Source organism: Burkholderia lata, assembly GCF_902499335.1.
GTDB lineage: Bacteria > Pseudomonadota > Gammaproteobacteria > Burkholderiales > Burkholderiaceae > Burkholderia > Burkholderia lata_B.
This window is the reverse complement of the sequence record NZ_CABVQK010000010.1, coordinates 113,086-168,878: the sequence shown is the minus strand read 5'-3', so window position 1 is coordinate 168,878 and position 55,793 is coordinate 113,086. Positions and strand designations below refer to the sequence as shown.

Genomic DNA, 55,793 nt, shown 5'->3' with positions numbered 1-55,793 from the left:
GCCGGCGAGCGTGCTGCGCGAGCGCGTGACGTCGAAGGGCGGCACGACGGCTGCCGCGCTCGCGTCGTTCGACGCGCAAGGCGTGAAGGATGCGATCGTGCGCGGTGCACTCGCGGCCGAAGCGCGCGCGAAGGAAATGGGCGACGAGCTCGGCCGCGCGTAAGCGCATCCGCGGTGCCGGCTCGGCGCTCAGTGCGCCGCACGGGCCGCCTCTCCTTTACCGTGCTCGACCAACAAAAAAAGCGGCCCAGGCCGCTTTTTTGTTGCCGCGTTCCGCACGACATGACGCCGGCGGACAGATCAGGAAACTCAGCTCCCTGCCAGCAGGTAATGCACGGCGATGCCTGCAAACAGCACGCCGCCGAGCCAGTTGTTGTGCCGGAACGCCGCGAAGCACGGCATCCGCTCACGGTCCTTGATCAGCGTGTAGTGATACAGCGCGCAGCCGACCGCCGCCGCCCAGCCGGCCCAGTATGCGAGGCCGAAGCCGAGCGTCACGCCGATCCACACGTAGATGCCGAGCGTCACCGCGTAGCACAGCATGACGGCCGCGACGTCGAAGCGGCCGAACGTCAGCGCGGACGTGCGGATGCCGATCTTGATGTCGTCGTCGCGATCGACCATCGCGTATTCGGTGTCGTACGCGACCGACCAGAAAATGTTCGCGACCAGCATCACCCACGCGATCGTCGGCACCGTGTCCTGCACGGCCGCGAACGCCATCGGGATGCCGAAGCCGAACGCGATGCCCAGATAGGCCTGCGGAATCGCGAAGAAGCGCTTCATGAACGGATACGAGCCCGCGACGAACAGCGCGACGACGGACAACTCCTTCGTCAGCGTGTTGAGCGGCAGGATCAGCAGGAACGAGATGAATGCGAGCCCGACCGCGATCGCGATGGCTTCCCACGCGCGGATCTTGCCCGACGTCAGCGGCCGGTCGGCCGTGCGCTTCACGTGGCGGTCGAAGTCGCGGTCCGCATAGTCGTTCATCGCGCAGCCGGCCGAGCGCATCAGCAGCGTGCCGAGCGAGAAGATCACGAGCAGCGGCCAGCGCGGATGGCCGTCGGACGCGATCCACAGCGCGTTGAGCGTCGGCCACAGCAGCAGCAGGCTGCCGATCGGCTTGTCCATCCGGACGAGTCGAAGATACAGGGGAAAGCGGGCAAGCATGGCGAAGCACCGGGAAGATAACCCCGGCATTTTAGAGCCGAGCGGTGCTTCGCGTCATGTCGGCGCGGCCCATGGCCGGTCGCGGCCGGACGCCAGCGCGCTGCGAGCGCCCGCTGCACATGGCCGAGCCGGGCGGCACGTCAATCAAGGGACAGAGCCGTTGCACCGGCCCGGGCTCGGCCCGATGCGCGCGGATCAATCAGGGCCGGAGCGGCGTGCGCGGGCTTCCGCCAGCCTGCCGCGCGTTGCGCACCTACGCGAGCAACGACCGCAGCATCCACGCGGTCTTTTCATGAACTTGCAGGCGCTGCGTCAGCAGATCCGCGGTCGGCTCGTCGCTCGCCGCATCGGCAAGCGGGAAGATCGCGCGCGCGGTACGCACGACGGCCTCGTGCCCTTCGACGAGCTGGCGGATCATGTCTTCCGCCGCCGGCACGCCGTTCGCTTCCGGCACCGACGACAGTTTCGCGAAATCGCCGAAGGTCCCCGGCGCGACGACGCCGAGCGTACGAATGCGTTCGGCAACCGAATCGACCGCGAGCCACAGTTCGTTGTACTGCGCCTCGAACATCAGGTGCAGCGTGTTGAACATCGGGCCCGTGACGTTCCAGTGGAAATTGTGGGTCTTCAGGTACAGCGTGAACGTATCGGCGAGCAGGCGCGACAGGCCTTCCGCGATCTTCTTGCGGTCCTTGTCGCTGATGCCGATGTTGATCTGGGCGGCATGAGTCTTCCCGGCCATGTTACGGACTCCTTATTCAATGAACCCGAGCAATGAAAGCGAATCGGGCTACCTGCCTATTGATACCGCACTACCTGCATACACGTCTCGCCACTACGCGTGGCGCGTGAAACGCCGCGCTCAGGCGGCCGCGATCGCGTGCAGCGCCTGCGACACGAGTTCGGCCGCACCGCCGATGACGATGGCGGATCCGACAACGTATCGCGCGACCTCGGCCGGCGTCGCCAGTGCAGCGCGCATGTTCTGCATCATTTGCGTCATGATCGTCACTCCTTCAACAAAACTCAGGGTCAGGAAGAAACGGCCGGTCGGGCGACCGGCCGTTTCCCGTTACGGCATCACCGCACTACTGCACGGTGACGCTTACGCGAGGTCGAAGCGGTCGAGGTTCATCACCTTGTTCCAGGCCGCAACGAAATCGCGCGCGAACTTCTCCTTCGCATCCGCGCTGCCGTACACCTCGGCCAACGCACGCAGCTGCGCATGCGAACCGAAGATCAGGTCGACGCGCGAGCCGGTCCACTTGACCTGGCCCGTCGCACGATCGCGCCCTTCGAACACGTCGTTCGCGGCCGACACCGGCTTCCATTCCGTGCCCATGTCGAGCAGGTTCACGAAGAAGTCGTTCGTCAGCGCTTCCGGACGGTCGGTGAACACGCCCTGCTTCGCATCGCCGGCGTTCGCACCGAGCACGCGCAGGCCACCGACGAGCACCGTCATCTCGGGCGCGCTCAGCGTCAGCAGTTGCGCCTTGTCGACCAGCAGCGCCTCGGCCGGCGTCTTGTACGCGTGCTTCAGGAAGTTGCGGAAGCCATCTGCAACCGGCTCGAGCACGGCCATCGCTTCGATGTCGGTCTCTTCCTGCGACGCATCCGCACGGCCCGGCGCGAACGGCACCGTCACCGCGACGCCCGCGTTCTTCGCTGCCTGCTCGACGCCGGCCGCACCGGCCAGCACGATCAGGTCGGCGAGCGACACTTTCTTGCCGCCCGTCTGCGCGTCGTTGAACGCCTTCTGCACGCCTTCGAGCGTCGCGAGCACCTTCGCGAGTTCAGCCGGACGGTTCACTTCCCAGTCCTTCTGCGGCGCCAGGCGGATACGCGCACCGTTCGCGCCGCCGCGCTTGTCCGAACCGCGGAACGTCGCAGCCGACGCCCATGCGGTCGACACGAGCTGCGACACCGACAGGCCCGACGCGAGCACCTTCGCCTTCAGCGCCGCGACGTCGGCGTCGTCGATCAATTTGTGGTCGACGGCCGGAATCGGGTCCTGCCACAGCAGATGCTCGGCCGGCACGTCCGGGCCGAGATAGCGGGCACGCGGGCCCATGTCGCGGTGCGTGAGCTTGAACCAGGCGCGTGCGAACGCGTCGGCGAACTCGGCCGGGTTGTCGTGGAAGCAGCGCGAAATCTTCTCGTAGGCCGGATCGAAACGCAGCGACAGGTCGGTCGTCAGCATCGTCGGGCGATGCTTCTTCGACGCGTCGAATGCATCCGGAATCACGTCGCCGGCGTCCTTCGCGACCCACTGGTGCGCGCCGGCCGGGCTCTTCGTGAGCTCCCACTCGTAGCTGAACAGGTGCTTGAAGAAGTCGTTGCTCCACTGCGTCGGCGTCGACGTCCACGTGACTTCCAGGCCGCTCGTGATGGCATCCTTGCCCTTGCCCGTGCCGAACGTGCTCTTCCAGCCGAGACCCTGCTGCTCGAGGCCTGCAGCTTCCGGCTCGGCGCCGACGTTCGAGGCCGGACCGGCGCCGTGCGTCTTGCCGAACGTGTGGCCGCCCGCGATCAGCGCGACCGTCTCTTCGTCGTTCATCGCCATGCGTGCGAACGTCTCGCGGATGTCATGCGCGGCGGCGACCGGGTCGGGGTTGCCGTCCGGGCCTTCCGGGTTCACGTAGATGAGGCCCATCTGCACCGCGGCGAGCGGGCTTTCGAGGTCGCGCTTGCCCGAGTAGCGGCTGTTCGGGCCGCCGCTCAGTTCCAGCCAGATCTTTTCCGAACCCCAGTAGACGTCGTCCGGTTCCCACGTATCGACGCGGCCGCCGGCATAGCCGAAGGTCTTGAAGCCCATCGATTCGAGCGCGACGTTGCCGGTCAGGATCAGCAGGTCGGCCCACGAGATGTTGCGGCCGTACTTCTGCTTGATCGGCCACACCAGCCGGCGCGCCTTGTCGAGGCTGACGTTGTCCGGCCAGCTGTTGAGCGGCGCAAAGCGCTGCTGCCCGCCGCCCGCGCCGCCGCGGCCGTCGGCCGTACGGTACGTGCCGGCGCTGTGCCAGGCCATGCGGATGAACAGGCCGCCATAGTGGCCGAAGTCGGCCGGCCACCAGTCCTGCGACGTCGTCATCAGCGCGTGCAGGTCCTTCTTCACCGCCTCAAGGTCCAGCTTCTTGAACGCTTCGGCGTAGTCGAAATCCTTGTCCATCGGATCGGACAGCGCCGAATGCCGGTGCAGGATGTTCAGGTTAAGCTGATTCGGCCACCAGTCCTTGTTCGTCGTGCCGCCACCAGCGGTGTGGTTGAACGGGCACTTCGTTTCGTTCGACATGCGATTTCTCCTTGGCTTGCTCGTATGACTCCATCCGTTTGCTCCGGCGGCATGCCGGGCGCGGTCGGTGGAGTGTCATTGCGGGGATGGGAAACGGAACAGGTTGGTCCTCCTGTCGTGCTACGGGATGTCGTGCGTGGCCTGTGACGCGCGCGCCCGCAGCGATGTACCGCAGGCGGGACGCTCGGGGAACCGGCTGCCGGCAGGCGTCGTGCCGGCGCTGCGGGCGATATTCCAGCTTTCGGACATGCGATGCTCCCTCATGGCTTGACGGCGGGTGAATCGGGGGAACACTGAACCGGCGCGCGGCGGCGTTCAGCCACCATACACACGGTCCGCCAGATACGCGAACGCAATCGGACGCAGGCTGCGAACCGCCGCCCTGGCGCGATGTACGACCGCGTCGCGCGACGGGATGTTCCGCTGCGCTTGCTGCAATACCGACCGCATCATGACATCCTCCTTTGGCGCTTGCATTCAACGTGCTGACCAGCCGTCGACACGACGCCGATCCATGTAGAGGATTCTATCTATAACTATCGTTTATTTGAATTTGATAAATTTTATATATGCGATAGAGAAAAATAAACGGGGTCGCAAGACCCCGTTCATCGTGCTGCCACACGCGCATGCGCGGCGTGCTCAGTTCATCGTCGCCGGCATGTCGAGCTTCGCGACGCCCGGCAGGTCGCACGCGGCAATCGCGTCGCTGATCGCGTCGATCGCGGGCATCCGGGTGAAGCTTTTGCGCCACACGAGCACCACGCGGCGGTCGGGCACCGGCTCGTTGAACGGCACGTACGACAGCAGTTCGGCGTCAGGGCCGTTCGCGCGCGGGCCGATCTCGGCGACCGACATCCGCGGCAGCACCGTGATGCCGACGCCGCTCGCGACCATGTGGCGGATCGTCTCGAGCGACGAGCCCTCGAAGGTCTTCTGGATGCCGTCGGCGGTCTGCGAGAAGCGCATCAGTTCCGGGCACACGCCGAGCACGTGATCGCGGAAGCAGTGGCCGTTGCCGAGCAGCAGCATGGTTTCCTGCTTGAGATCCTCGGCGTCGATTTCCTCGCGCTTCTCCCACGGATGGCCGGCCGGCAGCGCGACGACGAACGGTTCGTCGTACAGCGGGCGCACCATCAGGCCGGTTTCCGGAAACGGCAGCGCCATAATCGCGGCGTCGATCTCGCCCTGCTTCAGCAGTTCGAGCAGCTTCAGCGTGTAGTTTTCCTGCAGCATCAGCGGCATCTGCGGGACACGCTGGATCATCTGCTTGACGAGCGTCGGCAGCAGGTAGGGCCCGATCGTGTAGATCACGCCGAGGCGGAACGGGCCGACCAGCGGATCCTTGCCCTGCTTCGCGATCTCCTTGATCGCAAAGGTCTGCTCGAGCACGCGCTGCGCCTGCGTGACGATCTGGTCACCGATCGGCGTCACGCTCACTTCGCTCGCGCCGCGTTCGAAAATCTGCACGTTGAGCTCGTCTTCGAGCTTCTTGATCGCCACCGACAGCGTCGGCTGGCTCACGAAGCATGCTTCGGCCGCGCGGCCGAAATGCCGTTCGCGCGCGACCGCGACGATGTATTTCAATTCAGTCAGCGTCATTGTGGGTCAATCAGAGATATACAGGCGATAGGTTTAATTTATACACCCTGTGGCACCGGTTCGCCAAGTTTCTCTGCATCGGAATGCTTCAAACGGCGGTTTCAAATCCGGCCCCGACCCGCGGATCAGGCCTTCAGATACTGCTCCCGCGCGCCGAGCCAGCGCGCGAGATGCTGCGTGACGATCTCGGGATACGCGGCAATCAGCCGCGTCGCGGCTTCGCGGGCCGGATCGATCAGCCAGCCGTCGGTCTCGAGGTTCGCAAAGCGCAGCATCGCCGCGCCCGACTGGCGTGCGCCGAGGAATTCACCGGGGCCGCGGATCTCGAGGTCGCGCCGTGCGATCTCGAAGCCGTCGGTCGTCTCGCGCATCGTCTTCAGCCGCTCGCGGCCCGTGAGCGACAGCGGCCCCGTGTACAGCAGCACGCACACCGACGCCGCGGTGCCGCGCCCGACCCGGCCGCGCAGCTGGTGCAGCTGCGCGAGGCCGAAGCGCTCCGCGTGCTCGATCACCATCAGCGACGCGTTCGGCACGTCGACGCCGACCTCGATCACGGTCGTCGCGACGAGCAGCTGCACGTCGTTGCGCGTGAACGCTTCCATCACGGCCGCCTTGTCGGCCGGCGACAGCCGCCCGTGCACGAGCCCGACCTTCAGCTCCGGGAGCGTGGTGGCCAGTGTCTCGTACGTCTCGACGGCCGTCTGCAGCTGCAGCGTCTCGCTCTCCTCGATCAGCGGGCACACCCAGTACACCTGGCGCCCGGTCAACGCGGCCTCGCGTACGCGGGCGATCACCTCCTCGCGCCGCGCATCGCCGACGAGGCGCGTCAGCACGGGCGTGCGGCCCGGCGGCAACTCGTCGATCGTCGAGACTTCGAGATCCGCGTAGTACGTCATCGCGAGCGTGCGCGGAATCGGCGTGGCCGACATCATCAGCTGGTGCGGCTGGAAGTCGCGCGCGCCGTTGGCCGCGTTCGCGGCCTTTGCACGCAGCGCGAGCCGCTGCTCGACGCCGAAGCGGTGCTGTTCGTCGACGATCACGAGGCCGAGCCGCGCGAATTCGACCGTGTCCTGGATGATCGCGTGCGTACCGATCACGAGCTGCGCGGTGCCGAGCGCGGCCGCCTCGATCGCCGCGCGCTTCTCCTTCGCCTTCAGGCTGCCCGCGAGCCACGCGACCGTGACGCCGAGCGGCTCGAGCCACGCGCGCAGCTTGCGCGCGTGCTGTTCCGCGAGGATTTCCGTGGGCGCCATCAGCGCGGCCTGGTAGCCGGCGTCGATCGCCTGCGTGGCGGCCAGTGCCGCGACGACCGTCTTGCCGCTGCCGACGTCGCCCTGCAGCAGGCGCTGCATCGGGTGCGCGAGCGTCAGGTCGTTCGCGATTTCGTCGACGACGCGCGCCTGCGCGCCCGTCAGCGTGAACGGCAGTGCCGCATAGAGCCGCGTCGTCAGCGCACCGGCATCGCTCGCGGCGTGGCGCGGCATCGCGGGCGCCGCGCGCGTGCGGCGCTCCTCGTGCGCGCGCTTGAGCGACAGCTGCTGCGCGAGCAGCTCCTCGAACTTGATGCGCGTCCACGCCGGATGCGAGCCGTCCATCAACGCGGCTTCGTCGGAATCGATGCGCGGGTGGTGCAGGATGCGCACGGCCTGCTCGAGCGTCGGCACGTCGAGCGGCAACAGGTAGTCGCGCTGGATCTCGGGCGGCAGCAGCTCGGGCAGCGGCGTGCGCTCGACCGCGTTCTCGATCGCCTTGCGCAGATAGGCCTGCGACACGCCGGCCGTGCTCGGATAGACGGGCGTGAGCACCTGCGGCAGCGGCGCATCGGCTTCGACGACGCGCACCGCCGGATGCACCATCTCCATCCCGAAGAAGCCGCCACGCACGTCGCCGCGCACGCGCAGGCGCTGGCCGACGGCCATCTGCTTGACCTGCGAGCCGTAGAAATTCAGGAAGCGCAGCACGAGGTGCTCGCCGTCGTCGTCCTGGATCTTCACGACCAGCTGGCGGCGCGGCCGGTATGCGACCTCGTTGTCGAACACGACGCCTTCGGCCTGCGCGATGCCGCCAGGCAGCAGCTCGCCGATCGGCGTGAGCGTGGTTTCGTCCTCGTAGCGCATCGGCAGATGCAGCACCAGATCGATCGAGCGCGTGAGGCCGAGCTTCGCGAGCTTGTCGACGGTCTTCACGGGCTTGTCGGCGGCCGGCTTCTTCTTACGCTTCGCGCCGGCCGCGCCCGCTGCGTCGCTCGCCGCGGCGCCGTCGACATCGACATCGACATCGACATCGGCATCGGGCGCGGCGGCGGCCGGCTGCGCGAGCCTGCCGTCGGCACCACGCTTCGGGCCGGCACGGCGCGGCACGGCGCGCTCGGCGGAACCACGCTCACCCGCGCTTTGCGCGGGCGGCGCGACATCCTCCGCGTCGAACGGATCGGCGGAATCGGCAACGGCGGCGGGGGAACGGCGTGGTGACACAGGCATCGGATCGTCTGGGTGCTTCGCAAGGCAAGTACAATAGCGGCTTTCACGTCGTCCGAACGAACGACGCCGGCCAGGCCGCGCATCCCGTCATCATAGCGGCTCGCGCGCCCCATTTACGCGTTTCCGCCCTGCCGGCGACGCCCGCCGGCCGCTTCGAACCAGCCCGCATGTTCACGCTTTCCGATTTCGATTTCAATCTGCCGCCCGAGCTGATTGCACAAACCGCGCTGCCCGATCGCACCGCGAGCCGCCTGCTCGAGGTCGACGGCACCGTCGCGCCCGCGCGCCTGGTCGACCGCCATTTCACCGAGCTGCCGTCGTGCATCGCGGCCGGCGACCTGCTCGTCTTCAACGATACCAAGGTGCTGAAGGCGCGTTTCTTCGGCCAGAAGGCCAGCGGCGGCAAGATCGAGGTGCTGATCGAGCGCGTGACGGGCACGCACACGGCGCTCGCGCAGATCCGCGCGAGCAAGTCGCCGGGCGCCGGCACGACGCTGCGGCTCGCCGATGCGTTCGACGTGACCGTCGGCGAGCGCGTCGACCCGTTCTTCACGCTGAACTTCCCCGAGCCGTGCCTCGACCTGATCGAGCGGTACGGCCGCCTGCCGCTGCCGCCCTATATCGAGCACGATCCGGACGCGACCGACGAGACGCGCTACCAGACCGTCTACGCGAGCAACCCGGGCGCGGTTGCAGCGCCGACGGCCGGTCTGCATTTCGACCAGCCGATGCTCGACCGGCTCGACGCGATGGGTGTCGAGCGCGCGACGCTGACGCTGCACGTCGGCGCCGGCACGTTCCAGCCGGTGCGCGTCGACAACATCGCCGAGCACAAGATGCACAGCGAGTGGTATGACCTGCCGCAGTCGCTCGTCGACAAGATCGCCGCGACCCGTGCGCGCGGCGGCAACGTGATCGCCGTCGGCACGACGTCGATGCGCGCGCTCGAAGCCGCCGCGCGCGCGGCCGACGAAGCGGGCCGCCCGCTCGCGGCCACGCAGGCCGAGACCGACATCTTCATCACGCCCGGCTATCGTTTCCGCGTGGTCGACCGGCTCGTCACGAACTTCCACCTGCCGAAGTCGACGCTGCTGATGCTCGTGTCCGCGTTCGCGGGTGTCGAGACGATCCGCGCCGCGTACCGGCACGCGATCGAGCAACGCTACCGCTTCTTCAGCTACGGCGATGCGATGCTGCTCACGCGGCGCGACGCGCCGGAGACGGCCGACGCCGTATAAGCGACGCACGTGCCGCGCACCGCAAGAAATTGCCGTGCGCGGTGACGCCCTGCCCACTGCGCGCTACGATGGCGCGCACCCGCTTTTTCACCGCCGCCGGTCTTCCGGCGGCGTTTCCAACATGCGCCGGACTGTTTTCCGGTAGCGAGGAGAATGACGCGATGACCGAAGGTTCATCCCACGATACGCACGCCCCCGTGCAGGACCGCCCGGCGAACGGGCTCGAATTCGAACTGCTGACGACCGACGGCCATGCGCGCCGCGGCCGCGTGAAGCTCAACCACGGCGTGGTCGAGACGCCGATCTTCATGCCGGTCGGCACGTACGGCACCGTAAAGGCGATCCAGCCGCGCGAGCTGCACGAGATCAAGGCCCAGATCATCCTCGGCAACACGTTCCACCTGTGGCTGCGCCCGGGCCTCGACACGATCGACGCGCACGGCGGCCTGCACGGCTTCATGGGTTGGAACAAGCCGATCCTCACCGACTCGGGCGGCTTCCAGGTGTTCTCGCTCGGCGACCTGCGCAAGATCACCGAGGACGGCGTCACGTTCGCGTCGCCGATCAACGGCGACAAGCTGTTCCTGTCGCCGGAAGTGTCGATGCAGATCCAGAAGGTGCTGAACTCCGACGTCGTGATGCAGTTCGACGAGTGCACGCCGTATGCGACCAACGGCGTGCCGACCACGCACAAGGAAGCGGCCGACTCGATGCGCATGTCGATGCGCTGGGCGAAGCGCTCGCTCGACGAGTTCAACCGGCTCGGCAACCCGAACGCGCTGTTCGGGATCGTCCAGGGCGGGATGTTCGAGGACCTGCGCGACGAATCGCTCGCGGGCCTCGCGGAACTCGGCTTCCACGGCCTCGCGATCGGCGGGCTGTCGGTCGGCGAGCCGAAGGAAGACATGATGCGCGTGCTGCGCCACGTGGGCCCGAAGCTGCCCGCCAACAAGCCGCACTACCTGATGGGCGTGGGCACGCCGGAAGACCTGGTCGAGGGCGTCGCGAACGGCATCGACATGTTCGACTGCGTGATGCCGACCCGCAACGCGCGCAACGGCTGGCTGTTCACGCGCTTCGGCGACGTGAAGATCCGCAACGCGACGCACAAGAACTCGCTGAAGCCGCTCGACGCGAGCTGCACGTGCTACACGTGCCAGAACTTCTCGCGCGGCTACCTGCATCACCTGCACCGCGTGGGCGAGATCCTCGGCGCGCAGCTGAACACGATCCACAACCTGCACTACTACTTGCAGCTGATGAGCGAGATCCGCGAAGCGATCGAGACCCACACGTTCGACGCGTTCCGCCAGCGCTTCGCGGAGGATCGGGCCAGAGGGGTCGACTGACGGACGGGCCGCCCGCACTGCGGCCCGTCACATGGGACGTGTACTAAATAACGCGTCCCAACTGTCGAACCCGACCGCCAAATATTACAATTACCTTTCCAAACAAGTCGCAACGGTACCGGTTCGCGCTTTAACAGCTTGATCCGAAAGCGCATTTGCCGATCCGTTTGCGCATGGGGCCGGTGGTAGAATAACCGGCTTATTTTTCGATCTTCCCTTACGGAGAGACCAACGTGCCGTTCATTTCCAACGCGTTCGCCCAAGGTGCCGGTGGCGCCGAATCGAGCCTGATGAGCTTCCTGCCGCTCATCCTGATGTTTGCCGTGCTCTACTTCATCATGATCCGTCCGCAGATGAAGCGTCAGAAGGAGCATCGCAACATGCTCGCGGCCATGGCCAAGGGCGACGAAGTCGTCACGAGCGGCGGCCTCGTGGGCAAGGTGACGAAGGTCACCGAAGGCTACATCGGCGTCGAGATCGCCGAAGGCACCGAAATCACCGTGCAGAAGGCTGCGGTCACGACCATTCTGCCGAAGGGCACGATCAAGTCGCTGTAAGCCCTTCACCGAGCGTCCGGCTCCCCGCGCCGTGCCCGCCTGAGAGAGCGGGCCGCCGCGGCGCCGGACGCGACGCTTTCACGCCAACCACCCGTTCGGCTCCCTCATGAATCGTTATCCACTCTGGAAATATGTCGTGATGGTCGTGGCGCTCGCCATCGGCCTTCTATACACATTGCCCAACTTCTTCGGCGAAGCGCCGGCGGTGCAGGTGTCGAGCGGCAAGGCCACGGTCAAGCTCGACTCGACCACGCTGACCCAGGTCGAATCGGCGCTCGCGTCCGCGCAGATCACGCCGGACGACGTCACCTTCGAGAACACGGCGACCAACGCGAACATCCGCGTGCGCCTGAAGGACACCGATACGCAGCTGCGCGTCAAGGACCTGCTGCAGAAGTCGCTGAACGCCGACCCGAACGATCCGCAGTACGTCGTTGCCCTGAACCTGCAGAGCGCGTCGCCGCGCTGGCTGACTGCCCTGCACGCACTGCCGATGTATCTCGGCCTCGACCTGCGTGGCGGCGTCCACTTCCTGCTCCAGGTCGACATGACGGGCGCGCTGACGAAGAAGCTCGATTCCGACGCGTCCGACGCGCGCACGCTGCTGCGCGACAAGAACATCCGCGACGGTGGCGTGAGCCGCGTCGACCAGTCCGTGGTCGTCAACTTCAGCGATGCGCAGACGGCGGAAGACGCCCGCAAGGTGCTCGCGCTGTCGATCACCGAACTGCAATGGGCGACCCAGCCCGGCGGTGGCGGCACGCAGGTCGTCGGCACGTTCACGCCGGCCGTGCAGAAGTCCGTCGAGGACGCCGCGCTCAAGCAGAACCTGACGACGCTCCACAACCGCGTGAACGAACTCGGCGTGTCCGAGCCGATCCTGCAGCAGCAGGGCAGCGACCGCATCGTCGTCGAGCTGCCGGGCGTGCAGGACACCGCGAAGGCGAAGGACATCATCGGCCGCACCGCGACGCTCGAAGCACGCCTCGCCGACCCGATCAACACGCACCCGAACCCGAACGACCCGGTGCCGCCGGGTGAAGAGCTGTTCACGCAGGGCAACCAGGCGCCGGTGCTGCTGAAGAAGGAAGTGATCTTCACGGGCGACCGCATCATCGATGCATCGGCCGGCTTCGACGATCACCAGCGTCCGTCAGTCAACATCCGCCTCGATTCGGCGGGTGGCCGCTCGGTGCGCGCGGTGTCGCGCGAGAACATCGGCAAGCCGATGGCGATGGTGCTGTTCGAGAAGGGCAAGGGCGAAGTGCTGACGGTCGCGACGATCCAGTCGGAACTCGGCGACCGCTTCCAGATCACGGGCCAGCCGACGCCGCAGGCCGCGGCCGACCTCGCGCTGCTGCTGCGCGCCGGTTCGCTCGCTGCTCCGATGGACATCATCGAGGAACGCACGATCGGCCCGAGCCTCGGCGCCGACAACATCAAGATGGGCGTCCACTCGGTGATCTGGGGCTTCTGCGCGATCGCCGTGTTCATGATCGCGTACTACATGCTGTTCGGCGTCGTGTCGGTGATCGGCCTGTCGGTGAACCTGCTGCTGCTCGTCGCCGTGCTGTCGCTGATGCAGGCGACGCTGACGCTGCCCGGTATCGCCGCTATCGCGCTCGCGCTCGGTATGGCGATCGACTCGAACGTGCTGATCAACGAGCGCGTGCGTGAAGAACTGCGCGCGGGCCAGCCGCCGCAGACCGCGATCCAGGCCGGCTACGCGCATGCGTGGGCGACGATTCTCGACTCGAACGTCACGACGCTGATCGCCGGCCTCGCGCTGCTCGCGTTCGGCTCGGGCCCGGTTCGCGCGTTCGCGATCGTGCACTGCCTCGGTATCCTGACGTCGATGTTCTCCGCGGTGTTCTTCTCGCGCGGGATCGTCAACCTCTGGTACGGCGGCCGCAAGAAGCTGAAGTCGCTCGCGATCGGCCAGGTGTGGAAGCCGGAAGGCGCCGCTGCCGCCGCATCGTTCTCCGACGCGGACGAATCGACCGACACCGCACGCGCCGCGAAGCTCGCCGCGCCCGCGAAGGGCAACGCGCCGCGCGCCGCCGGCAAGCCGCAGCTGCGCAATCGCGCGCAGCAAGGCGTGTCGCCGAAGAAACCGGGCTCGACCCAATAAGGCCCCGGAGACGAATCATGGAATTTTTCCGCATCCGTAAAGACATTCCGTTCATGCGGCACGCGCTGGTGTTCAACGTGATCTCGCTGGTCACGTTCCTCGCCGCCGTGTTCTTCCTGTTCCATCGCGGGCTGCACCTGTCCGTCGAATTCACCGGCGGGACGGTGATCGAGGTGCAGTACCAGCAGGCCGCGGAACTCGAACCCGTGCGCGCGACGCTCGGCAAGCTCGGCTACGCCGACGCGCAGGTGCAGAACTTCGGCACGTCGCGCAACGTGCTGATCCGCCTGCAGCTGAAGGAAGGCCTCACGTCCGCGCAGCAGAGCGACCAGGTGATGGGCGCGCTGAAGGCGCAGAGCCCGGACGTCACGCTGCAGCGCGTCGAGTTCGTCGGCCCGCAGGTCGGCCGGGAGCTCGCGACCGACGGCCTGCTCGCGCTCGCGTGCGTCGTGATCGGCATCGTGATCTACCTGTCGTTCCGCTTCGAGTGGAAGTACGCAGTGGCCGGCATCATCGCCAACCTGCACGACGTCGTGATCATTCTCGGCTTCTTCGCGTTCTTCCAGTGGGAGTTCTCGCTGGCGGTGCTCGCGGCGATCCTCGCGGTGCTCGGCTACTCGGTCAACGAGTCGGTCGTCATCTTCGACCGGATCCGCGAAACGTTCCGCCGCGAACGCAAGATGAGCGTGCAGGAAGTGATCAACCACGCGATCACGACCACGATGTCGCGCACGATCATCACGCACACGTCGACCGAAATGATGGTGCTGTCGATGTTCTTCTTCGGTGGCCCGACGCTGCACTATTTCGCACTCGCGCTGACGGTCGGCATCATGTTCGGCATCTACTCGTCGGTGTTCGTCGCGGGTTCGCTCGCGATGTGGCTCGGCATCAAGCGCGAAGACCTGATCAAGGAAAAGAAGTCCGCGCACGATCCGGACGATCCGAACGCAGGCGCGCAGGTTTAAGCGCCACGCTGCTTCGGCATCGACGAAAAGCCGGCCCGGTTGGGCCGGCTTTTTTCATGCCCGCGCCACCCGACCGACATCGCGCAGCCTGCTCGCCCTGCCCCGTCACGCGCGTCGGCTACAATCGTGACCGTCTCGCCGCGCCGCCCGCCGGCCATGCGTCGGCGGGACAGCACCTTCGCCCTCCGTTCAAACGTGCGGTCCCGATGATGCCTCCCACGCGTGTCGTTGTTCGCCTTGCCGTTTGCGCCGCCGTCACGGCCGCGCTCCTGCCATGCGCGTCGTCCGTCGGTGCGCAACAGCCGGCGTCCGCCCCGCCCGCTTCCGCATCCGCCGCTTCGGAACCCCCAGCCTCTTCGCCCACCACCGCCCGACCGCCTTCACCCTGCCCGCCTGACTGGGAGCCGCAGATCTGCGAGCTCAAGGCGGCGGTGGAAGTCCTGAAGCGGCAGCACCTGACCGACGTCGACATCGGCGCGCTGCTCGACGCAACGACCCACGCGGGAATCAAGACGCTGCCGTACGCGCGCTTCTTCGACGCGAAGGAGGAGCAGGAGCGGCGCGACGACGAACGGCGCGCGCGTGACGGCACGCCCGGCATCGGCATCGTGTTCGAGACGCGGCCCGACGGGCTGCACATCGTCGACGTGATTCCCGACGCGCCCGCGGAAAAGGCCGGTGTGCGCGCCGACGATCTCGTCGTCGCGATGAACGATGCAAGCGTCGTCGGCATCGACGCGGCCGACCTGACCAAACTCTCCAAGGGCGATGCGGGCGTGCCGCTGAAGCTCACGGTCCAGCGCGGCCCGTCGCACGCGATACTGAACTTCGCGCCGGTGCGGACGATCCTCAAGCCGCATCCGGCGACCGCGAAACGGCTCGACGGCGACATCCTGTACACGCGGCTGTCGAGCTTTCCGGAACCGGCGGTCGGCGACTACATCGACGCGGTTCAGGCCGCGCGCCGCGCGGGCCCGCCGGTGAAAGGCGTGATTCTCGACCTGCGCATCAACGGCGGCGGCGCGCTCAATGCGGCGATCGGCATCACCGCGCTGTTCGCGGGACGCGACCGCACCGCGATGGTGACGGTCGAGCGCGGCGACGCCAACCGCCGCCGCTACACGACCAACTGGCCCGACTATGAATTGCCGGTCATGCACGGCCAGGATCCGCTCGCGCCGCTGCAGGCCGACGACTGGTGGCGCACCGTGCCGCTCGTTGTGCTCGTCGACGGACAGAGCGCGTCGGCCGCCGAAGCGACCGCGGCGGCGCTGAAGGATCTCGGCCGCGCGAAGCTGCTCGGCATGCCGACCTACGGGAAGGGGCTCGCGCAGACGGGCGTCGACCTGATCGACGGCACGCGCCTGAATTTCACGTTCGCGCGCAACCTGCGGCCCAACGGCTGCCCGATGGATGGCTACGGCGTCGTGCCGGACTGGCTCGTGCCGCCGCGCCGCGACTCGGACGTCGACGGCGTGCTGCTGTGGTACCGGGAGGCCGATCTCCCCCGCGCGCCGTATGCGGACCGGCTGGCGCCCGATCCGTTCGCGAAGGTGCGCAAGGAACGGCAGAAGCTGCGCGAGCAGCGTGCGCTCGCGAAAATCGTTACGGCGAAAAGCGCGGCGTTGCCGCAGCGCGTGTTCGGCACGGCAACCGACTGGCAGCTCAGGCAGGCGCTTGCGGCGCTCGCCGGGCGCCCCGTGCAGACTGTCGAAGCCAGGCCGCAACTGATGCCGGCGCAGCCCGTGTGCGAGCGCGCCGGCAACTGACGCGCGCCGCCCGCCCTGTTACCGGAACCCGAACCGCCGGCGCAGCACGACCAGCGCGACGAGGCTCAGCACGGCCGCGAACATCAGGTAGAAGCTCGGCGCGGTCTTCATTCCGGTCGCCTTGATCAGCCACGCGATGATGAACGGCCCGAAGCCGCCGAAGATCGTCACCGCGACGTTATACGCGAGCGACATCCCGGTCGTGCGCGTCTGCACCGGAAACACTTCGGACAGCAAACCTGGCAGCGCCGCGAAGTACCCCGTCATCAGGAACGCGAGCAGCACCTGCAGCGCGATCAGCGTGCCGAAGCCCGGATGGGCAACCAGGTACGCGAACGCCGGATAGATCAGCACGAGGATGCCGACGGCCGGCGCGATCATCACGCGCACGCGGCCGTAGGTGTCCGACCAGTGGCCGACGAGCGGCGCGAACGCCATCTGGATCACGCCGACGACGAGGATCGCCGCGAACGCGGCCGACGGCGCGAGGCCGAGCTGCTTCACGCCGTAAGTCGGCATGAACAGCACGAGATAGGTCGCGACGGTGCCGAGCACGACCACGCCCATCGCGGCGACGAGGCGCGCCTTGTGCGACGCGAACGTGTCGCGCAGCGGGTTCGCGGTGCTTTCCGCCGCAAGGAATTCGGGCGTCTCGTCGACCTTCGTGCGGATGTAGTACGCGACCGGCCCGAGCAGCAGGCCGAAGAAGAACGGCACGCGCCAGCCCCACGACGCCATCTGCGCGGCCGACAGCTGCGCGTTCAGCACGGTGCCGAAGCCGGCGGCAAGCAGCGTCGTGAGCCCCTGGCTCGCGACCTGCCAGCTCGCGAAGAAGCCGCGCCGGCCCGGCACGTGCTCGGCGAGGAAAGCGGTCGCGCTGCCGAACTCGCCGCCGGCCGAGAAGCCCTGCATCAGCCGGGCGGCAACGAGAATCACCGGCGCCGCGACGCCGATCGTCTCGTAGGTCGGCAGCACCGCGATGATCAGCGTGCCGGCCATCATCAGCAGGATCGACAGCGTGAGCGCGGCCTTGCGGCCCTCGCGGTCGGCATACGCGCCGAGCACGATCGCGCCGAGCGGACGCATGAAGAACGACACGCCGAACGTGCCGAGCGTGAGCAGCAGCGACACGGTGTCGTTGCCGGCCGGGAAGAACAGCTTCGAGATCGTCACCGCGAAGAAGCCGTAGACGACGAGATCGAACCACTCGAGCGCGTTGCCGATCGACGCGGCGACCACCGCGCGCCACACGCGCGGCGACGAGGCAATGGAACGGGACTGCGTGACGGCATGCATCGGCGATCTCCTTGTCGTTGTACGTTCTGTTCGAGGCGGCCGCGCGCGCCGTCGGCCTGCCCGGCGCCGCGCACGGCGCTCGGGCGATTATAGGCGCGCAAAAAAAACCGCCGCGCCCCCTGACGGGAACGCGGCGGCGGGCTCGCGGCGGGCCGGCGCGAAGGCCGGCCCGGCCGGCGGGCTTACTGCTGCTTGAGCGCTTCTGCCGTGATCAGCAGCTTCGTCTTCATCTTGAAGCCGTACTGCTTGCCGTAGTCGAGGCCGAAATCGCTGCGGTCGAATTCGCCGACGGCGTCGACGCCGCACACTTCACGCTTGAGCATCGGGTGCGGCATGCACTTGAACGAATCGATCTTCAGCGTCACCGGCTTCGTGACGCCATGCAGCGTCAGGTTGCCGACCACCGACACCGGCTTGTCGCCGTCGAACTTGATCGCGCCCTTGTAGTTCGCCTGCGGGAACTTGGCGACATCGAAGAACTCGGCCGTCTGCAGATGCTCGTCGAGCTTCGCGCTGCCGGTCTGGATCGATGCGACGTCGGTCGTCACGTCGACCGTACCCGTCTTCGCCGCGCGGTCGAGCGTCACGCTGCCGCTCGACTTGTCGAACTTGCCGCGCCAGACCGACAGGCCGCCCATGTGGTCAGCCTCGAAGCTCGGGTACGTGTGGCTCGGGTCGAACTGGTACGTGACGCTTTCGGCGAAGGCCGAGAACGACAGCGATGCTGCCAGTGCACCTGCGGCGATGATCAGTTGCTTTTTCAAACTCTTTCTCCTTGGAACGGCGCCGCGCCCTCGCGCGGCATTCAGGTGAGGCGACAGCCCGCCGCTTACTTGGTGGCGACGAGATGGAACTTGATCTGCACGTCGTCCGCGACGACCGACGTGTCCTTCCACTCGCCGGTGCCGACGTTGAACGCCGAGCGCTTGATCGGCAGCACGCCGTCGAAGGTCTGCGTCGCGCCGCTCTGCGTGACCGTGACGGGCACCGTGACGTTCTCGGACTTGCCCTTGATCGTCAGCTTGCCGGTGACGTTGAACTTGTTGCCGCCCGCCGGCGCGATCGCCGACGACACGAACGTCGCCTGCGGATACGCCTTCGCGTCGAACCAGTCCTTGCCGGCAACCTGGTCGTTGTACATCTTGTCGCCGAGATCATAGCTCCCGACGTCGATCGTCATCTGGGCGCTGCCCTGCGCGGCTTTCGCCGGATCGAACTTCACCTGCGCGGAAAACTTCTTGAACGCGCCTTCGGTCGGCACGTTCATCTGCTTCGACACGGCGGACACCTTGCTCTTCGCGAGATCGACATCGGCGAGCGCCGCGCCCGACGCGACAAGTGACACCGCGGCGAACGCGGTCAGCATGGAGCGGGAGAAAGACACTTTCATGGGATCCTTCATTTGGCAAAGGGGAGTATCCGCGACAGCAGGCCGTCGCGGTCCAACAACTGGTGCTTGAGCGCCGCGACCACGTGCAGCGAAACGAGCGCAAGCAGAATGTAATTCAATGACACGTGCAGTGTCTTGAAGGTTTCCTTCAGCACCGGATCGGGATCGATCAGCCGCGGCAGCGGCACGATGCCGAGGTAGACGACCTGGATGTTCGACGCCGAGCTGTACAGGTAGCCCGTCACCGGAATCACGATCATCAGCACGTACAGCAGGATGTGCACGCCGTGCGACGCCGCACGCTGCCATGCCGGCGTATCGCCCGGCAGCGCCGGCGGCACGTGGGTCGCACGCCACAGCACGCGAATGACGGCCAGCGCGAACGCCGTCACGCCGATCCACTTGTGCCACGAGAAGTATTTCAGCTTGGTCGGCGTGAAGCCGGGGATGTCGGTCATCACCCAGCCCAGCGCGAACGCGCAGACGATCAGCAGCGCGATCAGCCAGTGCAGCGCGATCGCCGTCTGCGTATAGCGTACCGGCCTGGCCGGCAGCGATTTCGATACCATCTTGGATTCCTCAGTTCAGCGAACGGCCGCGCCGGCAATTCGTCCGACGCTTGTCAAGGGCGCCATGCTACCGCAACCTTTTGACGCGCGCGGACTCTGAAGACAGGCCCGCCAGCCGGCTGACAGCTTCCTGTCATGTTACCGATCAGTCACCGAACACGCGATCGTTGACACGCCGAAAAAGGCCTTTTGGTAAGATTGGCGCGGGTTCCGGCCCCGTCGACGCGTTCCCCCAGCCGTCGCACAACTGCCTTTTTCATGCAACGAAACGACCTGATTGCCTGCCACGAGTGCGACGCACTGTTGCACAAACCGCGCCTGAGTGGACGTGAAATCGCGCGCTGCCCGCGCTGCGACGCGCTGCTCTATCGCAACAGCGCCGCGCAGATCGAGCGGATCTGCGCGCTCGCGCTCGCGGCGCTGATCACGTTCACGATCGCGCAGGCGTTCCCGATCCTCGAAATGGACGTGAACGGCAACCGCGTGCAGACCACGCTGATCGGCGCGATCGATTCGCTGTGGCACCAGGACATGGCGATCGTCGGTGTGATGGTGTTCTGCTCGACCGTGCTGTTCCCGCTCGTCGAGATGGCCGCGCTGCTGTACCTGCTGCTGCCGATACGGCGCGGCGTCGTACCGCCCGGCTTCAACCTGGTACTGCGCGCGATCGAGCTCGTGCGGCCGTGGGGCATGATCGAGGTGTTCATGCTCGGGATCCTCGTCACGATCGTGAAGATGGTGAGTCTCGCAAGAGTCGTTCCCGATGCCGCGCTGTTCGCGTTCGCCGCGCTCACGTTGATGATCGCCGTCGTGCTGATGTTCGATCCGCGCACGCTGTGGGACATCGCCGACGACCTGCGCGCCGGGCGCTCGCCCGGGCAGCCCGACGATGCCGCCCCGTTGCCGGAAGCCGCCCGCCGATGACGATCCCGACCGCCGCCCGCGAGGGCTATGCCAGCTGCCACGCATGCGGCCTCGTGCAGACGCTCGACCATCCGCACGCACACTGCGCACGCTGCGGCAGCGCGCTCCATTTCCGCACGCCGAACAGCCTGATGCGCACATGGGCGCTGCTGCTCGCGGCCGCGATCCTCTACATTCCCGCGAACCTGCTGCCGATCATGCGCACCGCGTCGATCGTCGGCTCGCAGGAAGACACGATCATGAGCGGGGTCATCTATTTCTGGATCTCCGGCGACTGGCCGCTCGCCGTCGTCGTGTTCGTCGCGAGCATCCTCGTGCCGATGCTCAAGCTCGGCGTGCTGCTGATCCTAGTGATCAGCGCGCAGCGCCGCACCGCCTGGCGGCCGCTGCAGCGCACGCGCCTGTTCCGGATCGTCGAGCGCATCGGCCGCTGGTCGATGCTCGACATCTTCGTCGTGACGCTGACCGTCGCGCTCGTCCATTTTCGTTCGCTCGCCATCATCACGGCCGGCCCCGGCGCGCTCGCGTTCGGTTCGGTCGTGATCCTGACCATGCTCGCGTCGATGCAGTTCGATCCCCGCCTGATCTGGGATCCAGTCGAAACCTCAGGGAATCACCATGAATAGTCCACAAGGCCCGCAGCACGACGCGCCCCGGCCGCCCGATCCGACGATCTCGACGAAAAGCGGCTGGCTGCCGTCGCTCGTCTGGCTCGTGCCGCTGATCGCCGCGCTGATCGGCATCGGCCTCGTGATCAAGTCCGTGCGCGAGCGCGGCCCGGAAATCACGATCAGCTTCCACAGCGCCGAAGGGCTCGAGCCCGGCAAGACGCAGGTCAAGTACAAGGACGTCGAGATCGGCATGGTCAAGACGATCAAGCTGTCGAAGGACCTGTCGCGCGTGCTCGTCCAGGTGCAGCTCAAGAAGGAAGCGGAGGACTTCGCGGTCAAGGGCTCGCGCTTCTGGATCGTGCGGCCGCGCGTCGGCGCGACCGGCGTGTCGGGGCTCGGCACGCTGCTGTCGGGCGCGTACATCGGCGTCGACGCCGGGCGCTCGGACGATACGCTGACCGACTTCACCGGCCTCGAGACGCCGCCCGCCGTCACGGGCGACCAGAAAGGCGCGCAATACGTGCTGCGCGGCGATTCGCTCGGCTCGGTCGACATCGGCTCGCCGGTCTACTACCGCCGCGTGCAGGTCGGCCAGGTGGTCGGCTTCTCGCTCGACAAGGACGGCACGGGCGTCACGTTCAACGTGTTCGTCAATGCGCCGTATGACCAGTACGTCGGCGTGAACTCGCGCTGGTGGCAGGCGAGCGGCGTCGACCTGCGGCTCGACTCGAGCGGCCTGAAGCTGAACACGCAGTCGCTCGCGACGGTGATCCTCGGCGGCATCGCGTTCCAGACGCCGCCGAACCAGGGCTCCGGCACGACGGCGCCGAACAACACGACGTTCCGCCTCGCGTCCGACGAGGGCGACGCGATGCGCGACCCGGACGGCCAGCCGCTGCAGGTCGTGATGAACTTCAACCAGTCGCTGCGCGGGCTCGCCGTCGGCGCGACGGTCGACTTCCGCGGTATCGTGCTCGGCGAAGTGACGAACATCGGCATCGACTTCGATCCGAAGACGAAGAACTTCCTGATGCCGGTGACGATGAACGTGTATCCGGAACGCCTCGGCCGCCGCTTCCGCGAAACGATCGAGAGCAAGGGCGAACCGGCCCGCCGCGAGATCGTCGAGCGGCTCGTCCAGCACGGGCTGCGCGGCCAGTTGCGCACCGGCAACCTGCTGACGAGCCAGCTGTACGTCGCACTCGACTTCTTCCCGAAGGCACCGACCGTGAAGATCGACACGGCGCGCCAGCCGCTCGAGCTGCCGACCGTGCCGAACACGCTCGACGAGCTGCAGTTGCAGGTCGCCGACATCGCGAAGAAGCTCGACAAGGTGCCGTTCGACCAGATCGGCGCAAACCTGAACAGCGCACTGTCGAACGCCGACAAGCTGTTCAAGCAGCTCGACACGCAGGTCGCGCCGGAAGCGCGCGACACGCTGTCGGCCGCGAAGCAGACCTTCTCGACCGCCGAAGCGACGCTGCAGCAGGATTCGCCGCTGCAGTCCGACGTGCGCGGCGCGCTGAAGGAGCTCACGCGCACGCTGCAGTCGCTGAACGCGCTCGCCGACTACCTCGAGCGCCACCCCGAATCGCTGCTCAAGGGCAAGCCAGGAGATCAACAATGACGACACGCGTGAACGGTTTCGCGAGCGGCGCGGCGGCGGCTGTCGCCGCCCTCGCGCTCGCCGCGTGCAGCTCGCCGCCCGCGCGGTTCTACACGCTCAGCCCGGCCGACGCCGCGGCGCCGCTGCGCACCGCGCCGGCCAACCCGGCGTTCCTGATCGAGGTGCCGTCCGTCGGCGTGCCCGAGCAGGTCGCGAAGAACCAGCTGGTCGTGCAGAAGAACGCCGCGCAGGTCGACGTGCTCGAGCAGGAACGCTGGGCATCGCCGCCCGCCGACGAGATCCGCCGCGCGCTGTCGGACGATCTCGCCACGCAGCTCGGCACGATCGACGTCGCGAATTCCGCGACTCCGCCCGGCGTGCCCGTGTATCGGATCAGCGTGAACGTGCAGCGCTTCGAATCGTGGCCCGGCAAGCGCGCGGCGGTCGACGCCGTGTGGAGCGTGCGCTCGCTCGCCACGCAGGCCGTGATGACCTGCCGCACGAGCGTCGCGGAACCGGTCGCCGACGGCTACGACGCGCTGGTCGCCGGCCACCGGCGCGCGCTCGACGTGATTGCCACGCAAGCCGCGGCCGGCGTGCGCGCGATGGCCGCACGCCGCGGCGCGGCAGCCGCGACGGCGCCTGGCGCAGGCAGCAAGACGGCCGCCGCACCGGTCGTGCCGTGCCCGGCCAACCCGACCTCCGGTGGCAACGCCGGCGCAACGGGCAAGTCCGGCGCATGAGCGTGCGGCGCGCGGGCGAGCGCTCAACGGCGCGCTCGCCCGCGCGGCTTCGTCCGGCACGGCGCGTCCACTAGCGATCGCCAACCGCTGTCGGCGTTGCCGCGCCGCAGCCAGCCTCGCATCGCGAAGCATCGGCCAAACGGCGACTTTGCATTGTTTGTCAATGCCGCCGGAACCGGCGCCATGCCATACGGTCGGCTTGCGTTTTCCGGCCCGATTGACGATCCTACGCACTTTCCGGCTCGCGCCGCTCGTCGTGCGCGCCAGCCAGTGGCGCCGGGCCGCGTTCGGCCCGACCGCCGTGCCTCCCGGCGCCCGCACGCGATCGGCGTGCACCGCAGCGGGGCAGCCGCATCGCGGGTCGCCGCGCATCGTCCGGCAACCGGCCCCGTCTCACCCGTTCTCCCCGGCGCCGCGCCGTTTCCCCGGCCGGCATCCCGAACCCGCCCGCCGAGGGCTTTCGCTATTCCGTTTATGTTTCGTTCCCTGACGACCCTGATCAAGAAGTGGCGCGCGTCGCGCAATGCCGGTCACCAGCTCGATGCGCTGCTCGCGCACGCCGACGCCGATGCGTCGTACGCCGAGCGCAGCGAATGGCTGATCGAGCTCGCGCACTGGTTGCGCCGCACTGGCACGATGCAGGCCGCGCAGGACGCGCCGGCCGATCGCGACGACGATGTGCGCGCGTATCCGGCCCATGCGCGGTTGCGCTACCTGTTCCACGTGCTCGATCGCAATCCCGCATGGAAAGCGCACGCCGCGCGCGTCCTGCGCGGCATCCTGCGCGAGTGCGACGGCATCTCGCTCCTGTGCGACGCCGGCATGCCCGTGCACTCGGGCTTCTTCGGCGCGCTGTTCGAGCGGATCGACTCGTCGCTGATCCCGCCCGCGCCGAACCGCCGCGAGCTGTCGGCGCTCTTCACGCTGATGTTCCCGACGCCGGAAGACGCGCAATGGATCGACGCGCTGCCCGACGATCTCCTCACGCGCCTGGCCGAGCTGATCTCGTTCGACGTCACCGACGAAGAGCGCCACGAGCCGGGCTCGTTCTCGCGCGACCTGCTGGCCGCGCTGCACAACCTGACCTGCCAGATCAGCTCGACCGGCCTGTCGCAGACGGTGCGCAGCCGGCTGTCCGACGACGACGCGCGCAAGCCGCTCGAAACGCAGCCGTTCTACCGCCTCACACGCGCGATGCTCGCGGTCGAGACCGCGCACGCGGCCGTGGAGGATGGCGGCGACCCGAGCAAGCTGCTGCACGAGGTGAACTACCTGCGCGTACTGCTCGACGAATGCCGGATCGCCGTCGACGACGTGTTCTCGCACCTGTACCGCAACGGCGTGTCGGTCGACATCGTGTTCCAGGTCGAGCGGATGCGCATGCGCATCCTGCGCGCCGAGATGCTGCTGAACGCGTGGATGGCGCGCGACGACCTGCACGGGATGGCGCACCTGACGGCCGAGCTCGTCGACGCGAACCACAACAGCCAGAGCGTGTCGCACCTCGTGCGCAGCAACTTCTCGCTGTTCGCGCGCAAGCTGGTCGAGACCAACGCGGACACCGGCGAGCACTACATCTCGCGCGGCCGCGCCGAGTACCTGAAGATGCTGCGGATGGCCGCGGGCGGCGGCCTCGTCACCGTCGTGACCGTATGCGTGAAGTTCGCGATCACGGGCGCGCACCTGCAGTCGATGCTCGAAGGGCTGCTCGCGGGCGTCAACTACGCGGCCAGCTTCATGCTGATGCACTTCCTGCACTTCACGCTCGCGACCAAGCAGCCTGCGATGACCGCGCCGACGCTCGCGCGCGAGCTCGACGACACCGGCCACGAGGAAGGCGTGAAGGCGTTCGTCGCGTCGGTGATTGCGCTGATCCGCACGCAGGCGGCCGCGATTTCCGGCAACGTGCTCGTCGTGCTGCCCGTGTGCCTGCTGGTGCAGCTGTTCGCGGGCAACCTGCTGCACGCGAACCTGATCTCGCCGGAAAAGGCCCATGCGACGCTGCACTCGTTCTCGCTGCTCGGCCCGACGCCGCTCTACGCGGCGCTGACGGGCGTGCTGCTGTGGGCGTCGAGCCTGCTCGCGGGCTGGGCCGACAACTGGTTCGTGCTGCACCGGGTCGGCGACGCGCTCACGTACAACCGCCGGCTGCGCCTCACGCTCGGCGCGGCCGGTGCCGCGAAGCTCGCGCACTTCTGCCGCTCGAACGTGGCCGGCGTGGTCGCGAACGTCGGCCTCGGCCTGATGCTCGGCCTCATTCCGGCGATCGTCACCGTGTTCATGTTCCCGTTCGAGGTGCGGCACGTGACGCTGTCGGCCGGTTCGATCGGGATCGCGCTCGGCGTGCTGGGCAAGGACGCGCTCGGCACGCCCGAGCTGTGGTGGGCTGGCGCCGGCGTGCTCAGCATGGCGATCCTCAACGTGCTCGTGAGCTTCGCGCTCGCGTTCACGATGGCCGTGCGCTCGCGCAGCCTGCGCCCGACCAAGGTGCGTGCGCTCGTCGCCGCGATCGTCCGCACGGTGCTCGCGAATCCGCTCGCGCTGTTCTGGCCGGGCAGCGGCCCGGCCGCGCGCGCCGGCCAGCCGGGCTCGCACTGAGCCCGCGGCGGCATGGCGGTGCCCGCCCGGGCGCCGCCGCGCCGGCCTCCGCGCACGCCTGCGCGGTGCCCGGGCCCGCGCCGCGGCACCGAAACGCGACGCAACGCCGGCCCCGGCCGCCCGCGCCGCGTACAATAGTGGACTTTTGCACGTCCTCAGCCGCCTTATGTCCTCGCCCACCCTGTACGAATTCTTCGCCCCCTGCCCGCGCGGCCTCGAAGCGGCGCTTGCCGCCGAGCTGGCCGAAATCGCCGGCCGCCACCTGAACGGCGCGCCGTTCACCGCGGGCGCGCAGGTGCCGGGCGGCGTCCACTTCAGCGGCGGCTGGGCCGCCGGCATGGCCGCGAACCTCCATTCGCGGATCGCGAGCCGGGTCCTGCTGAAGATTGCGCACCGCGCATACCGCAACGAGCAGGACGTCTACGCGCTCGCGCTCGAGCAGCCGTGGGAGCGCTGGTTCGCGGCCACGCAGACGCTGCGCGTCGACATCACCGCGATCAAGTCGCCGCTGAAGAGCCTCGAATTCGCGACGTTGCGCGTAAAGGACGCGATCTGCGACCGGATGCGCGAGAAGACCGGCTCGCGCCCGAGCATCGACACCGGTGCGCCGGACGTGCGCGTGTTCGCGTTCCTGACGGCGGGCGAATGCACGCTGTACCTCGACACGTCCGGCGAGCCGCTGTTCAAGCGCGGCTGGCGTCTCGACAAGGGCGCGGCGCCGCTGCGCGAGAACCTCGCGGCCGGCATCCTGCGCCTGACGGGCTGGACGCCCGGCACGGCGCTGTACGACCCGATGTGCGGCAGCGGCACGTTCCTCGCGGAAGCCGCGCAGATCGCGCTCGGCGTGGCGCCGGGTGTCGAGCGCCGGTTTGGCTTCGAGAAACTCAAGCAGTACGACATCACCGCGTGGCAGGGGCTGAAGGTCCCGGCGCTGGACGCGAAGCGCGCGGCGCGCGGCAAACGCGGCGAAGCGCTCGGCGTGTACGGCAGCGACATCTCCGGCGACATGCTCGAGAAGGCGCGCGCAAACCTCGAGCGCGCAGGCGTGCCGTCGGTATGGCTCAAGCAGGTCGATGCGCGCGGGATGACGCCGCCGTGCGACGGCCCGGGCATCATCCTCGCGAACCCGCCGTACGGCGAGCGGATCGAAGTGCGTGGCCGAAGCGCGCGCGGCGAGGTGCGCGAGACGGGCCGCAACCGCGGCAACGACGACGCATTCCGCCGCACCCACACCGACGCGCCGGACAGCGAGTTCTTCAACGCGCTCGGCGATGCGCTGAAGCAGCGCTTCACGGGCTGGCAGGCGTTCCTGCTCACGTCCGACCGTTCGCTGCCGGGCCAGCTGCGGCTGCGCGAATCGGCGAAGACGCCGCTGTTCAACGGCGCGCTCGAATGCCGGCTGTTCCGCTTCGACCTGATCGCCGGTAGCGTGAAGGCGCGCCCGGCCACGCCGGAAGGCGACGCGTAATCCGCATCATCGTCGCGATCGGGCCGCGGGTGCGGCCCCTCCGCGGCAACCGGAACGCCGCCGTTACCGCACCCGCGGCAACGGCGGCGTTTCGTTTCAGTGCTTCGAACACGCCCAGCGCCCCATCGTGAACGGCAGCGCCTGCCCCGTCTCGAGCAGCGTCTTGAGGCTCGACAGCACGACCGGCCACCCGCCGCGAATCCCGCGATCCATCTCCGAGCCCGGCACCAGCCCGTCGTGCGTGACGGTCAGTTTCACGACGCCCTCGTGCGGCTCGACGAGATAGGTCACGCGCGACTCCTCACCCTCCCCTGACGGCGTGCGCCACGTGACGACCAGCTTGCGTGGCGGATCGTTCTCGACCACTTCGCCGACGATGTCGATGCGCGACGGATCGTCGTAGTCCTGATGTTCCCAGCGCGAGCCCGGCCGCCAGTCGGGCGACGCGTTGCGATGCCGCACCCAGTAGTCCTTCGTCAGTTCGGCATTGGTCAGCGCGTCGAACACGCGCTCGGGCGTCGATGCAATGTACGTCACGTACACAAAGGCGGGATTACTCATCGTTGCCTCCAGAATCGCCGGCCGCTTCCAGCCCGCGCTTGAGATCCGCCAGCGCCTGCAGGCGCTGACGCTCGAACTTGCCGATCCAGCGTTCCGCGATGTCGTGGATCGGCACCGGATTCAGGTAATGCAGCTTCTCCCTGCCGCGCCACGTGGTCGCGACGAGATTCGCGGCCTCGAGCAGCGCGAGATGCTTGCTCACCGCCTGCCGGCTCATCGCGAGCCCGTCGCACAGCTCGGACAGGGTCTGTCCGCTTTTCGCGTGCAGCAAATCAAGCAACTGGCGGCGCGTGGCATCGGCCAGCGCCTTGAAAACGAGATCCATGCCGCTCCCGGGTCAATGACCTTATTATGCAACCAAACAGTTGCATGTCAAGGGTGACAACTCTACTGACAATACGGTGTCAGCAGGGCGCGATCACACTGCAATCCCGGCGCAATGCAACGCTGGTTTCCGCACCGAACCTGAACAACAACGCAACAAGGAGCGCGTCATGACGTCCGCAACTGCCACTTCCACCGTCACCCTGGAACGCGCGATCGCGTGGTTCGACATTCCGTCCCTCGATTTCGACCGGGCGATCCGCTTTTACGAAACCGTGCTGCAAACGACGCTGCAGCGCGCAGTCATCGGCGGCGTGCCGATGGCCACGTTCGACCGCGACGCATCGAGCACGGGCGGCAGCATCGTGTTCGATCCGCAGCAGATGAAGCCGAGCGCGAACGGCGTGCTCGTCTACCTGAACGCCGGCGAATCGGTCGTCGCGGCACTCGAACGCGCGAAGCGCGCGGGCGGCGTCGTGCAAGGCTCGGTCGTCGAGCTGCCGAACAATTACGGCTACGTCGGCTACCTGATCGACACCGAAGGCAACCGCGTCGGCCTGCACGCGCCGAAATGCCACTGAGCGCAGCGGCCGCCGGGCGCGCGCGGCGCTATCATCGCGAAGTCCCCACTGCCGTTGGAATCGAGGTGCCGTCATGACGCGCCGTGCCGACCGCCTGTTCCAGATCGCCGAGCTGTTGCGCGGGCGTCGTCTCACGACCGCGCAGCAGCTGGCCGACTGGCTGTCGGTGTCGCCGCGCACGGTCTATCGCGACGTGCGCGACCTGCAACTGTCAGGGGTGCCGATCGAAGGCGAAGCCGGCATCGGCTACCGGCTGAACCGCAATGCGAGCCTGCCGCCGCTCACGTTCACGGCCGAGGAGCTCGCGGCGCTCGCCACCGGCGCGCGCATGCTCGAAACCTGGGGCGGTGCACGCTTCGCGAGCGGCGCGCGTTCGGCGCTCGCGAAGATCGCGTCGGCCATGCCGGCCGACAAGCGTACGGCGCTCGACCGCCTGCCCGTGTTCGCGCCGTCGTTCCACATCGACGAGACGTTTTGCGCGAAGGTCGACGCGATCCACCAGGCCATCGACACGCGCCACGTCGTCAGCTTCGACTACCGCGACCGGCTCGGCGCGCATTCGCAACGCCGCGTATGGCCGCTCGGGCTCGTCTACTGGGGCGGGCGCTGGACGATCGGCGCGTGGTGCGAGCTGCGCGACGATTTCCGGACCTTCGACATCGCGCGGATGGGCGACATCATCGTGCACGAGCAGTTTCCCGACATGGAAGGACGGCGGATCGCCGACTACATGCGGATCGCGGAAGCACCGATGCGCTGACGCGGCACGACGGCGTGCGCGCCGCGCGCCGCCGCCGTTCATGTTACGGGGCCGCCGTGCGGCGCCCGGCCCCCGCTGCTACCCGCCGAACACCACCGTCCGCTTCGGCCGCTCGTCGACGTGCAGCGAGAACACGTCGGGCCGCGCGTAATGCCCGACCACGTCGAAGTCGTAGCGCGCCCGCACGAGCTCGTCGGTATCGATGCGCGCGGTCACGAGCCCGGCTTCGCCGATCAGCGGCTCCGTCAGCAGGTCGCCGAGCGGCCCGACGATCACGCTGCCGCCGCGGATCAGCGGCCGCTCCGGATCCCAGCCCGGCACGTCAATGCCGAGCGCGCGCGGCGACGGCTGCACCTGGCACGCGCTGACGACGAAGCAGCGCCCTTCGTGCGCAATGTGCCGCATCGAGCTCTGCCAGACGTCGCGCTCGTCGACGGTCGGCGCGCACCAGATCTGCACGCCCTTCGCGTACATCGCGCAGCGCAGCAGCGGCATGTGGTTCTCCCAGCAGATCGCGGCGCCAGCGCGGCCCGCGGCCGTGTCGACGACGGGCAGCGTCGAGCCGTCGCCCTGCCCCCAGATCAGCCGCTCGGTGCCGGTCGGCATCAGCTTGCGGTGCTTCGCGACGAGCCCGTCGCGCGGATCGAAGAACAGCGCCGTGCAGTACAGCGTGCTGCCGCCGCGCTCGATCACGCCGACCACGAGGCTCGCGCCCGTGCGCTGCGACAGCGCGGCCAGTTCGTCGGTTTCGGGCCCCGGCACGTCGATCGCCTGCGCGGCGTAGCGCGCATACGCGTCGCGGCCTTCGGGCAGCCGGTAGCCGAGCCGCGTGCCGAAGATCTCGCCTTTCGGATAGCCGCCGAGCACGGCCTCGGGCAGCACGACGAGCGACGCGCCGCTGTCGCGGATCGCGGTTTCGTAGCCGAGGATCGTGTCGAGCGTGGCGCGCGTGCCGGCGGGCGATGCGCCGATCTGCAGCGCGGCAATGACTGTCGTGGACATGAAGGCGTCTCCGGTGAATGGGGTAACGCCATCTTTATCGATATGATGTCATCGATCAAATCGATAGAACGATAAGTGTCATGAATGCGGATGATATCGCCAGCCTCGACCTGAATCTGCTGAAGGTGTTCGAGGCGCTGTACGAGGAAGGCGGCGCAAGCCGCGCGGCGCTGCGGCTCGGCCTCACGCAGTCGGCGGTGAGCGCGGCGCTGGCGCGGCTGCGCGTGATCTACGCCGATCCGCTGTTCGTGCGCACCGGCCGCGGGCTCGCGCCGACGCCGCGCGCGGACGAACTGAAGCCGATCCTGTCCGACGCGCTCGACCGTTGCCGCGAAAGCCTCGCGATCGCGGCCGACGGCGGCGACCGCATCGGCCGCACGATCTCGATCGGGCTGTCGGACGACTTCGAGATCGCGCTCGGCCGCGCGCTGATCGACGCCGTCGCGCGGGAAGCGGGCGGCATCCGGCTGATCTTCCGGCAGACGCACAGCGGCATCGCCGGCGACGCATTGCTGCGCCACGGCGTCGACCTCGCGATCGCGTCAGGCGGCTTCTCGGCGAACGGGCTCAGCCGGCGCGCGGTCGCGACGGGCGGCTATGCGTGCCTGATCGACCCGGCCGCCCGCGAGCGGGCGCCACGCACGCTCACGCTCGCCGATTTCCTGCGGCGCGACCACCTGCTCGTATCGTCGGGCGGCGTGATCGGGATCGTCGACGAGGCGCTGGCCACGCTCGGTCACAAGCGGCGCGTCGCGGCGTCGACCACGCATTTCGCCGCGCTACCGTACCTGCTCGCCGGCTCCGATGCGGTCGCGACGATTCCCGCGCACGCGGCGCGCGCGATCGCGCAATCCACACCACTGCGCGCGCTCGCATGCCCGGTCGACTTGCCGCACTACCCGGTCGAAATCGGCTGGCGCACGAGCACGCAGCGCGACCCGGCGATCGTGCGCGTACGCGACACGATCGCCGCGTGCGTCGCGAATCTCGTCGCACCCTGAAAATGGCCCGGCGGCTTGCGCCGGTCGGGCCTGCCCGCTGTCCGGTCACGCTGCCCGTGAATCGAAGCCGGCGGCCGCGTTGCCGGCGCGCGCGTCATTCGACCGACTTCACCATGTCCTCGATGACCTTCTTCGCATCGCCGAACACCATCATCGTCTTGTCCATGTAGAACAGGTCGTTGTCGAGGCCCGCGTAGCCGGCCGCCATCGAGCGCTTGTTGACGATCACCGTGCGCGCCTTGTACGCCTCGATGATCGGCATCCCCGCGATCGGCGACGCCGGATCGTTCTTCGCGGCCGGATTCACGACGTCGTTCGCGCCGAGCACGAGCACGACGTCGACCTGGCCGAACTCGCCGTTGATGTCGTCCATCTCGTACACGATCTCGTACGGCACTTCCGCTTCCGCGAGCAGCACGTTCATGTGCCCGGGCATCCGCCCCGCGACCGGATGAATCGCGTACTTCACGTCGATGCCTTTCTCGACCAGCTTGTCGGTCAGCTCCTTCAACGCGTGCTGCGCGCGGGCCACGGCCAGCCCGTAGCCCGGCACGATCACGACCGTCTCCGCGTTGCCGAGCATGAACGACGCGTCTTCGGCCGAGCCCGATTTCACCGGCCGCTGCTCCTTCGCCCCTGCCGCGCCACCCGCCGCCGCCTCGCCGCCGAAACCGCCGAGGATCACGTTGAAGAACGACCGGTTCATCGCGTGGCACATGATGTACGACAGGATCGCGCCCGACGAGCCGACGAGCGACCCGGCGATGATCAGCATCGCGTTGTTCAGCGAGAAGCCGATGCCGGCCGCCGCCCACCCCGAGTACGAGTTCAGCATCGACACGACCACCGGCATGTCCGCGCCGCCGATCGGGATGATGATCAGCACACCGAGCGCGAACGCGATCGCCGTCATGACGACGAACGGCAGCCACGACTGCGTGATGAAGAACAGGATGCCGAAGCCGAGCATCGCGAGCGCGAGCATCAGGTTGAGCGGGTGCTGGCCCGCATACACGACCGGCGCGCCCTGGAACAGCCGGAACCTGTACTTGCCCGACAGCTTGCCGAACGCGATCACCGACCCGGAGAACGTGATCGCGCCGACGAACGTGCCGATGAACAGCTCGACGCGGTTGCCGTACGGGATGAAGTCCGACGACACCGCGTCCTGCGGCACGAGCCCGAACGCTTCCGGCTCCGACACCACCGCATACGCGATGCACACGGCCGCGAGGCCGATCAGCGAATGCATCGCCGCGACGAGCTCCGGCATCTTCGTCATCTCGACGCGCGCGGCGACGAACGCCCCCACGCCGCCGCCGACGATCAGCGCGCCAAGCACCAGCGCGATGCCGAGCGGCAGGTTCGCGCCGAGCCACTCGGCCTGCTTGACGATCAGCGCGACCGTCGTGAGGATCGCAATGGCCATCCCGGCCATCCCGAACAGGTTGCCGCGCCGCGCGCTCTTCGGGTTCGACAGGCCCTTCAACGCCTGGATGAAGCACACCGACGCGACGAGATACAGCAGCGTGACGACATTCATGCTCATCGCGCGCCCTCCTTGCCGCCCTCGGCCTGCTTCGGCGCCTTCTTGCGGAACATCTCGAGCATGCGCCTCGTCACGAGGAAGCCGCCGAACACGTTGACGGCCGCGAGCGCGACCGCGAGCGTGCCGAACACCTTGCCGGTCGCGCCGACGGTCAGCGCCGCAGCCAGCATCGCCCCGACGATCACGATCGCCGAGATCGCGTTGGTCACGGCCATCAGCGGCGTATGCAGCGCCGGCGTGACGTTCCACACCACGTGGTAGCCGACGTACACGGCCAGCACGAAGATGATCACGTTGATCACCGTGTGATTGATGACTTCCATGGTCTCTCCCTCTCCCCGGTTACTTGCGCGCGACTTCGCCGTCGCGGCACAGGAGCGTCGCGGCGACGATGTCGTCGGTCAGGTCGATGTTGAGCGTGCCTTCCTTCGTGACGATCAGCTTCATGAAGTCGAGCAGGTTGCGTGCATACAGCGCCGACGCGTCCGCCGCGACCATCGACGCGAGATTCGTGTAGCCGGCGATCGTCACGCCGTCGTGCACGATCACCTGGTCGGCGACCGTCAGCGGGCAGTTGCCGCTCTTGCGGCCGTCGAATTCCGGGCCGCGGCCGGCCGCGAGATCGACGAGCACCGAGCCCGGCTTCATCGACTGCACGGTTTCAACGGAGATCAAGGTCGGCGCCGGGCGCCCTGGAATCAGCGCGGTCGTGATCACGATGTCGGCCTGCTTCGCGCGCTCGTGCACGAGCGCGGCCTGACGGCCGAGCCACGACGGTGGCATCGGGCGCGCGTAGCCGCCCACGCCCTGCGCCGCTTCGCGCTCTTCGTCGGTTTCGTACGGGACGTCGACGAATTTCGCGCCGAGCGACTCGATCTGCTCCTTTACGGCCGGCCGCACGTCGGACGCCTCGATCACCGCGCCGAGGCGCTTCGCGGTCGCGATCGCCTGCAGGCCCGCGACGCCCGCGCCGAGAATCAGCACGCGCGCGGCCTTCACGGTGCCCGCGGCCGTCATCAGCATCGGAAAGAAGCGCGGATACAGCGCCGCGGCCACCAGCACGGCCTTGTAGCCCGCGATGTTCGCCTGCGACGACAGCACGTCGAGGCTCTGCGCACGCGTCGTGCGCGGCGCGGCTTCGAGCGCGAAGCCCGTCACGCCGGCCGCGGCGAGCTTCGCCGCCTGTTCGCCGTTGAACGGCTCGAGCATGCCGACCACCACTGAGCCGCGCTTGAGCAACGGCAGTTCGGCGTCGGTGGGCGCCTGGACCTTCAGCACGATGTCGACATCGAAAGCCGCCGACTGGCCGGTCAGTTCGGCGCCGGCGGCCGCATAGGCGGCGTCGGGATAACTCGCTGCAATGCCGGCCCCTTTCGCGATACTGACCCGATGCCCGGCCGCCGCGTATTTCTTCACGGTTTCCGGCGTCGCGGCCACACGCGCCTCGTTCGCCCGCGTTTCGGCAGGCACGCCAATATGCATCGTCGGTCCCTCCAGTCATTGTCAGTATTTCGTTTCTGGCGATTTCTACTGCACAACGAGCCGGGCAGGCTGACTACCGGCTCACGAGCGACGGCATTCACTCTCCACTTTAGGCGAAAGCGATGGCCGTACCAGCGCGCTCCGCACGATCGTGCGAGACGGCGATGCCGGCCCGTCCGGTGTCGCCGCGTATCGGCAAGACAGACGAATTGAAAGGGTCTGATTCGTTTAGCGCAACGACCGGCAGCGTTCGGGCGCAACCGGTAAAATGCCGAACCATGAAACCCGAAATCTGGACCCCGCATGTGACGGTCGCCGCGCTCGTCGAGCACGCCGGCCGCTTTCTCATGATCGAGGAAGAAACCTCGTCGGGCCTGCGCATCAACCAGCCGGCAGGCCACCTCGAAGCCGGCGAAACGCTGGCCGACGCCGTGATCCGAGAAACGCTCGAGGAAACCGCGCACCCGTTCACGCCCGACGCGCTCGTCGGCGTCTATCTCGCGCACTACGACCGCCCCGGCAACGCCGGCGCGACCTACCTGCGCTTCACGTTCTGCGGCACGGCCGGCGAGCCGGTCGCGGGTCACGCGCTCGACGACGGCATCGTCCGCACGCTGTGGATGACCGCCGACGAACTGCGCGCGTGCCACGAGCGCCATCGCTCGCCCGCGGTGATGCGCTGCGTCGACGATTACCTCGCCGGGCGGCGCATTCCGCTCGATTTCGTGCACACGCATTCGGTTGCGCCGCGCCCCGAAGCATTCGAACGTCAGGCGGTGAACAAATGAGCAAGCGCCGTGTAGTGGTGGGCATGTCGGGCGGCGTCGATTCGTCGGTGACCGCGTGGCTGCTGAAGGAACAAGGTTACGACGTGGTCGGCCTGTTCATGAAGAACTGGGAAGACGACGACGACGGCGAATACTGCTCGACGCGCCAGGACTGGATCGACGTCGTGTCGGTGGCCGACCTGATCGGCATCGACGTGGAAGCCGTCAACTTCGCGGCGGAATACAAGGACCGCGTGTTCGCCGAATTCCTGCGCGAATACTCGGCCGGCCGCACGCCGAACCCCGACGTGCTGTGCAACGCCGAAATCAAGTTCAAGGCGTTCCTCGATCACGCGATGTCGCTCGACGCGGAAATGATCGCGACCGGCCACTACGCGCGCGTGCGCGAGCGCGACGGGCGTTTCGAACTGCTGAAGGCGTTCGATCACACGAAAGACCAGTCGTACTTCCTGCACCGGCTGAACCAGGCGCAACTGTCGAAGACGATGTTCCCGCTCGGCGAGATCCCGAAGACGAAGGTGCGCGAGATCGCCGCGCAGATCGGGCTGCCGAACGCGAAGAAGAAGGATTCGACCGGCATCTGCTTCATCGGCGAACGGCCGTTCCGCGATTTCCTGAACCGCTATCTGCCGACGAAACCCGGCCCGATGAAGACGCCGGACGGCAAGGTCGTCGGCGAGCACATCGGCCTCGCGTTCTACACGTTCGGCCAGCGCAAGGGCATCGGCCTCGGCGGCAGCAAGAGCGGCAACGGCGATCCGTGGTTCGTCGCCGCGAAGGACATCGCGTCGAACACGCTGTATGTCGTGCAGGGCCACGATCATCCGTGGCTGCTGGCGCGCGAGCTGGTCGCCGGCAACGTGAGCTGGGTCGCCGGCGAACCGCCGGCCGAAGGCTTCGCGTGCGGTGCGAAGACCCGCTACCGGCAGGCCGACGCGGCGTGCGCATTCGGCGCCGCCACGCCCGGCCCGGCAGGCGAAGCGCGCTTCTCGCTCGCATTCGACGACGCGCAGTGGGCCGTCACGCCCGGCCAGTCGGCCGTGCTGTACGACGGCGAGATCTGCCTCGGCGGCGGGATCATCGAATCCGCGGCCGCCGGCCAGCCCGGTCAGGCCACCCCGGCGGCAGGCCACGCGCCGGCGCTCGCCGAAGCACGCTGACACATATTCGGTTTAGACTTGCGGCACGCCGCGCCCGGCGGAACACGATTCCACCGCGGCCGGCCCGCCGCCGCGCAGCGCACGCATGGCGGTATTTCAAGATTCTTACGGAGTCCCCATGCTTTCACGACGCTATCTGGCGATGTGGTGTGCTGTCCTGCTGCTCGTCGCCGTGGCCGCGCTCGCGTCGGTCCACGCGCTTTCCTGGCTGTGGATCATCATCCCCGCCGCCCTCGTCGCCCTCGGCCTGTACGACCTCAAGCAGGACCGCCACGCGATCCTGCGCAACTACCCGCTCTGGGGCCACTTCCGCTTCCTGTTCGAATTCATCCGACCTGAAATCCGCCAGTACTTCGTCGAGGACGACACCGACGAGAAGCCGTTCTCTCGCGCGCAGCGCAGCCTCGTCTACCAGCGCGCGAAGAACGTCGCCGACAACCGCCCGTACGGCACCGAGCTGAACGTGAAGGCCGTCGCGCACGAATGGATCAGCCACTCGCTCGCGCCGACGAAGCTGCCGAACCACGATTTCCGCGTCCGCGTCGGCGCGAATCGCGCGCAACCGTACGACATTTCGATCTTCAACATCTCGGCGATGAGCTTCGGCTCACTGTCCGCGAACGCGATCCGCTCGCTGAACCTCGGCGCGAAGAAAGGCGGTTTCGCGCACGACACGGGCGAAGGCTCGCTGTCGAAGTACCACCGCGAGAACGGCGGCGACATCATCTGGGAAATCGCGTCCGGCTACTTCGGCTGCCGCAACGACGACGGCACCTTCAACCCCGACAAGTTCGCGAAGCAGGCCGCCGATCCGCAGGTCAAGATGATCGAGGTGAAGCTGTCGCAGGGCGCGAAGCCCGGCCACGGCGGCGTGCTGCCGGCCGCGAAGATCACGCCGGAAATCGCCGAGACGCGCGGCGTGCCGATGGGCAAGGACTGCATCTCGCCCGCGACGCACTCGGAGTTTTCGACACCGCGCGGGCTGCTCGAATTCGTCGAACGGCTGCGTACGCTGTCGGGCGGCAAGCCGACCGGCTTCAAGCTGTGCGTCGGCCACCCGTGGGAATTCTTCGGGATCGCGAAGGCGATGCTCGAGACCGGCATCGTGCCGGACTTCATCGTCGTCGACGGCGCGGAAGGCGGCACGGGCGCGGCGCCGCTCGAATTCACCGACCATGTCGGCGTGCCGCTGCAGGAAGGGCTGCTGCTCGTGCACAACACGCTCGTCGGGATCGGCGTGCGCGATCGCGTGAAGATCGGCGCGAGCGGCAAGATCATCACCGCGTTCGACGTCGCCCGCACGCTCGCGATCGGCGCGGACTGGGTGAACTCGGCGCGCGGCTTCATGTTCGCGGTCGGCTGCATCCAGGCGCAGACCTGCCACACGGGCCGCTGCCCGACCGGCGTCGCGACCCAGGACCCGGTGCGCCAGCGCGCGCTCGTCGTGCCCGACAAGGCCGACCGCGTGTACAACTTCCACCGCAATACGCTGCACGCGCTGCAGGAGCTCGTGCAGGCAGCCGGCCTCGCGCACCCGTCGGAGCTGCGCGCGCATCACATCGTGCAGCGCATCGCGCCGCACGAGGTCCGGCTGATGTCGCAGCTGCTGAAGTACCTGAAGCCCGGCGCGCTGCTCGACGGCAATACCTGCGGCTTTACGCTGTACGACAAGTGGTGGCCGATTTCGCGCAGCGATTCGTTCACGCTCGGCGAAGCCGTGTACGCGTCAATCGAATGACGCGGGCAACCGCCCCCGCCGCGAGGCGGCCCGGCCAAAAGAAAAGCGCCCCGCGGGGCGCTTTTCTTTCGTCTGCCGAATGCGTGGATGTGACGCGTGCGGCTCAGTTCTGCGGCAGCGTATCGGTGAACGACGGCCGCTGCAGCAGCTTCACGAAATGCTTGTCGAGGTTCGGGTGGCGATCGCGCCAGTTGAGCTCGGGCGTCCGGAAGTCGAGATAGCCGAGCGCGCAGCCGAGTGCGATGTCGGCGAGCGTGTAATGATTACCGACGCACCACGTCTTGCCGCCGAGCCCCTGCGACATCGCGACGAGACCGTCGTCGATCTTGCGTTGCTGGCGCGCGATCCAGCTCGCGCTGCGCTGCGCCTCGTCGCGCATCGTATGTTCGACGCGAATCGCGACCGCCGCATCGATCACGCCGTCACCCAGCGCTTCCCAGCAGCGCACTTCGAGGCGCTCGCGGCCCGACGGCGGAATCAGCTTGCCGACCGGCGACAGCGTGTCGACGTATTCGCAAATCACGCGGGAATCGAACACCGCGGCACCATCCTCCATCACGAGGCACGGGACCTTGCCGAGCGGATTGGATGCATGAATATCCGTCTCCGGCGCCCACACGTTCTCGAGCTCCAGCTTGTAGTCGATCTTCTTTTCAGCCAGCACGATCCGCGCCTTGCGGACGTACGGGCTGCTGAGCGAACCGATTAATTTCATCATCTGCCTTTTTAAGGGAACCGCCGAGAGTATACGTTGTCGCCGATCATAACCGGCCAGCGTCGCACGACAGAAAATCGCCCGGCCGGCCTGTGGATGGTTTGCAACAACCGCCGCGCGGGCCTTCCAGGGCGGCTTCTCGCCCCCGTCTCTCACGCACGGCGTCTCGCGGCGCTACAATCGCACGAATGAACGCGCCCCTCGATACCGCCATCGCCGTCGACGTCTACCGCCAGCGCCGTGAACGCGTGCTTGCCGCACTGCGTGCCGCCGGCGGCGGCGTCGCCATCGTCCCCACCGCGCCCGAAGTGCCGCGCAACCGCGATACGGACTATCCGTACCGGTTCGACAGCTACTTCCACTACCTGACGGGCTTCAGCGAGCCGGATGCCGTGCTCGTGCTGAATGCGGCCGCGCCGCACGGCGCGCCGGAGTCGATCCTGTTCTGCCGCGGCAAGAATGCCGACCGCGAAATCTGGGAAGGCTTCCACTACGGGCCCGAAGCCGCGCGCGACGCGTTCGGCTTCGACGCGGCGTTCGCGGTCGACGTGATCGATACTGAGATGCCGCGCCTGCTCGCCGACGCGGGCACCGTGCACTACCGGTTCGGCGCGTCTGCCGACTTCGACCGCCAGCTCGCGGGCTGGGTCGACGCGGTGCGCGCGCTGGCGCGCACGGGCGTCGCTGCGCCGGACGCGATGCTCGACCTCACGCCGCTGCTCGACGACATGCGGCTCGTGAAGGACGAGCACGAGCTCGCGATCATGATGCGCGCCGCGCACATCTCCGCGCTCGCGCACCGCCGCGCGATGCAGGCGTGCCGCCCCGGCATCCGCGAATACGAACTCGAGGCCGAGCTGCTGTATGTATTCCGCAAGCACGGCGCGCAATCGCCCGCGTACGGCTCGATCGTCGCGGCCGGCGCGAACGCGTGCGTGCTGCACTACCCGGCCGGCAACGCGGCCGCCAAAGACGGCGACCTGATCCTGATCGACGCCGCGTGCGAACTCGACGGCTACGCGTCGGACATCACGCGCACGTTCCCGGCCAACGGGCGCTTCTCGCCCGCGCAGCGCACGCTGTACGACATCGTGCTCGCCGCGCAGCAGGCCGCGATCGACGCGACCCGCGCCGGCGTGCCGTTCGAGGCGCCGCACGACGCCGCCGTGCGCGTGCTCGCGCAGGGGCTGCTCGACACCGGCATCATCCCGAAAACACGCTTCTCGAACGTCGACGACGTGATTGCCGAGCGCGCGTACACGCGCTTCTACATGCACCGCACCGGCCACTGGATCGGCATGGACGTGCACGATTGCGGCGACTACCGCGAGCGGCTCGCCGAGCGCGACGGCAACGGCGTGCTGCCGTGGCGCACGCTGAAGGCCGGCATGACGCTGACGATCGAGCCCGGCCTGTATGTGCGCGCCGCCGACGACGTGCCGCCCGAGTACTGGAACATCGGCATCCGCATCGAGGACGACGCGATCGTGCGCGAGCACGGCTGCGAGCTGATCACGCGCGGTGTGCCCGTCGCAGCGGACGAGATCGAAGCGCTGATGCGCGCGGGCGCATGACCGGCTGCCGCCGACCGTTACCTCCGTTTCACGAATCAAGATGACGACCGCTTCCTCCCCGGCCACGCCGGACTACGATCTCGCCATCGTCGGCGCGGGCCCCGTCGGGCTCGCGCTCGCCGGCTGGCTCGCGCGCCGCAGCGCCACGCAGCACGCATCGATCGCACTGATCGATGCACGCGAACCGGCCGCGAGCGCGAACGATCCGCGCGCGATCGCCGTGTCGCATGGCAGCCGCGTGCTGCTCGACACGCTCGCGTGGCCCGCCGACGTGACGCCGATCGAACATATCCACGTCTCGCAGCGCGGCCATTTCGGCCGCACGCTGATCGACCGCGACGAGCACGACCTCGCCGCGCTCGGCTATGTCGTGCGCTACGGCTCGCTCGTGCAGGCACTCGCGGGCACCGTGCGCGGCACGCGCGTCGACTGGCTCACGTCGACCACGGCACGCGCGCCGCAGCAGGATGCCGACGGCGTCACGCTGACGCTCGACGGCCCGCAAGGCGAGCGCACGCTGCGCGCACGCGTCGTCATCAATGCCGAAGGCGGGCTGTTCCACGAACAGCAGGCCGATACGGCCAAGCATCGCCGCGACTACGGGCAGACCGCGCTCGTCGGTACGGTCACCGTATCGGCGCCGCGCCCGAACGTCGCGTGGGAACGCTTCACGCACGAAGGCCCGCTCGCGCTGCTGCCGCTCGGCGGGCCGCGCCAGGCCGAGTACGCGCTCGTCTGGTGCTGCACGCCCGATGAAGCGGCGCGCCGCGCCGCGCTGCCCGACGACGCGTTCCTGCGCGAGCTCGGTGGCGCATTCGGCGAACGCATGGGCGAGTTCGTCGCGATCGCGGGCCGCGCGTCGTTCCCGCTCGGCCTGAACGCCGCGCAGACGCTCGTCAACGGCCGCGTCGCGATCGTCGGCAATGCCGCGCAAACCCTGCACCCCGTCGCGGGCCAGGGGCTCAACCTCGGGCTGCGCGATGGGCATACGCTCGTCGACACGCTGTCCGCGCAAGGCTTCGAAGCGACCGCGCTCGCCACCTTCAACGCGCGCCGCGCCCTCGACCGGCGCTTCACGATCGGCGCGACCGACACGCTTGCACGCCTGTTCACGATCGACTCGGGCCCGCTTCCGCTGCTGCGCGGCGCCGCGCTCACCGCGCTCGAGTTCGTGCCGCCTCTGAAGAAGCTGATCGCGCGCCAGATGATGTTCGGCCAGCGCAACTGACGCGCGGCGCGCACAGTCGCGCCACTCAAACCGGGTCAAATCGGCGGGGCATGGGAATACGGTAAAATGCTCGTTTTCCGTCTTCCCTTCCCCTGCCCGCGCCAGCCGCGGGCGGTGCCATTGCGATGCCCGTTATCGGCCCTCACGTATTGCGTAACAACCTGTTCGTCGCCCCGATGGCCGGCGTGACGGATCGCCCGTTCCGCCAGCTCTGCAAGCGGCTGGGGGCCGGTTACGCCGTGTCCGAGATGGTGGCATCCAACGCGCAGCTGTGGAAAAGCGCGAAGACGATGCGGCGCGCGAACCACGAAGGCGAGGTCGAGCCGATCGCGGTCCAGATCGCCGGCGCCGATCCGGCGATGATGGCCGAAGCGGCCCGCTACAACGTCGACAACGGCGCGCAGATCATCGACATCAACATGGGCTGCCCGGCGAAGAAGGTCTGCAACGTCGCGGCCGGCTCCGCGCTGCTGCAGAACGAGCCGCTCGTGCAGCGCATCGTCGAGGCCGTCGTCGCGGCGGTCGGCACGGGGCCGGATGCGGTGCCCGTCACGCTGAAGATCCGCACGGGCTGGGATCGCGAGCACAAGAACGCGATCACGGTCGCGCGCCTGGCCGAAGCCGCCGGCATCTCGATGCTCACCGTGCACGGCCGCACGCGCGCCGACCTGTACCGCGGCGACGCCGAATACGAAACCATCGCGGCCGTGAAGGCGGCCGTGCGGATTCCGGTGGTCGCGAACGGCGACATCACGTCGCCCGCGAAGGCGAAGGCCGTGCTCGACGCAACCGGTGCCGACGCACTGATGATCGGTCGTGCCGCGCAAGGTCGGCCGTGGCTGTTCCGCGAAATCGATCATTTCCTGCAAACCGGCGAGCTGCTGCCGCCGCCGCTGATCGACGAGATCCAGCACGTGATGAACGAACACCTGGAAGACCACTACGCTTTCTATGGTGAATTCACGGGAGTCCGTACTGCGCGCAAGCACATCGGCTGGTACACTCGCGGCCTTTCCGGTGCCAACGGGTTCCGGCACAGGATGAACACGCTCGATTCCACCCGCGAGCAGCTCGCCGCCGTCAATGCATTCTTCGAGGCGCAAAAGGCGCTGTCGGACCACCTCGTCTACGTCGATGACGAAGAGGAAAACGGCCAGGGCGAGTCGGACGACCATAACCAGTTAGCAGCATGAGCAAGCACAACATCGAACAATGTGTCCGCGAGAGCCTGGACGTGTATTTCCGGGATCTAGACGGCTCCAATCCGCACGACGTCTATGAAATGGTGATGTCCTGCGTCGAAAAGCCGATGCTCGAGGTCGTGCTCGTACAGGCAGGCGGCAACCAGTCGCTCGCCGCGGAGTACCTCGGCATCAATCGCAATACGCTGCGCAAGAAGCTGCAGCAGCACGGCCTGCTGTAGGCAGCCGTCCCGTCCCCGTTTCCCTGGCTATTGGTGGTTCCATCATGATCAAGCAAGCGCTCATTTCCGTTTCCGACAAGACCGGCATCGTCGACTTCGCGAAGTCGCTGTCCGACCTCGGCGTCAAGCTGCTGTCGACGGGCGGCACCGCGAAACTGCTCGCCGACGCGGGCCTGCCCGTTACCGAAGTGGCTGATTACACGGGCTTCCCGGAAATGCTCGATGGGCGCGTGAAGACGCTCCACCCGAAGGTGCACGGCGGCATCCTGGCCCGCCGCGACCTGCCCGAGCACATGCAGGCGCTGGAACAGCACGGCATCCCGACGATCGACCTGCTCGTCGTGAACCTGTACCCGTTCGTCGCGACGATCGCGAAGGACGACTGCACGCTCGCCGACGCGATCGAGAACATCGACATCGGCGGCCCGACGATGCTGCGCTCGGCCGCGAAGAACCACCGCGACGTGACGGTCGTCGTCGATCCGGCCGACTACGCGGTCGTGCTCGATGAAATGAAGGCGAACGGCAATGCGGTCGGCTACCCGACCAACTTCCGCCTCGCGACGAAGGTGTTCGCGCACACCGCGCAATACGACGGCGCGATCACGAACTACCTGACGAGCCTGACCGACGAGCTGAAGCACGCATCGCGCAGCGCGTACCCGGCGACGCTGAACATGGCGTTCGACAAGGTGCAGGACCTGCGCTACGGCGAGAACCCGCACCAGACCGCCGCGTTCTACCGCGACCTCGCGACGCCGGCCGGCGCACTGGCGAACTACCGCCAGCTGCAGGGCAAGGAACTGTCGTACAACAACATCGCCGATTCCGACGCGGCGTGGGAATGCGTGAAGACGTTCGACGCACCGGCCTGCGTGATCATCAAGCATGCGAACCCGTGCGGCGTCGCGGTCGGCAACGATTCGGCCGACGCGTACGCGAAGGCGTTCCAGACGGATCCGACGTCGGCGTTCGGCGGCATCATCGCGTTCAACCGCGAAGTCGACGAAGCGGCCGCCCAGGCTGTCGCGAAGCAGTTCGTCGAAGTGCTGATCGCACCGTCGTTCTCCGACGCCGCGAAGCAGGTGTTCGCCGCCAAGCAGAACGTGCGCCTGCTGGAAATCGCGCTCGGCGACGGCCATAACGCATTCGACCTGAAGCGCGTGGGCGGCGGCCTGCTCGTGCAGTCGCTCGATTCGAAGAACGTGCAGCCGAGCGAGCTGCGTGTCGTCACGAAGCGCCAGCCGACCGCGAAGGAAATGGACGACCTGCTGTTCGCGTGGCGCGTCGCGAAGTACGTGAAGTCGAACGCGATCGTGTTCTGCGGCAACGGCATGACGCTCGGCGTCGGTGCAGGCCAGATGAGCCGCGTCGATTCCGCGCGCATCGCGAGCATCAAGGCGCAGAACGCGGGCCTGACGCTGGCCGGCTCGGCAGTGGCATCGGATGCATTCTTCCCGTTCCGCGACGGCCTCGACGTCGTCGTGGCGGCCGGCGCGACCTGCGTGATCCAGCCGGGCGGCTCGATGCGCGATGACGAAGTGATCGCCGCAGCCGACGAGCACAACATCGCGATGATCCTGACGGGCGTGCGCCACTTCCGTCACTGATCGCACGCGGCCCGCGAGGCCGCTGCACGACAACCCGGCGGCATCGCACCCGCCGGGTTTTTTATTGCGCGGCGCCCTCGTACGCGACCGTGCGGCCAGCGCACCGCACCATTCGTTGTAGTATCGCTGCATCAGGCTTCTCTCCTTACCCATGCGAATTCTCGGCATCGACCCCGGCCTGCGCGTCACCGGCTTCGGCATCATCGACGTCAGCGGCCACCGGCTCGCGTATGTCGCGAGCGGCGTGATCCGCACGCCGACCGCCGACCTGGCCACCCGGCTCGGCACGATCTTCCAGGGCGTCTCGACCATCGTGCGCGAGCACGCCCCCGACCAGGCCGCGATCGAAAAGGTGTTCGTCAACGTGAACCCGCAGTCGACGCTGCTGCTCGGCCAGGCGCGCGGCGCCGCGATCTGCGGCCTCGTCGCGGGCGGCCTGCCCGTCGCCGAATACACGGCGCTGCAGCTCAAGCAGGCGGTGGTCGGCTATGGCCGCGCGACCAAGACACAGATGCAGGAAATGGTCACGCGGCTGCTCAACCTCTCCGGACAGCCGGGCTCCGATGCGGCCGACGCGCTCGGCATGGCGATCTGCCATGCCCACAGCGGCAACACGCTCAGCACGCTCGGCGGCCTCGCGCCGGCGCTCGCGAAGAAAGGGCTGCGCGTGCGGCGCGGGCGGCTGGTCGGCTGATACCGGCGCGCGCCCTCGCGCGGCACGCCGGAGCGGCCGCCGTGCCCGCGCGCGACGCATACGCGACGTGCATCACCCCGGCCGGATAGCCGATCCCGTCGGCATTGCGCCCCACGTGCGCTACACTCGCGCTTTCTTCCTCGCATCACGCCATCCATGATCGGTCGCATCGCCGGCATCCTGCTCGAAAAGAACCCGCCTCATCTGCTCGTCGACTGCAACGGCGTCGGCTACGAAATCGACGTGCCGATGAGTACCTTCTACAACCTGCCGCAAACGGGCGAGCGCGTCGTGCTGCTCACGCAGCAGATCGTCCGCGAGGACGCGAACCTGCTGTACGGCTTCCTGACGCCGCAGGAGCGCACGACCTTCCGCGAGTTGCTGAAGATCACCGGCATCGGCGCGCGCATGGCGCTCGCCGTGCTGTCCGGCATGAGCGTGCAGGAACTCGCGCAGGCCGTGACGATGCAGGACTCCGCGCGCCTCACGCGCCTGCCCGGCATCGGCAAGAAGACGGCCGAGCGCCTGCTGCTCGAACTGAAGGGCAAGCTCGGCGCCGATCTCGGCGCGCTCGCCGGCGCCGCGTCGCCGTCCGACCACGCGACCGACATCCTCAACGCGCTGCTCGCGCTCGGCTATTCCGAAAAGGAAGGCCTCGCCGCGATCAAGAACGTGCCGGCCGGCACCGGCGTATCCGAAGGCATCAAGCTCGCATTGAAGGCGCTGTCGAAGGTGTAACGCCCGCATGACGCGCCGCCGACCGGTGCGTTGAAGCCAGTGTCGCGCAGCCGCGCGGCGCTCGCCAGTCGGCCGTTCGGCCAGGTGGGCGGGACAGCGGCGCGCGGTACAATGGCCGCATGATTGAAACCGACAAACTCGCCACCGAGCAGCGGATCATCGCCGCCACGCCCGCCTCGTCGCACGAGGAGGTGTTCGAACGTGCGCTGCGGCCGCGCCAGCTCGACGACTACGTCGGCCAGGAAAAGGTGCGCGGCCAGCTCGAGATCTTCATCGAAGCGGCCAAGCGCCGCTCCGAGCCGCTCGACCACGTGCTGCTGTTCGGGCCGCCGGGCCTCGGCAAGACAACGCTCGCGCACATCATCGCGCGGGAGATGGGCGTGAACCTTCGCCAGACGTCGGGCCCCGTGCTCGAGCGCGCGGGCGATCTCGCCGCGCTGCTGACGAACCTCGAAGCGAACGACGTGCTGTTCATCGACGAGATCCACCGGCTGTCGCCGGTCGTCGAGGAAATCCTGTATCCGGCACTCGAGGATTACCAGATCGACATCATGATCGGCGAAGGCCCGGCCGCGCGCAGCGTGAAGCTCGACCTGCAGCCGTTCACGCTGGTTGGCGCCACCACCCGCGCCGGGATGCTGACCAACCCGCTGCGCGATCGCTTCGGGATCGTCGCGCGCCTCGAGTTCTACGATGCCGATCAACTGTCGCGCATCGTGCGGCGCTCGGCGTCGCTGCTGAACGCGCAGATCGATCCGAACGGCGCGCTGGAAATCGCGAAGCGTTCGCGCGGCACGCCGCGGATTGCAAACCGGCTGCTGCGCCGCGTGCGCGACTTCGCGGAAGTGAAAGCCGACGGCCAGATCACCGCGGCCGTCGCCGATGCCGCACTCGCGATGCTCGACGTCGATCCGGTCGGCTTCGACCTGATGGACCGCAAGCTGCTCGAGGCGATCCTGTACAAGTTCGACGGCGGCCCGGTCGGCATCGACAACCTCGCGGCGGCGATCGGCGAAGAACGCGACACGATCGAGGACGTACTCGAGCCGTACCTGATCCAGCAGGGCTTCCTGCAGCGCACGCCGCGCGGGCGCGTCGCGACGCTGCTCACGTATCGCCACTTCGGGCTTTCCGTGCCCGACGCCGGCCGCACCGGACGCGGGGAGTGGGATACCCCCGACGGGAAGTAACCCGTCGCCCGAGCCGCACCCGCCATGACAACGCCGCCCAGCCGCCACCCCGCCGCACCCGCACCGGGCCCGCGCTGGGCCGAGCCGATCCGCAAGCGGCTCGTGGCCGGCGTCACGCACCTGACGGCCGGCGGCGGTGGCCCGTCGCTCGACCTCTCTTCGCCGCCGGGAGACCCGGGGCTGTTCGGCCCCGACGCCGTCTGCTGGCGCGTGCATGCCGACTTCACGTCGATGATGACGGGCGGCATCGCCGCGCTGCTGCTGCAGGCGCTCCATCCGCTCGCACTCGCGGGCGTCTGGGATCACTCGTCGTTTCGCACCGACATCCTGGGCCGCTTGCGGCGCACCGCCACGTTCATCACCGGTACGACGTTCGGCAGTCGCGCGGACGCACTCGCACTCATCGAGCGCGTGAAATCGATCCACGCGCACATATCGGGCACAGCACCGGACGGACGGCCGTACCGCGCCGACGATCCGGCATTGCTGACCTGGGTGCATGTCGCGGAAGTGTCGAGTTTCCTCGCCGCGCATCTGCGCTACGTGAATCCGGCGCTGCCGGGCGAGTGGCAGGACCGCTACTTCGCCGAAACGGCATTGGTCGCCGAACTGCTCGGCGCACACGAGGTTCCCCGTTCGCGCGCCGAGGTGGCCGCGTATCTCGCGCGCATGCAGCCCGAGCTCGAGGCCGGGCCGCGCACCTTCGACGTGATGTCCATCCTGCTGAACGTGCCGGTTGCGAAGCCCGCGTTGCGGCCGGCTGCGTCGCTGGTGATGCACGCCGGGATCGACCTGCTGCCGCCGTGGGCGCAGCGCATGCTCGGCGTGTCGGCATTCGCGCCGCTGCGGCGCGCGGTGGTCCGGCCGGGCATACGGGTCGTCGCCCCGGTGCTGCGCTGGGCGCTCGTGAACGGCGCATCAAAGCGTGCACGCCGCCGCGCCGCCGCGACACCGCCCGACGGCACCCCGTCTGCCTGACGATCTGCTTCCTCCGATCATTTCAATTTACTGTCAAATACCTGTGACAAGCTGACGGGCTTGCACCCGCGCACGGTCGCACGTGCCCCACGTCCCGCCTGCCGTGACCCGCGCGGTGTCCCGCCAACCCGACCGACACCCGATGCCCGCGATGCCACGCCTGCCGATCCGTTTCGCCCTTGCCGCCAGCCTGTCCGCCGTCTTCGCCCTCACCGCGTGCGGCGGCGACGATGTCACCGCCGTCGCGCGTTCGGACGCGCAAACGCCGCCCGGCAGCACCCCGACCACGCCTGCGCCCACGCCGCCCGCCACCGTCACGCCGCAACCGGGCAAATGGAAGGCCGCCCGTGCGGGCGACCTGATCGACGTGACGCTCGGCGACCTCCATCCGACGCAGGGCGCGATCGGCTACGACCAGATCTACTACAAGCTTGGCCGCTACGAACTGCAGCCCGACAAGAAATTCGACGACTTCTGCGCGGACGAAGGCCTCGGCGGCGTCGCTTCGGCCGGCTACACGGCCAGGTCGGTGCTGCGCGAGCCCGCGAGCTACACATGCACGACGACCGACGCGAACGCCCGCGACCGCTCGGTGCTGAACCCGGTCGTGATCGGCCCGAACGGCGATGCGCTTTTCCTCACCGACGGCCACCACGGCCTGTCGACCTACTACGAGACGCCCGACGGCGGCCCGGCGCTGCACGTGCACGTCGTCGTCAAGGACAACCTCAGCGACTACTCGGGCGACGCGTTCTGGCAACAGATGCGGAGCCGCGGCTACCTGCGCCTCAAGAACGGCGAAGGCAAGGCGATCACGACCGCTCAACTGCCGACCGGGCTTGGCCTGAAACTCGGGATGACGAACGACCGCTACCGCTCGCTCGTCTATTTCACGCGCGACATCGGCTACAGCAAGCCTGCGCAAGCCACCGACTACCTCGAGTTCTATTGGGCCGACTGGCTGCGCGCGCAACCGGGCACGTTCTCACTCGCCGGCTATGACCTGACGCGCGCCGGCACAACCGACCCGGATCCGGCGAAGGCCGACACGGGCTACCTGAACGCGGCCTGGAATGCGTCGACGCGCATGGTCGCGGCCACGGACCCCGTGATCGACGGCAAGACGGGCGCCGACCTCGGGCGCGCGGACGCGATCAACGGCGGGAAGAAATACAACAAGGGGGAATTCGACAAGCTGCGCCAGCCGATTTCGGCGGACAAGCCCGGCAAGATCGCGTACGCGCTCGACTACAAGACGCGCCACGCGCTGCCGCAGTAAGCAGCCAGCACCATGCGGGAACGGCACCCCGGCCGGCCATGCCGGACGGGGCCTGCCGGCTCAGAGCACCTTGCGGTACCCGTCGTCGTCGTCGCTCGCGGCGTCCAGGTGCGACACGTCGGCCCACTGCACGACCTGCGCACGGCCATCGACATAATCGACGACGTTGATGCTCGTGTTGAGCAGCTGATAATTGCGCGGCGCCGACAGCTCGATGCCGTTCGCGAACCGGTAAACGCTGTCGAGCACACCGCCGTGCGCGACGCATGCGATCCGGCCGCCCGGATGCTCGGCGACGATCGGTTCGAGCGCATGCAGCACGCGGTGGTAGAACTCGCGCTGCGACTCGCCGCCCTCCGGCGCAAAACCGGGGTCACGCGTCTGCCAGGCCGCGTAGGCGTCGGGGAACAGCGTCTCGATCTCGGCGCTGTCGTGCCCCTGAAACTGGCCGTAAGAGCGTTCGCGCAGCCCTTCGCGCAGCCGCAGCGACAGCCCGAGCGCGTCGGCGAACGGCTGCGCGGTCTGCTGCGCGCGCATCAGGTCGCTCGAATAGATCGCGTCGAGCCGCGCGCCGTCACGCGCGTCGCGTGCGAGCCGCGCGGCCAGCTTTTGCGCCTGCGCGAGCCCCGTGTCGGCCAGCGGGATGTCGATATGACCCTGGATGCGCTTGATGCGATTCCAGGCCGTCTCGCCGTGGCGGATGAAAAGAATCTGCGTGGTGGCCATCGCGGTGCGTCTCCGGGGAAGAATCAGGGCCGCACTTGCAGCCAGAATGTCACGGGGCCGTCGTTGACGAGCGACACCTGCATGTCGGCGCCGAACTCGCCCGTCTCGACGACCGGATGGCGTGCACGCGCGGCCGCGACGAAATAGTCGAACAGCCGCGCGCCTTCGTCGGGCGGCGCGGCCGGCGTGAAGCTCGGACGCAGCCCGCTGTTGGTATCGGCCGCCAGCGTGAACTGCGACACGAGCAGCAGGCCGCCTGCGCGGCCCTCACCGTCGATATTCGACACCGGCAGGTTCATCTTGCCGGCGGCGTCGCTGAACACGCGGTAGCCGAGCATCTTCGCGAGCAGCTTGTCGGCTGCTGCGTCGGTGTCGCCGCGCTCCGCGCAGACGAGCGCGAGCAGGCCCACTCCGATCTCGCCCGTCGTGCGGTCGCCGACGCGCACGTCGGCGCGCTTCACGCGCTGGATCAGCGCGATCATGCAGTCAGCGTGACGCGCGCGAAGCGGCGCTTGCCGACCTGCACGACGAACTCGCCGGCCTCGACCTTCAGGCCCTTGTCCGACACGATCGCGCCATCGATCTTCACGCCGGCCTGCTCGATGTTGCGCAGTGCCTCGCTCGTCGACGGCACGAGCCCTGCCTGCTTGAGCAGTTGGCCGATCGCGAGCGGCGCGCCCGCGAGCGTGACCGACGGAATGTCGTCCGGCACGCCGCCCTTCGCGCGGTGGTTGAAGTCCTCGAGCGCACGCTCGGCGTCGGCCTGCGAATGGAAGCGCGCGACGATTTCCTGCGCGAGCAGCACCTTGAAGTCGCGCGGGTTGCGGCCGCCTTCGATCTCGCGCTTGAAGCCGCCGATCTCGTCCATCGGGCGGAACGACAGCAGTTCGAAGTAACGCCACATCAGCGTATCCGAGATGCTCATCAGCTTGCCGAACATGTCGTTCGGCTGCTCGCTGATACCGACGTAGTTGCCCTTCGACTTCGACATCTTTTCGACGCCGTCGAGGCCTTCGAGCAGCGGCATCGTGAGAATGCACTGCTGTTCCTGGCCGTACTGCTTCTGCAGCTCGCGGCCGACCAGCAGGTTGAACTTCTGGTCGGTGCCGCCGAGCTCGAGGTCGGCGTTCAGCGCGACCGAATCGTAGCCCTGCATCAGCGGGTACAGGAATTCATGGATCGAGATCGGCACGCCGCCCTGGAAGCGCTTCGTGAAGTCCTCGCGTTCGAGGATCCGCGCGACCGTGTAGCGCGACGCGAGCTTGATCATCCCGTCCGCGCCGAGCGGCATCGACCATTCGCTGTTGTAGCGGATCTCGGTCTTGTCGCGGTCGAGCACGAGCGCGGCCTGCTCGAAGTAGGTCTTCGCGTTCGATTCGATCTGCTCGCGCGTGAGCGGCGGGCGCGTCGCGTTGCGGCCCGACGGATCGCCGATCAGCGACGTGAAATCACCGATCAGGAAGATGACCGTATGGCCGAGGTCCTGCAGCTGGCGCATCTTGTTCAGCACGACCGTATGGCCGATGTGGATGTCCGGTGCGGTCGGGTCGAGGCCGAGCTTGATACGAAGCGGCGTGCCGGTGGCCGCGCTGCGCGCGAGCTTCTGCGCGAACTCTTCCTCGACCAGCAGCTCGTCGACGCCGCGCTTCGTGACGGCGAGCGCATGCCGGACTTCGTCGGTGATCGGGAAAACGGGCTTGGAACTGGGTTCGGTGCTCATCGGTGCCAGGAAGAATGTCGCAAAAACAGGGATTTTCCCATAACTTGCGCGCCCATCGCTTAACGGCGCGCCACGTTGCGCGGATAATCGGGCGCAAGGCGCGCGGCACCGGCCCGCGCCGCACGATCCAGGAGGACCCAACGTGCCGCAACGACAGCCGCAAAACGCCCATCCGGCCGACGGCATCTACTTCGGGCTGATGTCGGGAACCAGCATGGACGGCGTCGATGGCGTCGCCGTGCGTTTCGAGGCCGGCAAGGCGCCGGTCGTGCTGGCGGAAGCGTTCGTCGGCTTCGCGCAATCGCTGCGCGACGCGCTGTTCGCGCTGCAGCAGCCCGGCGACGACGAGATCGACCGCGAAGCGCTCGCGGCGAACGCGCTGGTCGCGCGCTATGCGGTGTGCTGCCACGAATTGCAGCGCACGGCCGGGCTGTCGCGCGACGAGATCCGCGCGATCGGCGTGCACGGCCAGACCGTGCGCCATCGCCCCGAGCGCGGCTATACGCGGCAGATCAACAACCCGGCGCTGCTCGCCGAGCTGGCCCAGGTCGACGTGATCGCCGATTTCCGCAGCCGCGATGTGGCCGCAGGCGGCCACGGCGCGCCGCTCGCGCCGGCCTTCCATGCCACGGTGTTCGGCGCGCCGGGCGAAACGCGCGTCGTCTGCAATCTCGGCGGGATCAGCAACATCACGATCCTGCCCGGCGAAGGCGGCGACGTGCGCGGCTTCGACTGCGGCCCCGCGAATGCGCTGCTCGACGAATGGGCGACCCGCCATCTCGGCAAGCCGTACGACGACGGCGGCAAGTTCGCCGCGCGCGGCACCGTCCATGCGCCGCTGCTCGACGCGCTGCTCGACGAGCCGTATTTCGCCGCACCGCCGCCGAAAAGCACCGGGCGCGACCTGTTCAATCCCGCATGGCTCGACGCGAAGCTCGCCGCGTTCGCGCAGGTCGCGCCGCAGGACGTGCAGGCGACCCTCACGGCGCTCACCGCCGTGTCGGTCGCACGCGAGATCGCGCAACATGCAGCGGGCTGCAAGGCTGTATTCGTATGCGGCGGCGGCGCACGCAATCCGGTGCTGCTCGATGCGCTCCGGCACGCGCTGCGCGACGCCGGCGTGCCGGCCACGGTCGATACGACCTCAGCGCTCGGCGTGCCGCCGCAGCAGGTCGAGGCGCTCGCGTTCGCATGGCTCGCGTACCGCTTCACCGCACGCCAGCCCGGCAATCTCGCGACGGTCACCGGTGCGGCCGGCAACCGCGTGCTGGGCGCGCTGTATCCGCGTTGACGCGACGCCCGCCGCAAGGCGGGCGCGGCATTGCCATCGCATACGGGCATAAAAAACGGGGCATGAAGCCCCGTTTTTCATTCCGGCGAACCGGATCGGATCTGCCGTGCGCTCAGACCGAGAACGACGAGCCGCACCCGCAGGTGGTGCTCGCGTTCGGGTTCTTGATCACGAACTGGGCGCCGTTGAGGTCGTCCTTGTAGTCGATCTCGGCGCCGACCAGGTACTGGTAGCTCATCGAGTCGATCAGGAGCTGGACGCCGTTCTTGTTCATCACGGTGTCGTCCTCGTTGACTTCCTCGTCGAACGTGAAGCCATACTGGAAGCCGGAGCAGCCGCCGCCCTGCACGAACACGCGCAGCTTCAGGTCGGGATTGCCCTCTTCGTCGATCAGTTGCTTGACCTTGTCGGCTGCGGCGTCGGTGAAGACGAACGGAACCGGCATTTCGGCCGTCGTTGCTGCGGATTCGGTAACAGCGTTCATTGCGAACTCTCCAAAAAGCTTTAGCCGCTATTGTAGGGCCGATCAGAAGATCGTGCTGAAGTCCATGAAATCAATAGGTTCTTGTCGATTTCATCAAACGCGCCCGCGCGGGCCGCGGCAGCATGCGCCTGGAAACGGACATAAAAAAACCGCCAGCGCGAACACTGGCGGTTTTTCCGGCGGACGCCGCCCGGGAGCGGCGAGGCCATGAAGCGGAATTAACGCTTCGAGAACTGCTTTGCGCGGCGTGCCTTGCGCAGACCGACCTTCTTACGCTCGACTTCACGCGCATCGCGCGTGACGAAGCCTGCGCTCGACAGCGACGGCTTGAGCGTCGCATCGTAGTCGATCAGTGCACGGGTGATGCCGTGGCGCACTGCACCTGCCTGACCCGTTTCGCCGCCGCCGTTGACGTTGACCTTGATGTCGAACGTCTGGCCGTGGTTCGTAAGTTCCAGCGGTTGACGCACGATCATCAGCGACGTTTCGCGCGAGAAGTAGTCAGCGATGGGCTTGCCGTTGACGATGATGTCGCCCTTGCCAGCCTTGATGAAGACACGTGCGACTGCGCTCTTGCGGCGGCCCGTACCGTAGTTCCAGTTACCGATCATGTGGGTCCCCTTAGATCTCGAGCGCCTTCGGCTGTTGAGCCGAGTGCGGATGCGTCGCTTCTGCGTAGACCTTCAGCTTCTTGATCATCGCGTAGCCGAGCGGGCCCTTCGGCAGCATGCCCTTGACCGCCTTCTCGAGCGCACGGCCCGGGAAGCGTTCTTGCATCTTGCCGAACGTCGTTTCATAGATACCGCCCGGGTAGCCCGAGTGACGGTAGTACTTCTTGTCCAGCGTCTTGTTGCCCGTGACTTTCAACTTGCTCGCGTTGACGATGATGATGAAATCACCAGTGTCGACGTGCGGGGTGAACTCAGGCTTGTGCTTGCCGCGCAGACGGCGTGCCACTTCGCTGGCAACACGGCCGAGAACCTTATCCGTCGCGTCAATCACGTACCATTCGCGCGTCACCTCATGGGCTTTTGCGGAAAACGTCTTCATGATCGATCCAAAAAAAATGCTTTGCCCGATGTGTTCGTCCTGCTTGTCTGTGTGCGCTTCGAGGCGCGGTGCAGGCTCTCCCTGTTCTTTTTCCGTGGGCATGAATGCGGAAAAGCCCTGAATTATAAAGGAAATACGGCAACGCGGTCAAAGGGAATCCACTTCCCGTGCCCGCGGCGGCTGAAATGGGCCAAAATCCGTTCGTGCCCCGACAAGCTAGGCGAACCGAGCGCCCGGGGAGGCACCCATCGACGCGCGGCACCTGACCTTGCCGCGCCAGGCCGGCCGAATCTGGAAAACAACAAACAAGCATGATGAATCAACGACTTACGCCCCTCCTCGCGGCCGCGCTGCTGGCCGCCGCGGCGCCTGCCGTCGCCGCC

The 55,793-nt window shown here is 67.7% G+C and carries 54 protein-coding genes (2 of these 54 only partly in view); 31 read left to right on the top strand and 23 right to left on the bottom strand.

Annotated elements, in window-relative coordinates; translation table 11 throughout:
* Positions 1-163 carry the end of a pyrroline-5-carboxylate reductase gene (gene proC / locus BCO18175_RS25095; RefSeq protein WP_174985139.1) on the top strand. It extends 650 nt beyond the left edge of the window, so the window shows 163 of its 813 coding nt (coding positions 651-813); the start codon falls outside the window, past its left edge; the stop codon is at positions 161-163.
* Positions 164-309: 146 nt separating this feature from the next.
* Here the strand turns inward: proC and ubiA are convergent, their stop codons facing one another.
* From ubiA to recG, 6 genes are all read right to left on the bottom strand, one after another.
* Positions 310-1,173 carry a 4-hydroxybenzoate octaprenyltransferase gene (gene ubiA, locus BCO18175_RS25090; protein ID WP_174985137.1) on the bottom strand — a complete coding sequence of 288 codons (864 nt, stop codon included), beginning with the start codon at positions 1,171-1,173 and terminating at the stop codon, positions 310-312.
* 253 nt (positions 1,174-1,426) lie between these two features.
* The gene (gene dpsA, locus BCO18175_RS25085; protein WP_174985134.1) at positions 1,427-1,915 is read right to left on the bottom strand and encodes a non-specific DNA-binding protein DpsA; all 489 of its coding nucleotides are present in this window, start codon (positions 1,913-1,915) and stop codon (positions 1,427-1,429) included.
* 120 nt (positions 1,916-2,035) lie between these two features.
* The gene (locus tag BCO18175_RS25080) at positions 2,036-2,176 is read right to left on the bottom strand and encodes a hypothetical protein (RefSeq protein WP_174985131.1); all 141 of its coding nucleotides are present in this window, start codon (positions 2,174-2,176) and stop codon (positions 2,036-2,038) included.
* 102 nt (positions 2,177-2,278) lie between these two features.
* Positions 2,279-4,465 (bottom strand): catalase/peroxidase HPI, encoded by a 2,187-nt coding sequence (katG, locus tag BCO18175_RS25075; protein WP_174985128.1) that lies wholly within the window; start codon positions 4,463-4,465, stop codon positions 2,279-2,281.
* A gap of 642 nt (positions 4,466-5,107) precedes the next feature.
* On the bottom strand, positions 5,108-6,067 hold the full coding sequence (locus tag BCO18175_RS25070) for a LysR substrate-binding domain-containing protein (protein WP_174985125.1): 960 nt from the start codon (positions 6,065-6,067) through the stop codon (positions 5,108-5,110).
* Between the two features lie 125 nt (positions 6,068-6,192).
* Positions 6,193-8,547 carry an ATP-dependent DNA helicase RecG gene (gene recG, locus BCO18175_RS25065; protein ID WP_174985122.1) on the bottom strand — a complete coding sequence of 785 codons (2,355 nt, stop codon included), beginning with the start codon at positions 8,545-8,547 and terminating at the stop codon, positions 6,193-6,195.
* Positions 8,548-8,714: 167 nt separating this feature from the next.
* Between recG and queA the strand changes: the two genes are divergently transcribed.
* From queA to BCO18175_RS25035, 6 genes are all read left to right on the top strand, one after another.
* Complete coding sequence (gene queA, locus BCO18175_RS25060) at positions 8,715-9,785, top strand: tRNA preQ1(34) S-adenosylmethionine ribosyltransferase-isomerase QueA (protein ID WP_174985119.1); 1,071 nt, start codon at positions 8,715-8,717, stop codon at positions 9,783-9,785.
* 161 nt (positions 9,786-9,946) lie between these two features.
* Positions 9,947-11,134, top strand: coding sequence for a tRNA guanosine(34) transglycosylase Tgt (tgt, locus tag BCO18175_RS25055; protein WP_174985116.1), 1,188 nt, complete (start codon positions 9,947-9,949; stop codon positions 11,132-11,134).
* A gap of 233 nt (positions 11,135-11,367) precedes the next feature.
* Entirely contained in the window at positions 11,368-11,691 is a 324-nt protein-coding gene (yajC, locus tag BCO18175_RS25050; RefSeq protein ID WP_006476868.1) for a preprotein translocase subunit YajC, read from the top strand.
* 106 nt (positions 11,692-11,797) lie between these two features.
* Positions 11,798-13,822 (top strand): protein translocase subunit SecD, encoded by a 2,025-nt coding sequence (gene secD, locus BCO18175_RS25045; protein ID WP_174913451.1) that lies wholly within the window; start codon positions 11,798-11,800, stop codon positions 13,820-13,822.
* A 17-nt stretch (positions 13,823-13,839) separates the two neighbouring features.
* On the top strand, positions 13,840-14,790 hold the full coding sequence (gene secF, locus BCO18175_RS25040) for a protein translocase subunit SecF (protein ID WP_069247171.1): 951 nt from the start codon (positions 13,840-13,842) through the stop codon (positions 14,788-14,790).
* A 206-nt stretch (positions 14,791-14,996) separates the two neighbouring features.
* Positions 14,997-16,559 (top strand): S41 family peptidase, encoded by a 1,563-nt coding sequence (locus tag BCO18175_RS25035; protein ID WP_174985114.1) that lies wholly within the window; start codon positions 14,997-14,999, stop codon positions 16,557-16,559.
* A gap of 18 nt (positions 16,560-16,577) precedes the next feature.
* On the opposite strand, the gene BCO18175_RS25030 is transcribed toward BCO18175_RS25035, so the two are convergent.
* The 4 genes from BCO18175_RS25030 to BCO18175_RS25015 form a co-directional block, all read right to left on the bottom strand.
* Entirely contained in the window at positions 16,578-17,855 is a 1,278-nt protein-coding gene (locus BCO18175_RS25030) for an MFS transporter (RefSeq protein WP_174913457.1), read from the bottom strand.
* A 182-nt stretch (positions 17,856-18,037) separates the two neighbouring features.
* Positions 18,038-18,619, bottom strand: a complete 582-nt coding sequence (locus BCO18175_RS25025) for a YceI family protein (protein WP_174985111.1) — start codon at positions 18,617-18,619, stop codon at positions 18,038-18,040.
* Between the two features lie 65 nt (positions 18,620-18,684).
* The gene (locus BCO18175_RS25020; RefSeq protein ID WP_174985108.1) at positions 18,685-19,245 is read right to left on the bottom strand and encodes a YceI family protein; all 561 of its coding nucleotides are present in this window, start codon (positions 19,243-19,245) and stop codon (positions 18,685-18,687) included.
* An 8-nt stretch (positions 19,246-19,253) separates the two neighbouring features.
* Complete coding sequence (locus tag BCO18175_RS25015; protein WP_174985105.1) at positions 19,254-19,814, bottom strand: cytochrome b; 561 nt, start codon at positions 19,812-19,814, stop codon at positions 19,254-19,256.
* 258 nt (positions 19,815-20,072) lie between these two features.
* Between BCO18175_RS25015 and BCO18175_RS25010 the strand changes: the two genes are divergently transcribed.
* The 6 genes from BCO18175_RS25010 to BCO18175_RS24985 all read left to right on the top strand — a co-directional run bounded on the left by BCO18175_RS25010 (position 20,073) and on the right by BCO18175_RS24985 (position 27,764).
* On the top strand, positions 20,073-20,738 hold the full coding sequence (locus tag BCO18175_RS25010) for a paraquat-inducible protein A (protein ID WP_174913469.1): 666 nt from the start codon (positions 20,073-20,075) through the stop codon (positions 20,736-20,738).
* The gene (locus BCO18175_RS25005) at positions 20,735-21,364 is read left to right on the top strand and encodes a paraquat-inducible protein A (RefSeq protein ID WP_174913472.1); all 630 of its coding nucleotides are present in this window, start codon (positions 20,735-20,737) and stop codon (positions 21,362-21,364) included. Before BCO18175_RS25010 ends, BCO18175_RS25005 begins: the two co-directional genes overlap by 4 nt.
* Positions 21,357-22,976: an intermembrane transport protein PqiB gene (locus BCO18175_RS25000; RefSeq protein ID WP_174985102.1), complete on the top strand. Its 1,620-nt coding sequence runs from the start codon at positions 21,357-21,359 to the stop codon at positions 22,974-22,976. The genes BCO18175_RS25005 and BCO18175_RS25000 overlap by 8 nt, the downstream gene beginning before the upstream one ends.
* Positions 22,973-23,698, top strand: a complete 726-nt coding sequence (locus BCO18175_RS24995) for a PqiC family protein (RefSeq protein WP_174985098.1) — start codon at positions 22,973-22,975, stop codon at positions 23,696-23,698. Before BCO18175_RS25000 ends, BCO18175_RS24995 begins: the two co-directional genes overlap by 4 nt.
* A 474-nt stretch (positions 23,699-24,172) precedes the next feature.
* Positions 24,173-26,296: a site-specific recombinase gene (locus tag BCO18175_RS24990; protein ID WP_174985095.1), complete on the top strand. Its 2,124-nt coding sequence runs from the start codon at positions 24,173-24,175 to the stop codon at positions 26,294-26,296.
* Positions 26,297-26,462: 166 nt separating this feature from the next.
* Complete coding sequence (locus BCO18175_RS24985) at positions 26,463-27,764, top strand: THUMP domain-containing class I SAM-dependent RNA methyltransferase (protein ID WP_174985091.1); 1,302 nt, start codon at positions 26,463-26,465, stop codon at positions 27,762-27,764.
* Positions 27,765-27,860: 96 nt separating this feature from the next.
* Here BCO18175_RS24985 and BCO18175_RS24980 read toward each other — a convergent pair whose 3' ends face one another.
* Complete coding sequence (locus BCO18175_RS24980; protein ID WP_174985088.1) at positions 27,861-28,325, bottom strand: SRPBCC family protein; 465 nt, start codon at positions 28,323-28,325, stop codon at positions 27,861-27,863.
* Positions 28,318-28,650, bottom strand: coding sequence for an ArsR/SmtB family transcription factor (locus BCO18175_RS24975; RefSeq protein ID WP_069255800.1), 333 nt, complete (start codon positions 28,648-28,650; stop codon positions 28,318-28,320). The genes BCO18175_RS24980 and BCO18175_RS24975 overlap by 8 nt, the downstream gene beginning before the upstream one ends.
* Before the next feature lie 169 nt (positions 28,651-28,819).
* Here BCO18175_RS24975 and BCO18175_RS24970 point away from each other — a divergent pair, with 169 nt between their 5' ends.
* Together BCO18175_RS24970 and BCO18175_RS24965 are read left to right on the top strand one after the other, a co-directional pair.
* Positions 28,820-29,230, top strand: coding sequence for a VOC family protein (locus BCO18175_RS24970; protein WP_174918604.1), 411 nt, complete (start codon positions 28,820-28,822; stop codon positions 29,228-29,230).
* Positions 29,231-29,303: 73 nt separating this feature from the next.
* The gene (locus BCO18175_RS24965) at positions 29,304-29,990 is read left to right on the top strand and encodes a helix-turn-helix transcriptional regulator (RefSeq protein WP_174918605.1); all 687 of its coding nucleotides are present in this window, start codon (positions 29,304-29,306) and stop codon (positions 29,988-29,990) included.
* A 78-nt stretch (positions 29,991-30,068) separates the two neighbouring features.
* Here the strand turns inward: BCO18175_RS24965 and BCO18175_RS24960 are convergent, their stop codons facing one another.
* Positions 30,069-30,992: a carbon-nitrogen hydrolase family protein gene (locus tag BCO18175_RS24960; protein WP_174985085.1), complete on the bottom strand. Its 924-nt coding sequence runs from the start codon at positions 30,990-30,992 to the stop codon at positions 30,069-30,071.
* Positions 30,993-31,072: 80 nt separating this feature from the next.
* On the opposite strand from BCO18175_RS24960, the gene BCO18175_RS24955 reads away from it, so the two are divergent.
* The gene (locus BCO18175_RS24955) at positions 31,073-31,993 is read left to right on the top strand and encodes a LysR family transcriptional regulator (protein WP_174985083.1); all 921 of its coding nucleotides are present in this window, start codon (positions 31,073-31,075) and stop codon (positions 31,991-31,993) included.
* A 94-nt stretch (positions 31,994-32,087) separates the two neighbouring features.
* Here the strand turns inward: BCO18175_RS24955 and BCO18175_RS24950 are convergent, their stop codons facing one another.
* Genes BCO18175_RS24950 through BCO18175_RS24940 form a run of 3 tightly spaced genes read right to left on the bottom strand, consistent with a single transcriptional unit; the run spans position 32,088 to position 35,024 of the window.
* Positions 32,088-33,542 carry an NAD(P)(+) transhydrogenase (Re/Si-specific) subunit beta gene (locus tag BCO18175_RS24950; RefSeq protein WP_174985080.1) on the bottom strand — a complete coding sequence of 485 codons (1,455 nt, stop codon included), beginning with the start codon at positions 33,540-33,542 and terminating at the stop codon, positions 32,088-32,090.
* Positions 33,539-33,865, bottom strand: a complete 327-nt coding sequence (locus tag BCO18175_RS24945) for an NAD(P) transhydrogenase subunit alpha (RefSeq protein WP_043191178.1) — start codon at positions 33,863-33,865, stop codon at positions 33,539-33,541. Before BCO18175_RS24945 ends, BCO18175_RS24950 begins: the two co-directional genes overlap by 4 nt.
* Before the next feature lie 19 nt (positions 33,866-33,884).
* Complete coding sequence (locus BCO18175_RS24940) at positions 33,885-35,024, bottom strand: Re/Si-specific NAD(P)(+) transhydrogenase subunit alpha (protein WP_174985077.1); 1,140 nt, start codon at positions 35,022-35,024, stop codon at positions 33,885-33,887.
* 278 nt (positions 35,025-35,302) lie between these two features.
* Between BCO18175_RS24940 and BCO18175_RS24935 the strand changes: the two genes are divergently transcribed.
* The 3 genes from BCO18175_RS24935 to BCO18175_RS24925 all read left to right on the top strand — a co-directional run bounded on the left by BCO18175_RS24935 (position 35,303) and on the right by BCO18175_RS24925 (position 38,710).
* On the top strand, positions 35,303-35,812 hold the full coding sequence (locus BCO18175_RS24935; RefSeq protein ID WP_174985075.1) for an NUDIX hydrolase: 510 nt from the start codon (positions 35,303-35,305) through the stop codon (positions 35,810-35,812).
* Complete coding sequence (gene mnmA / locus BCO18175_RS24930; protein ID WP_174985072.1) at positions 35,809-36,972, top strand: tRNA 2-thiouridine(34) synthase MnmA; 1,164 nt, start codon at positions 35,809-35,811, stop codon at positions 36,970-36,972. The genes BCO18175_RS24935 and mnmA overlap by 4 nt, the downstream gene beginning before the upstream one ends.
* Positions 36,973-37,090: 118 nt before the next feature.
* Positions 37,091-38,710, top strand: a complete 1,620-nt coding sequence (locus tag BCO18175_RS24925) for an FMN-binding glutamate synthase family protein (protein WP_174985069.1) — start codon at positions 37,091-37,093, stop codon at positions 38,708-38,710.
* A 103-nt stretch (positions 38,711-38,813) separates the two neighbouring features.
* Here the strand turns inward: BCO18175_RS24925 and BCO18175_RS24920 are convergent, their stop codons facing one another.
* Complete coding sequence (locus tag BCO18175_RS24920; RefSeq protein ID WP_174985066.1) at positions 38,814-39,428, bottom strand: glutathione S-transferase family protein; 615 nt, start codon at positions 39,426-39,428, stop codon at positions 38,814-38,816.
* Positions 39,429-39,613: 185 nt separating this feature from the next.
* On the opposite strand from BCO18175_RS24920, the gene BCO18175_RS24915 reads away from it, so the two are divergent.
* The 10 genes from BCO18175_RS24915 (at position 39,614) to BCO18175_RS24870 (ending at position 50,139) form a co-directional block, all read left to right on the top strand.
* Positions 39,614-40,999 carry an aminopeptidase P N-terminal domain-containing protein gene (locus BCO18175_RS24915; protein ID WP_174985064.1) on the top strand — a complete coding sequence of 462 codons (1,386 nt, stop codon included), beginning with the start codon at positions 39,614-39,616 and terminating at the stop codon, positions 40,997-40,999.
* A gap of 40 nt (positions 41,000-41,039) precedes the next feature.
* Positions 41,040-42,227, top strand: coding sequence for a UbiH/UbiF/VisC/COQ6 family ubiquinone biosynthesis hydroxylase (locus BCO18175_RS24910; protein WP_174985061.1), 1,188 nt, complete (start codon positions 41,040-41,042; stop codon positions 42,225-42,227).
* Positions 42,228-42,352: 125 nt separating this feature from the next.
* Complete coding sequence (gene dusB / locus BCO18175_RS24905) at positions 42,353-43,420, top strand: tRNA dihydrouridine synthase DusB (RefSeq protein WP_174918618.1); 1,068 nt, start codon at positions 42,353-42,355, stop codon at positions 43,418-43,420.
* Entirely contained in the window at positions 43,417-43,650 is a 234-nt protein-coding gene (locus BCO18175_RS24900; protein ID WP_006476892.1) for a Fis family transcriptional regulator, read from the top strand. The genes dusB and BCO18175_RS24900 overlap by 4 nt, the downstream gene beginning before the upstream one ends.
* Positions 43,651-43,694: 44 nt before the next feature.
* Positions 43,695-45,260 (top strand): bifunctional phosphoribosylaminoimidazolecarboxamide formyltransferase/IMP cyclohydrolase, encoded by a 1,566-nt coding sequence (gene purH, locus BCO18175_RS24895; RefSeq protein ID WP_174974077.1) that lies wholly within the window; start codon positions 43,695-43,697, stop codon positions 45,258-45,260.
* A gap of 151 nt (positions 45,261-45,411) precedes the next feature.
* A complete protein-coding gene (ruvC, locus tag BCO18175_RS24890) occupies positions 45,412-45,954 on the top strand; it encodes a crossover junction endodeoxyribonuclease RuvC (RefSeq protein WP_174974075.1) in 543 nt (180 codons plus the stop codon).
* Positions 45,955-46,110: 156 nt separating this feature from the next.
* Positions 46,111-46,692 (top strand): Holliday junction branch migration protein RuvA, encoded by a 582-nt coding sequence (gene ruvA, locus BCO18175_RS24885; RefSeq protein ID WP_174918620.1) that lies wholly within the window; start codon positions 46,111-46,113, stop codon positions 46,690-46,692.
* 119 nt (positions 46,693-46,811) lie between these two features.
* Positions 46,812-47,882, top strand: coding sequence for a Holliday junction branch migration DNA helicase RuvB (gene ruvB / locus BCO18175_RS24880; protein WP_174974073.1), 1,071 nt, complete (start codon positions 46,812-46,814; stop codon positions 47,880-47,882).
* A gap of 24 nt (positions 47,883-47,906) precedes the next feature.
* Positions 47,907-48,860, top strand: a complete 954-nt coding sequence (locus tag BCO18175_RS24875; protein ID WP_174985059.1) for an oxygenase MpaB family protein — start codon at positions 47,907-47,909, stop codon at positions 48,858-48,860.
* A gap of 142 nt (positions 48,861-49,002) precedes the next feature.
* Positions 49,003-50,139 carry a ParB/Srx family N-terminal domain-containing protein gene (locus tag BCO18175_RS24870; RefSeq protein WP_438820510.1) on the top strand — a complete coding sequence of 379 codons (1,137 nt, stop codon included), beginning with the start codon at positions 49,003-49,005 and terminating at the stop codon, positions 50,137-50,139.
* A 60-nt stretch (positions 50,140-50,199) separates the two neighbouring features.
* On the opposite strand, the gene BCO18175_RS24865 is transcribed toward BCO18175_RS24870, so the two are convergent.
* From BCO18175_RS24865 to tyrS, 3 genes are read right to left on the bottom strand one after another with little or no spacing between them, the layout of a single operon-like run.
* Complete coding sequence (locus BCO18175_RS24865; RefSeq protein ID WP_174974069.1) at positions 50,200-50,865, bottom strand: histidine phosphatase family protein; 666 nt, start codon at positions 50,863-50,865, stop codon at positions 50,200-50,202.
* Between the two features lie 23 nt (positions 50,866-50,888).
* A complete protein-coding gene (gene dtd, locus BCO18175_RS24860; RefSeq protein ID WP_174985056.1) occupies positions 50,889-51,347 on the bottom strand; it encodes a D-aminoacyl-tRNA deacylase in 459 nt (152 codons plus the stop codon).
* A complete protein-coding gene (gene tyrS / locus BCO18175_RS24855; protein ID WP_174985053.1) occupies positions 51,344-52,585 on the bottom strand; it encodes a tyrosine--tRNA ligase in 1,242 nt (413 codons plus the stop codon). Before tyrS ends, dtd begins: the two co-directional genes overlap by 4 nt.
* A 142-nt stretch (positions 52,586-52,727) precedes the next feature.
* Here tyrS and BCO18175_RS24850 point away from each other — a divergent pair, with 142 nt between their 5' ends.
* Positions 52,728-53,876: an anhydro-N-acetylmuramic acid kinase gene (locus BCO18175_RS24850; RefSeq protein ID WP_174985050.1), complete on the top strand. Its 1,149-nt coding sequence runs from the start codon at positions 52,728-52,730 to the stop codon at positions 53,874-53,876.
* 112 nt (positions 53,877-53,988) lie between these two features.
* Here BCO18175_RS24850 and erpA read toward each other — a convergent pair whose 3' ends face one another.
* From erpA to rplM, 3 genes are all read right to left on the bottom strand, one after another.
* A complete protein-coding gene (gene erpA / locus BCO18175_RS24845; RefSeq protein ID WP_011350956.1) occupies positions 53,989-54,360 on the bottom strand; it encodes an iron-sulfur cluster insertion protein ErpA in 372 nt (123 codons plus the stop codon).
* 218 nt (positions 54,361-54,578) lie between these two features.
* Positions 54,579-54,971 (bottom strand): 30S ribosomal protein S9, encoded by a 393-nt coding sequence (gene rpsI, locus BCO18175_RS24840; protein ID WP_006476904.1) that lies wholly within the window; start codon positions 54,969-54,971, stop codon positions 54,579-54,581.
* Positions 54,972-54,981: 10 nt separating this feature from the next.
* The gene (gene rplM / locus BCO18175_RS24835; RefSeq protein ID WP_041490553.1) at positions 54,982-55,410 is read right to left on the bottom strand and encodes a 50S ribosomal protein L13; all 429 of its coding nucleotides are present in this window, start codon (positions 55,408-55,410) and stop codon (positions 54,982-54,984) included.
* A 311-nt stretch (positions 55,411-55,721) separates the two neighbouring features.
* Between rplM and BCO18175_RS24830 the strand changes: the two genes are divergently transcribed.
* On the top strand, positions 55,722-55,793 hold the 5' portion of the coding sequence (locus BCO18175_RS24830) for a DUF1090 family protein (protein WP_174985047.1). Its footprint extends 222 nt past the window's final position; 72 of the gene's 294 nt are visible here — the first part of the coding sequence; it begins with the start codon at positions 55,722-55,724; the stop codon falls past the right edge of the window.

What these genes read in the sequence shown, in the direction of transcription:
- ubiA (WP_174985137.1), bottom strand. Translation starts at nt 1,173, where the DNA reads ATGCTTGCCCGCTTTCCCCTGTATCTTCGACTCGTCCGGATGGACAAG.
- dpsA (WP_174985134.1), bottom strand. Translation starts at nt 1,915, where the DNA reads ATGGCCGGGAAGACTCATGCCGCCCAGATCAACATCGGCATCAGCGAC.
- BCO18175_RS25080 (WP_174985131.1), bottom strand. Translation starts at nt 2,176, where the DNA reads ATGACGCAAATGATGCAGAACATGCGCGCTGCACTGGCGACGCCGGCC.
- katG (WP_174985128.1), bottom strand. Translation starts at nt 4,465, where the DNA reads ATGTCGAACGAAACGAAGTGCCCGTTCAACCACACCGCTGGTGGCGGC.
- BCO18175_RS25070 (WP_174985125.1), bottom strand. Translation starts at nt 6,067, where the DNA reads ATGACGCTGACTGAATTGAAATACATCGTCGCGGTCGCGCGCGAACGG.
- recG (WP_174985122.1), bottom strand. Translation starts at nt 8,547, where the DNA reads ATGCCTGTGTCACCACGCCGTTCCCCCGCCGCCGTTGCCGATTCCGCC.
- queA (WP_174985119.1), top strand. Translation starts at nt 8,715, where the DNA reads ATGTTCACGCTTTCCGATTTCGATTTCAATCTGCCGCCCGAGCTGATT.
- tgt (WP_174985116.1), top strand. Translation starts at nt 9,947, where the DNA reads ATGACCGAAGGTTCATCCCACGATACGCACGCCCCCGTGCAGGACCGC.
- secD (WP_174913451.1), top strand. Translation starts at nt 11,798, where the DNA reads ATGAATCGTTATCCACTCTGGAAATATGTCGTGATGGTCGTGGCGCTC.
- secF (WP_069247171.1), top strand. Translation starts at nt 13,840, where the DNA reads ATGGAATTTTTCCGCATCCGTAAAGACATTCCGTTCATGCGGCACGCG.
- BCO18175_RS25035 (WP_174985114.1), top strand. Translation starts at nt 14,997, where the DNA reads ATGATGCCTCCCACGCGTGTCGTTGTTCGCCTTGCCGTTTGCGCCGCC.
- BCO18175_RS25030 (WP_174913457.1), bottom strand. Translation starts at nt 17,855, where the DNA reads ATGCATGCCGTCACGCAGTCCCGTTCCATTGCCTCGTCGCCGCGCGTG.
- BCO18175_RS25020 (WP_174985108.1), bottom strand. Translation starts at nt 19,245, where the DNA reads ATGAAAGTGTCTTTCTCCCGCTCCATGCTGACCGCGTTCGCCGCGGTG.
- BCO18175_RS25015 (WP_174985105.1), bottom strand. Translation starts at nt 19,814, where the DNA reads ATGGTATCGAAATCGCTGCCGGCCAGGCCGGTACGCTATACGCAGACG.
- BCO18175_RS25010 (WP_174913469.1), top strand. Translation starts at nt 20,073, where the DNA reads ATGCAACGAAACGACCTGATTGCCTGCCACGAGTGCGACGCACTGTTG.
- BCO18175_RS25005 (WP_174913472.1), top strand. Translation starts at nt 20,735, where the DNA reads ATGACGATCCCGACCGCCGCCCGCGAGGGCTATGCCAGCTGCCACGCA.
- BCO18175_RS25000 (WP_174985102.1), top strand. Translation starts at nt 21,357, where the DNA reads ATGAATAGTCCACAAGGCCCGCAGCACGACGCGCCCCGGCCGCCCGAT.
- BCO18175_RS24995 (WP_174985098.1), top strand. Translation starts at nt 22,973, where the DNA reads ATGACGACACGCGTGAACGGTTTCGCGAGCGGCGCGGCGGCGGCTGTC.
- BCO18175_RS24990 (WP_174985095.1), top strand. Translation starts at nt 24,173, where the DNA reads ATGTTTCGTTCCCTGACGACCCTGATCAAGAAGTGGCGCGCGTCGCGC.
- BCO18175_RS24985 (WP_174985091.1), top strand. Translation starts at nt 26,463, where the DNA reads ATGTCCTCGCCCACCCTGTACGAATTCTTCGCCCCCTGCCCGCGCGGC.
- BCO18175_RS24980 (WP_174985088.1), bottom strand. Translation starts at nt 28,325, where the DNA reads ATGAGTAATCCCGCCTTTGTGTACGTGACGTACATTGCATCGACGCCC.
- BCO18175_RS24975 (WP_069255800.1), bottom strand. Translation starts at nt 28,650, where the DNA reads ATGGATCTCGTTTTCAAGGCGCTGGCCGATGCCACGCGCCGCCAGTTG.
- BCO18175_RS24970 (WP_174918604.1), top strand. Translation starts at nt 28,820, where the DNA reads ATGACGTCCGCAACTGCCACTTCCACCGTCACCCTGGAACGCGCGATC.
- BCO18175_RS24965 (WP_174918605.1), top strand. Translation starts at nt 29,304, where the DNA reads ATGACGCGCCGTGCCGACCGCCTGTTCCAGATCGCCGAGCTGTTGCGC.
- BCO18175_RS24960 (WP_174985085.1), bottom strand. Translation starts at nt 30,992, where the DNA reads ATGTCCACGACAGTCATTGCCGCGCTGCAGATCGGCGCATCGCCCGCC.
- BCO18175_RS24955 (WP_174985083.1), top strand. Translation starts at nt 31,073, where the DNA reads ATGAATGCGGATGATATCGCCAGCCTCGACCTGAATCTGCTGAAGGTG.
- BCO18175_RS24950 (WP_174985080.1), bottom strand. Translation starts at nt 33,542, where the DNA reads ATGAGCATGAATGTCGTCACGCTGCTGTATCTCGTCGCGTCGGTGTGC.
- BCO18175_RS24945 (WP_043191178.1), bottom strand. Translation starts at nt 33,865, where the DNA reads ATGGAAGTCATCAATCACACGGTGATCAACGTGATCATCTTCGTGCTG.
- BCO18175_RS24940 (WP_174985077.1), bottom strand. Translation starts at nt 35,024, where the DNA reads ATGCATATTGGCGTGCCTGCCGAAACGCGGGCGAACGAGGCGCGTGTG.
- BCO18175_RS24935 (WP_174985075.1), top strand. Translation starts at nt 35,303, where the DNA reads ATGAAACCCGAAATCTGGACCCCGCATGTGACGGTCGCCGCGCTCGTC.
- mnmA (WP_174985072.1), top strand. Translation starts at nt 35,809, where the DNA reads ATGAGCAAGCGCCGTGTAGTGGTGGGCATGTCGGGCGGCGTCGATTCG.
- BCO18175_RS24925 (WP_174985069.1), top strand. Translation starts at nt 37,091, where the DNA reads ATGCTTTCACGACGCTATCTGGCGATGTGGTGTGCTGTCCTGCTGCTC.
- BCO18175_RS24920 (WP_174985066.1), bottom strand. Translation starts at nt 39,428, where the DNA reads ATGATGAAATTAATCGGTTCGCTCAGCAGCCCGTACGTCCGCAAGGCG.
- BCO18175_RS24915 (WP_174985064.1), top strand. Translation starts at nt 39,614, where the DNA reads ATGAACGCGCCCCTCGATACCGCCATCGCCGTCGACGTCTACCGCCAG.
- BCO18175_RS24910 (WP_174985061.1), top strand. Translation starts at nt 41,040, where the DNA reads ATGACGACCGCTTCCTCCCCGGCCACGCCGGACTACGATCTCGCCATC.
- dusB (WP_174918618.1), top strand. Translation starts at nt 42,353, where the DNA reads ATGCCCGTTATCGGCCCTCACGTATTGCGTAACAACCTGTTCGTCGCC.
- BCO18175_RS24900 (WP_006476892.1), top strand. Translation starts at nt 43,417, where the DNA reads ATGAGCAAGCACAACATCGAACAATGTGTCCGCGAGAGCCTGGACGTG.
- purH (WP_174974077.1), top strand. Translation starts at nt 43,695, where the DNA reads ATGATCAAGCAAGCGCTCATTTCCGTTTCCGACAAGACCGGCATCGTC.
- ruvC (WP_174974075.1), top strand. Translation starts at nt 45,412, where the DNA reads ATGCGAATTCTCGGCATCGACCCCGGCCTGCGCGTCACCGGCTTCGGC.
- ruvA (WP_174918620.1), top strand. Translation starts at nt 46,111, where the DNA reads ATGATCGGTCGCATCGCCGGCATCCTGCTCGAAAAGAACCCGCCTCAT.
- ruvB (WP_174974073.1), top strand. Translation starts at nt 46,812, where the DNA reads ATGATTGAAACCGACAAACTCGCCACCGAGCAGCGGATCATCGCCGCC.
- BCO18175_RS24875 (WP_174985059.1), top strand. Translation starts at nt 47,907, where the DNA reads ATGACAACGCCGCCCAGCCGCCACCCCGCCGCACCCGCACCGGGCCCG.
- BCO18175_RS24870 (WP_438820510.1), top strand. Translation starts at nt 49,003, where the DNA reads ATGCCCGCGATGCCACGCCTGCCGATCCGTTTCGCCCTTGCCGCCAGC.
- BCO18175_RS24865 (WP_174974069.1), bottom strand. Translation starts at nt 50,865, where the DNA reads ATGGCCACCACGCAGATTCTTTTCATCCGCCACGGCGAGACGGCCTGG.
- dtd (WP_174985056.1), bottom strand. Translation starts at nt 51,347, where the DNA reads ATGATCGCGCTGATCCAGCGCGTGAAGCGCGCCGACGTGCGCGTCGGC.
- tyrS (WP_174985053.1), bottom strand. Translation starts at nt 52,585, where the DNA reads ATGAGCACCGAACCCAGTTCCAAGCCCGTTTTCCCGATCACCGACGAA.
- erpA (WP_011350956.1), bottom strand. Translation starts at nt 54,360, where the DNA reads ATGAACGCTGTTACCGAATCCGCAGCAACGACGGCCGAAATGCCGGTT.
- rpsI (WP_006476904.1), bottom strand. Translation starts at nt 54,971, where the DNA reads ATGATCGGTAACTGGAACTACGGTACGGGCCGCCGCAAGAGCGCAGTC.
- rplM (WP_041490553.1), bottom strand. Translation starts at nt 55,410, where the DNA reads ATGAAGACGTTTTCCGCAAAAGCCCATGAGGTGACGCGCGAATGGTAC.